Source organism: Turneriella parva DSM 21527, assembly GCF_000266885.1.
Classification (GTDB): Bacteria; Spirochaetota; Leptospiria; order Turneriellales; family Turneriellaceae; genus Turneriella; species Turneriella parva.
The window spans coordinates 2,226,857-2,284,527 of record NC_018020.1 but is presented as its reverse complement, the minus strand read 5'-3'; the positions used below and the strand labels follow the sequence as shown (position 1 = coordinate 2,284,527).

31 protein-coding genes (2 of these 31 running past the window's edge) are annotated in these 57,671 nt (G+C 54.1%); 13 read left to right on the top strand and 18 right to left on the bottom strand.

Features of this window, described 5'->3' with window-relative positions; genetic code table 11:
* A protein-coding gene (locus TURPA_RS10920; protein ID WP_014803364.1) for a hypothetical protein crosses the window boundary here: on the top strand, positions 1 to 3,484 show its 3' portion. The gene continues 1,271 nt to the left of window position 1, outside the view; 3,484 of the gene's 4,755 nt are visible here — the last part of the coding sequence; its start codon lies off the left edge, out of view; its stop codon occupies positions 3,482 to 3,484.
* Positions 3,485 to 3,493: 9 nt separating this feature from the next.
* Here the strand turns inward: TURPA_RS10920 and truA are convergent, their stop codons facing one another.
* The gene (truA, locus tag TURPA_RS10915; protein ID WP_014803363.1) at positions 3,494 to 4,324 is read right to left on the bottom strand and encodes a tRNA pseudouridine(38-40) synthase TruA; all 831 of its coding nucleotides are present in this window, start codon (positions 4,322 to 4,324) and stop codon (positions 3,494 to 3,496) included.
* 72 nt (positions 4,325 to 4,396) lie between these two features.
* On the opposite strand from truA, the gene dnaN reads away from it, so the two are divergent.
* A complete protein-coding gene (dnaN, locus tag TURPA_RS10910; protein ID WP_157210472.1) occupies positions 4,397 to 5,554 on the top strand; it encodes a DNA polymerase III subunit beta in 1,158 nt (385 codons plus the stop codon).
* Between the two features lie 3 nt (positions 5,555 to 5,557).
* Complete coding sequence (gene recF, locus TURPA_RS10905) at positions 5,558 to 6,685, top strand: DNA replication/repair protein RecF (protein ID WP_014803361.1); 1,128 nt, start codon at positions 5,558 to 5,560, stop codon at positions 6,683 to 6,685.
* A gap of 37 nt (positions 6,686 to 6,722) precedes the next feature.
* On the opposite strand, the gene TURPA_RS10900 is transcribed toward recF, so the two are convergent.
* Genes TURPA_RS10900 through TURPA_RS10880 form a run of 5 tightly spaced genes read right to left on the bottom strand, consistent with a single transcriptional unit; the run spans position 6,723 to position 13,398 of the window.
* Positions 6,723 to 7,904 (bottom strand): acyl-CoA dehydrogenase family protein, encoded by a 1,182-nt coding sequence (locus tag TURPA_RS10900; protein WP_014803360.1) that lies wholly within the window; start codon positions 7,902 to 7,904, stop codon positions 6,723 to 6,725.
* 40 nt (positions 7,905 to 7,944) lie between these two features.
* Positions 7,945 to 8,850, bottom strand: a complete 906-nt coding sequence (locus TURPA_RS10895) for an ATP-binding protein (protein WP_014803359.1) — start codon at positions 8,848 to 8,850, stop codon at positions 7,945 to 7,947.
* Positions 8,847 to 9,734 carry a TraB/GumN family protein gene (locus TURPA_RS10890; RefSeq protein WP_014803358.1) on the bottom strand — a complete coding sequence of 296 codons (888 nt, stop codon included), beginning with the start codon at positions 9,732 to 9,734 and terminating at the stop codon, positions 8,847 to 8,849. The genes TURPA_RS10895 and TURPA_RS10890 overlap by 4 nt, the downstream gene beginning before the upstream one ends.
* A gap of 14 nt (positions 9,735 to 9,748) precedes the next feature.
* Complete coding sequence (locus TURPA_RS10885) at positions 9,749 to 10,867, bottom strand: hypothetical protein (protein WP_014803357.1); 1,119 nt, start codon at positions 10,865 to 10,867, stop codon at positions 9,749 to 9,751.
* Positions 10,846 to 13,398, bottom strand: a complete 2,553-nt coding sequence (locus tag TURPA_RS10880) for a hypothetical protein (protein ID WP_014803356.1) — start codon at positions 13,396 to 13,398, stop codon at positions 10,846 to 10,848. The genes TURPA_RS10885 and TURPA_RS10880 overlap by 22 nt, the downstream gene beginning before the upstream one ends.
* Before the next feature lie 121 nt (positions 13,399 to 13,519).
* On the opposite strand from TURPA_RS10880, the gene TURPA_RS10875 reads away from it, so the two are divergent.
* Genes TURPA_RS10875 through TURPA_RS10860 form a run of 4 tightly spaced genes read left to right on the top strand, consistent with a single transcriptional unit; the run spans position 13,520 to position 17,115 of the window.
* Positions 13,520 to 14,437, top strand: coding sequence for a phosphatidate cytidylyltransferase (locus TURPA_RS10875; RefSeq protein WP_014803355.1), 918 nt, complete (start codon positions 13,520 to 13,522; stop codon positions 14,435 to 14,437).
* 34 nt (positions 14,438 to 14,471) lie between these two features.
* Positions 14,472 to 15,581 (top strand): 1-deoxy-D-xylulose-5-phosphate reductoisomerase, encoded by a 1,110-nt coding sequence (locus tag TURPA_RS10870; protein WP_041949250.1) that lies wholly within the window; start codon positions 14,472 to 14,474, stop codon positions 15,579 to 15,581.
* On the top strand, positions 15,578 to 16,369 hold the full coding sequence (proB, locus tag TURPA_RS10865; protein WP_014803353.1) for a glutamate 5-kinase: 792 nt from the start codon (positions 15,578 to 15,580) through the stop codon (positions 16,367 to 16,369). Before TURPA_RS10870 ends, proB begins: the two co-directional genes overlap by 4 nt.
* Positions 16,366 to 17,115, top strand: a complete 750-nt coding sequence (locus TURPA_RS10860) for a thymidine kinase (protein ID WP_014803352.1) — start codon at positions 16,366 to 16,368, stop codon at positions 17,113 to 17,115. The genes proB and TURPA_RS10860 overlap by 4 nt, the downstream gene beginning before the upstream one ends.
* A 3-nt stretch (positions 17,116 to 17,118) precedes the next feature.
* Here TURPA_RS10860 and TURPA_RS21810 read toward each other — a convergent pair whose 3' ends face one another.
* Positions 17,119 to 19,455, bottom strand: a complete 2,337-nt coding sequence (locus TURPA_RS21810; protein WP_014803351.1) for a phosphatase domain-containing putative toxin — start codon at positions 19,453 to 19,455, stop codon at positions 17,119 to 17,121.
* 55 nt (positions 19,456 to 19,510) lie between these two features.
* Between TURPA_RS21810 and xseA the strand changes: the two genes are divergently transcribed.
* Positions 19,511 to 20,788, top strand: coding sequence for an exodeoxyribonuclease VII large subunit (gene xseA, locus TURPA_RS10845; protein ID WP_014803350.1), 1,278 nt, complete (start codon positions 19,511 to 19,513; stop codon positions 20,786 to 20,788).
* A gap of 21 nt (positions 20,789 to 20,809) precedes the next feature.
* On the opposite strand, the gene rfaE2 is transcribed toward xseA, so the two are convergent.
* A complete protein-coding gene (gene rfaE2, locus TURPA_RS21805; protein WP_014803349.1) occupies positions 20,810 to 21,922 on the bottom strand; it encodes a D-glycero-beta-D-manno-heptose 1-phosphate adenylyltransferase in 1,113 nt (370 codons plus the stop codon).
* A gap of 315 nt (positions 21,923 to 22,237) precedes the next feature.
* Positions 22,238 to 23,371 carry a DegT/DnrJ/EryC1/StrS family aminotransferase gene (locus TURPA_RS10835; RefSeq protein WP_014803348.1) on the bottom strand — a complete coding sequence of 378 codons (1,134 nt, stop codon included), beginning with the start codon at positions 23,369 to 23,371 and terminating at the stop codon, positions 22,238 to 22,240.
* A gap of 123 nt (positions 23,372 to 23,494) precedes the next feature.
* Between TURPA_RS10835 and TURPA_RS10830 the strand changes: the two genes are divergently transcribed.
* Together TURPA_RS10830 and TURPA_RS10825 are read left to right on the top strand one after the other, a co-directional pair.
* Entirely contained in the window at positions 23,495 to 23,941 is a 447-nt protein-coding gene (locus TURPA_RS10830; protein ID WP_157210471.1) for a hypothetical protein, read from the top strand.
* Positions 23,942 to 23,966: 25 nt separating this feature from the next.
* Entirely contained in the window at positions 23,967 to 26,603 is a 2,637-nt protein-coding gene (locus TURPA_RS10825; RefSeq protein ID WP_014803346.1) for a penicillin acylase family protein, read from the top strand.
* A gap of 14 nt (positions 26,604 to 26,617) precedes the next feature.
* Here TURPA_RS10825 and TURPA_RS10820 read toward each other — a convergent pair whose 3' ends face one another.
* From TURPA_RS10820 to TURPA_RS10795, 6 genes are all read right to left on the bottom strand, one after another.
* On the bottom strand, positions 26,618 to 32,986 hold the full coding sequence (locus TURPA_RS10820; protein ID WP_014803345.1) for a LamG-like jellyroll fold domain-containing protein: 6,369 nt from the start codon (positions 32,984 to 32,986) through the stop codon (positions 26,618 to 26,620).
* A gap of 181 nt (positions 32,987 to 33,167) precedes the next feature.
* Positions 33,168 to 33,638 (bottom strand): AgmX/PglI C-terminal domain-containing protein, encoded by a 471-nt coding sequence (locus tag TURPA_RS10815; protein ID WP_014803344.1) that lies wholly within the window; start codon positions 33,636 to 33,638, stop codon positions 33,168 to 33,170.
* 47 nt (positions 33,639 to 33,685) lie between these two features.
* Positions 33,686 to 37,054: a beta strand repeat-containing protein gene (locus TURPA_RS21800; protein ID WP_014803343.1), complete on the bottom strand. Its 3,369-nt coding sequence runs from the start codon at positions 37,052 to 37,054 to the stop codon at positions 33,686 to 33,688.
* 216 nt (positions 37,055 to 37,270) lie between these two features.
* On the bottom strand, positions 37,271 to 43,612 hold the full coding sequence (locus tag TURPA_RS10805) for a LamG-like jellyroll fold domain-containing protein (protein WP_014803341.1): 6,342 nt from the start codon (positions 43,610 to 43,612) through the stop codon (positions 37,271 to 37,273).
* Between the two features lie 132 nt (positions 43,613 to 43,744).
* Positions 43,745 to 49,570, bottom strand: a complete 5,826-nt coding sequence (locus tag TURPA_RS10800; RefSeq protein WP_169314414.1) for a LamG-like jellyroll fold domain-containing protein — start codon at positions 49,568 to 49,570, stop codon at positions 43,745 to 43,747.
* Positions 49,571 to 49,793: 223 nt separating this feature from the next.
* Complete coding sequence (locus TURPA_RS10795; RefSeq protein ID WP_014803339.1) at positions 49,794 to 50,852, bottom strand: DUF5683 domain-containing protein; 1,059 nt, start codon at positions 50,850 to 50,852, stop codon at positions 49,794 to 49,796.
* Positions 50,853 to 51,002: 150 nt separating this feature from the next.
* Here TURPA_RS10795 and TURPA_RS10790 point away from each other — a divergent pair, with 150 nt between their 5' ends.
* From TURPA_RS10790 to TURPA_RS10780, 3 genes are all read left to right on the top strand, one after another.
* A complete protein-coding gene (locus TURPA_RS10790) occupies positions 51,003 to 52,109 on the top strand; it encodes an esterase/lipase family protein (protein ID WP_014803338.1) in 1,107 nt (368 codons plus the stop codon).
* A gap of 55 nt (positions 52,110 to 52,164) precedes the next feature.
* Complete coding sequence (locus TURPA_RS10785) at positions 52,165 to 53,217, top strand: lipase secretion chaperone (RefSeq protein WP_014803337.1); 1,053 nt, start codon at positions 52,165 to 52,167, stop codon at positions 53,215 to 53,217.
* A gap of 91 nt (positions 53,218 to 53,308) precedes the next feature.
* Positions 53,309 to 54,211, top strand: coding sequence for an MBL fold metallo-hydrolase (locus TURPA_RS10780; protein WP_014803336.1), 903 nt, complete (start codon positions 53,309 to 53,311; stop codon positions 54,209 to 54,211).
* 1 nt (position 54,212) lies between these two features.
* Here TURPA_RS10780 and TURPA_RS10775 read toward each other — a convergent pair whose 3' ends face one another.
* The 3 genes from TURPA_RS10775 to TURPA_RS10765 all read right to left on the bottom strand — a co-directional run.
* A complete protein-coding gene (locus TURPA_RS10775; protein WP_014803335.1) occupies positions 54,213 to 55,754 on the bottom strand; it encodes a pyridoxal phosphate-dependent decarboxylase family protein in 1,542 nt (513 codons plus the stop codon).
* A gap of 41 nt (positions 55,755 to 55,795) precedes the next feature.
* On the bottom strand, positions 55,796 to 57,382 hold the full coding sequence (locus TURPA_RS10770; protein ID WP_014803334.1) for a xylulokinase: 1,587 nt from the start codon (positions 57,380 to 57,382) through the stop codon (positions 55,796 to 55,798).
* A 91-nt stretch (positions 57,383 to 57,473) separates the two neighbouring features.
* On the bottom strand, positions 57,474 to 57,671 hold the 3' end of the coding sequence (locus TURPA_RS10765; protein ID WP_041948461.1) for a hypothetical protein. 237 nt of this gene lie beyond the right edge of the window; 198 of the gene's 435 nt are visible here — the last part of the coding sequence; the start codon falls outside the window, past its right edge; it ends in the stop codon at positions 57,474 to 57,476.

The following is a 57,671-nucleotide window of genomic DNA, read 5'->3' as shown; positions in this document are numbered from 1 at the left end:
GGTAATTTTTCTTTGCATGGTCTTCTGTCTGCGTCTCACTCGCATCGTCACACCAGAGTACGCGGGGCAGGTTTTCGCATTCTTTATCTTTCCGCTCGCTCTACCTTGGTTTTCGCGTAATTTTCACCCCGAGAAGAAAAAGATCTTTTTGTATTGGGCCGTTGTGTCTGGCATTTGCGCAAGCGTGGTTCAACTTTTCTCGGCACAACCACATATTGCCGCTGCATTCACAGGGCTTCTGACGGCTGTGACAATTCACCGTGCTGCAGGCTTTTCCCGATCGCCCTGGCATTATCTTTCGCCGATAGGTGTGCTGACTTTTGTCGCGCGATTGCCGCTGCCGGCAGAAATTATTCTGCAACCGAACGAGGTTTTTCTCGCCATGGCTGTCTTATATGCGATAGGCGGATTTTTCTTTGAAAGGCATGCTGCACCACCCGACGAAACTTCACCCGGTTCACCGATCGATGACCTCTCGCTGTGCTTTGGCGCATTGGCTCTGCTGGTCTTTACTGCGCCGGTGGTGGCAAGTGAAACCTGGACAGTGCAGTATGCAGATCGAAATATAGCTCTGCGGCCAGTCATTTGGCTTGCGTTTGCCTGGCTTTTCATGACGCTGCGCACGCTGCGCGATCGCAGTGCAGTGATCTCAGCGTATGCCGGTCTTGCCGTCACGTTCGGGCTCTACAACATTCTCGCTCCGCCTGATTTTGCCCAGGCTGCCTTATTTTGCACCGTCATGGCTGTTTTCTTCTATCTGATCGCAGCAACTCTGCGCAGCGCCGTGACGGTGCCTGCGGCCAGTTTTGGACGGGTGTTTTTGATGCGGCTGAGGCTGCCCTTTAACCAAGGGGGGCTAAACAATATTGCTGTCGGCTCGGCCTTCGTGACACTGGTCTTGCTCGCCGCTGCGTTGCTCAGCGCCGCCAACTGGATTAGCATGCCTGATTTTTCATTCCGGCTGCCGTTGCTCGTCGCTATGGTGGCTTGCATGGTGATTGCTGGCGCGGTTTTTCACTACCGCGTGTTCGCGATTTTTCGCCTGCGCGGTTCGCTCGTGATGCTCTATGTTCTGCTCGGGGCAATCGCAATGACGGCGATTATCAACCGTTTGGGAAGGCCCCTGCCGGTTGATGTCGTAACGCTGAGACTGCTGCTGCTTTTTCCGCTAATGGCGTTGGTCGCATTTACCGTGCAGGTTTACGGCCCTCGGTATGCGGCTTACCTGCAGGCCGAATCGCAGGGCCGTTGGTATTTTCTCGTGCCTGCCACGGGTGTCGCAGGCCTGATATTGCTGCTCGCATACGAAGTTTTTGCGGTTTCACTCTTCGACTTTGATCGCGCATTCGCTTTCGTGCCGCCGACCGCATATCTTGCCCTGGCGTTGTATCCGTTGATTCTGGTCCATACCGTTCATGTGGGTTTGCGGCATCTGTTCTATCTGTTCTTACCCATTTTTGTCGCTGCCCTCTTTGCCTCACAGAGTTTCACCGGGCCTGCGCTGTATTACTCAGCAGAAGCAGCCGCGTGGCTGCCACGAACATTTGCTGGCAATGCCAGTGATTTGCTCATGAACTTTTCGCTGGCGCTAAAGCCAGGCCTCAGCTACCTGCAGTTCAGACAGAATATTGTCATGGGAATTGCCGCAGGCGTCTTAGCTCTCGCGGTTCTTGCAGTGATTTCCCGCCGCCATAATGCGCTGCAACTCTTCACAAAGGGTCTTTTTACGCAAAACAATACGGGTGTTTCGAACGAATCGGGGCTTTGGAGTCTGGGTTTCACCGCGCTGATTGGCTTAATGTCGCTTCAGGTGGCGACAATAGAACCGGGGGCCATTCTCATCTTCGTGGCCATACTTTACCTTTGGGCGCAAAACGTGCGCGCTTCGGCCCTCATCATGTTCACGGGCGGGCTGCTGATTGTTCACGGCGGCGCCCACATGTCTGCGGTATATCCTCTCTGGCCTGGGCCGGCTCTGGCGCTTGCGGCAATATTCATGTTACTGCCGGCAAAGAGTGTTGCTAAGCGGCTGGATCTTTCAGAAAATTTCGTCAGCGATACGGCATTTCTGGCGGGTTCACTCTATCTTTTGGCCGGTTTTTTCTACGCCGCGACCGAGGGGCAAGGTGCAAATGCGCTTGCGGCAGGCACGAGCATACTCATCGCAAACGCCAGCTACCTGGCGCGAGATGATTATTTCAGATCGGCAGGTCTCGTGGTCACGTTGCTGCTGGCTTCTTTCTATTTTCGGCTCGCGCTGGCCTTAAAGCGCGGACCATCGCGTAGCACGCTGGCATGGTTGAGCGCGGTTTTTTTCAGCGCCGCGATCACGACGGCGAGCTGGCTGATACTTTCACTCCTCGGGTATAACTTCAACTTTCTGCAGGCTTCACCTTATGCCCTTTCTGGCGTACTCGTCTATCTCATTATTCTGACTTTCTTCGCCGGCAGATTGCAGAGTGCCGATACCGAAAGGCACGCCGGTTATGTGACAGCCCTCGACACGTTAGTTATCAGCTGCGGCGTCGTTCTTGCAGCGATGTCGCGTGAGCTGACAAACCCCTTGCCCGGCGCCGCATTCGCTTCGCTTGCGGTGCTGATATTGTATCTATTACTGAATATCATAGCGGCGTTAAAGACGCAGAGAACGCGGTATGTCTACATCGCACAAATGACGATTGCAGGCATCTATTACTCGGCGCGTCCGATTCTGCGAATCGATAATGCACAAACCGATGCTTTTTTTGTTCTGGGTTATGCTTTTGCCCTTGTCGGTGTCAGTGTTTTCGCCAACCGCTTTTCACTGAATGTGGTTTCAGAGCCCACCCGCCGATTTGCGGCAGCTTTGCCATTAGTTGCGGCACTGGTGGTAGATAATTTCAGATCGCTTAACACCGCTCTGCTTTCTGTCATTTCTAGCGGACTTTATTTTACCCTCTCGCGCCTCGGGGAGCGTCATCTCTTTGCTGCGCTCGCCGCGATCACCCTAAACGCGGCGCTGTTCTTTGTGGCGCTCGCAGCGGGCTATGATTCTTCAGAGTTCTATGCGTTTCCCGCCGGCCTGACTGTCATCTTCTTCGCGACGATATTCAAGAGTTCACTCTCTCTGGAAAATCAGGCGCGCGTGCGTACGATCGGTGGCCTTATCGCGTACTTGCCTGCTGCACTACAGGTCACAATGCGCTCAGGGCTGGCCCAGAACCCTGTGTATTCGCTGGCATTCGGCGCCGTATGTCTTGTCGGTATGCTTGTCGGTACACTCTTGCATGTTCGCAGCTATCTGTTTCTGGGAGTGCTGTTCTTCACGCTCGATGTCGTGGCAAATTTAGTACAAGAGGGCCTGCAGAACCAATTCGTCGGGTTTATGCTTCTGACCTTCACAGGGCTGGCATTGATCATGATCTTGATCGTCTACAACCTCAAGAATGAACAGGTCAAAGATTTCTACAGAAGACTTTCGGCAAAGTTTGCGCGCTGGCAATAAGGCGAAGCGTCACGAAAAATTGACCGGCCTGCTTTCTGCTGCATGGCGGTGTAGCAGCATCTGCCTTAGAGCGTGCTGCGCCCCGCTCTGGTCATAGTCTTTGTACTCCGCGTGAAGAAAATACAACGCGTCGGGCTTCATTGTCACACCTGCACCAACTCTGTCTTGCCGCGCGAGAATACCTGCCAGTTCTTCGGGCCGGGTCTTGCCGCGCGCAATATCGAGCAATGTGCCCATCAGAATTCTGATCATGTTGTGCAAGAAGCCCGAGCCGACAATGTGCACGTAAGTGTAAGGGCCATCTTCAATGATGCGCACATCGTCGATGCGGCGAATCGTCTTCTCGCCGCGCTTCACCAGCTTCGCCTGAGTGAACGCAGCGAAATTGTTTTCGCCGAGAATGTGCGGTATCGCGCTGCGCACAGCGCTCCAGTCGAGGTCGCCCCTTACCCAGAGCGCTTTATACCCTAAAACTCCGGGGCGGTACGGAGCATTGTATACAACGTACACATATTCGCGCTGCAGGCATGAAAAGCGGGCGTGAAATGAATCGGGCACGACTGCGCCGTGCCTCACGGCGATATCTTTCGGCAGAAGACTGTTCAAGGCATAAATCAGCAGGTCGAGAGTCTTCGGCGGTTCGCCCGCAAAATGTACAACCTGGCCCAAAGCATTGACTCCGGTGTCGGTTCGGCCCGCACAGTACACCCGCACCCTCTGCCTCAGCACTATACCCAAGACTTTCTCAAGCTCGGCCTGTACCGAGTTTTGTTGTTTCTGCAGCTGAAACCCGAAATAGGGGGCTCCGTCGTATTCTATCGTTAACGCGGTCTTTGCCATGTGAAAAAGCGGATTTTAGCCGCTCACCCTACAGATATATTTTGCTTTATGTCGTATCAATGCTTTCTCATTATGCAGGTTCTGCATATGAAATTCCAGACGCACAAAGACTCGATCGACAAGGCGGTGCGCCGCATCGACGCGATTATACCCCACCGCGATATGGGCACGATGCTCTCGAACCTGCTCGTGGCCGTCGAGGCAAAGCAGGTTTCGATTACAGCGTCCGATATGGAAACAACCGCACGCATTACCGTGCCTGTCGAAGATGGCAAACCGGGTGAGTTCATTGTTCCGGCAAAACAATTTCAAGAATATGTCGGCTCGCTCGTTTCAAAAGACCTGATTGTTGAAGTCGAAACCGACGAGGCAGCCGAAGAAGGTGCCGCTGCTTTTCGCGTCAATCTGCGCGGCACCAGCGACGCTTCGGCGCGCTATGTCATGCCTGGTAATTCGGCGAAGCACTTTCCCACACTGAACCGGCTCAGCGACGCTAAACTGTTTTCGGTTTCATCGGCGATCATCGAAGAGATGATACGCAAGACACAATACGCCATTTCACAAGAAGACAACCGTTATATCTACAACGGCATCTGTTTTCAGGGCAACGGCGATCAGCTGACGCTGGTCGGCACCGACGGGCGACGCCTTGCCGCGATCACGCGTAAACTCGGCGCAGCGATCAATCTGCCAGCCGGCACCGACGTCGTCGTGCACGCAAAAGCAATTCGTGAGATGCAGAAGCTCATCGATGTCGCTGACGAAGTTATGATCGGCGTCGAACAGCGCGATCTTTTCGTGCGTGTCGGCGACGCACAGCTGTCGAGCAGGCTGCTCGAAGGCAAGTTTCCCGATTATAAGCGCGTGCTGCCGCAAGATATTGCGGTGCAGATTGAAATGGGCCGCGACAAACTTATCGAAGCGCTGCAGCAGATTCGCCCTGTAACCGAACCGCCTTCGAACCAGTGCCGTATGGTACTCGAAGATAAAAAAATGCATATCTCGGGTCAATCCTCAGGTCAGGGTAGCCGCGCTGAAATAGCGATCGAGGTTGATTACACCGGTGAAAAGCTCGAGATCGGTTTTAATATCACTTACCTCATCGACATTCTTAAGGCGCTCACCTGCCCCCGCGTGCGGCTCGGCATGAACGACTCCAATAAGCCGCTCGTCGTGCAAGACGTTGACGACCCCGACTTCATTGCGCTCGTGATGCCGATGAAGATCTGACGCGTGGCGTCTGAACCGCACCAGATAAAAGTCACCAGCCTTTCGCTTGTCAATTTTCGCAACAGCGAAAAGTCTGCGTACACATTTTCAGACGGATTGATTTTTATCACCGGCATGAACGGCGCCGGCAAAACGACGATTCTTGAAGCATTAGGATTAACCTCTTTTCTGAAATCGTTTCGCTTTGCGATGGATCGCGAAATGATACGGTTCGGCGCAACCTTCTACCGCACCGAAGTCGGCTTCACGGCGCCGAGCGGCAACCACCGTATTGCGATCAGCTTCGGCCGAAACCCCGACGACGCAAAAGCGGCTCTGGTCAAAAAATACGCCATCGACGGCCGAACGAACGAACGCGCTGCAGCGATTATCGGGCGTATACCCAGCGTCGTGCTCTCGCCCGACGACCTGCGCATCGTCGCCGGCGATCACACCGAACGGCGACGCTTCATTGATCTTCTGCTTTCGATGCTGTATCCTGGTTATTTTACCGCGCTACAGAACTACCAGCGCGCGCTCAAGATGCGCAGCCAGCTCTTGAAGAACCGGCCCGACGAAGGCGTGCTCACGGCGATTGACCGCGAGCTTGCGGCAGCCGGGGTCGAAATTCTTTTGAAACGCCGGCAGTTTATTCCCGAATTTGCCATGCCGTTTGCAGCGAGTGTCAGCAAGATTTCCCTTGCCAAAGACACGTGGCAGCTGCAATACCAGGGCGAAACGAAGCAGGTTGAGTCTGCCGCCGATTATGCGGCTATGCTGAAAGAGCACCGGGCGAACGATTTGCGGCTGCGGCAAACGACGAGCGGCGTGCACCGTGACCGGCTGTTTTTTCTCGGCCCCAATGGTGCCGACCATGACATTCGTACCGTCGGTTCGCAGGGGCAAAAGCGCACCGCGGCGCTCGCGCTTAAGCTTGCGCAGTTCGACTATATGCAGCAAAAATCGGGCACGCGACCAGTGCTGCTGATCGACGATGTACTCAATGAACTCGATCTCACGCGCCGCGCGAGTTTCGTCGACTTTTTGGGCGGGGTTGGCCAGGTGTTCTTTACGACCACCGACCTCATCGGTATGCAGGATTTTCTGAAAGGCCTCGGGCAGGCTGCCCCGGTGCAGAATATTGAACTATGAAATGCGCTGCGGGCACTGCCCGCAACGCATTTCACTTTTATTTCATGGTCGCTGATTCTTTAATAATGTACGCGCCGATTTCATTCTTCTGAATCTGGCTCGTGCCTTCATAGATAGTCAGAATCTTTGCATCCCGGTACATCTTTTCAATTGGGTAGTCTTTGGTAAAACCATAGCCACCGTGCAGCTGCAGTGCGTCGTTCGCCACGGCGACTGCTGTTTCAGACGCGGCGTATTTTGCCATCGCTGAGAATTTCGCGGCTTCAGGGTGACCGGCCATTGCGTACTTCGCCGCGCGGTAGGTGATCAGGCGTGCCTGCTCGATGCGCGTCGCCATGTCGGCGAGCATATGCTGCACCGCCTGAAAGTTGATGATGTTTTTGCCGAACTGCTCGCGCTGGCGCGCGTATTTCACCGCCTCTTTATAGGCGCCTGTCGCAAGGCCAACTGCCGAAGCCGCGACTGCCGGGCGTGACGAGCTGAGCGTCTGAAACGCGTGAATAAAACCACGGTTGGGCTTCAGACCCACCAGGTTTTCTTCTGGCACTTCGACATCTTCCATAATCACCTGGCGCGTATGCGAGCAGCGGATGCCCATTTTCTGCTCGAGCTTACCATATGAAAGGCCTTTCGTGCCCTTCTCTACGATGAAGCAAGACATACCGCGCGGGCCTTTCGACTTATCAGTCAGCGCGAAGATCGTGTAGACGTCAGCCACGCCTGCGTTCGAGATCCACTGTTTGGTGCCGTTCAGAATATAGCGGTCGCCCTTCTTGACGGCCGTGGTCGAGAGGTTCGGCACGTCTGAACCGGCGTTCGGCTCGGTGAGGCCGAATGCACCGATCTTTTCACCGCTGGCGAACGCGCTAAGGTATTTCTTCTTTTGTTCTTCTGTGCCGCCGTGTTCGATTGGTAGCGCACCGAGTTTGGTCGCTGAAATTGCCGTGTTGACGCCGAGACAGTACTCGCTCACGATTTCAGAAAAGACGATCGAAGCAAAGAGGTCAGCGCCCATACCGCCGTATTCGGCGTCGTACATGATGCCAGGCAGGCCGGCTTCTTTGAATTTTGCGAAGATTTCAAACGGATATTCTTCTTTTTCGTCGAGTGCCGCACGCCGCGGCACAATCTCTTTTTCACAGATGTTGCGAATCAGCTCGCCGACTTCGACGAGTTCATCAGAAAGGTTAAAATCCAACAGGCCTTTGTTTGTGCTCATAACGCGTCGATATTCATCGACGCGTTATGCCGTAAAGTAATTACGAATTTGCCAGTATATCGCCACGGTAGTCGCGCACATTGAAGAATTCAACGGTGTGCAGCATTTCGGTAAAGCGCGAATAGATTCGGCCCTTGAAAAGATTGCGCACCGCATCAAGATCGATGTTCGAAGTGATAATTGTCGGCAGCTCGCTTTCATAGCGCGCATCGACGAGGTCATAGAGCATGCGCTGCTCCCAATCGCTGTCAGACTGTATGCCAAAGTCATCGATCACGAGCACGTCTTGGCGCGCAATCTCATTGAACACTGAATCGGTGCGGCCATAGGTGCCTGAATCGTTGCTGAAGGTCGCCCGCAACTGCTGAAAGAAGTCGCGTGAAATCTTGATATAACGGCAGGTGCGGCGCTGGCCAATGATCAGCTCGTTCAGAATCATCGCGGCCAAAAGCGACTTGCCAGTACCCGGCGGCCCGATGAGCAGCAGGCCCTTCAGGTCTGCGGGCACGACTGAACGCGCCGATTCTTGCAGTTTCTTCTGCGCCTCGATAAAGAGGCGCGCACGGTCGAACGCTGCAGTCAATGCAATCGTGGCCTGCCTGCGCGCCGCCTCGAGTTCGGGGGCTTTCGTCGGGTTCGGGTATGGCGGCTGCAGATTAAATTCGGCAAGCCGCGCGAATTTGTACTTCTGCGGAATATTCGATTGGTTGAACAGGTCACGCACCCGTGAGAGTGTGTCGCGCGGTGTTTTGCATTCGCACGGCAGAATCTTCCGGGTCTTCTCGTCGAGATAAACATACGGGGGCGTTTTGTCACCCGGGCATTCACGGCAGAGCGTCTCAACGCAGTCACAGATCTCAAGCACCCGGGTGGCCCGTTTGTGCGTCAGTTGAGCCTGAGTGCGGTAACCAAGGCCGTCGCACTTACTGCATCCCCATTTATTCATAGGCGCTCAATTTTGAAGCCCGCCTGCTTCAGGTGCTCGAGAATATTCTGCGGCCCGATCAGGTGAAGCGCGCCGGTGACCACGAAACTCGTGCCTTCGTAGCGCGCAATCAGGTTCAGCCTTTCAGCCATGCGCGCGTTGCGGTCGTAGAGCAGCACCTGCGTATATTTCGCACTCGCGGCATCTTTGCTGTCATAGTAATGAAAAATTTTGAGCACATTCGCATCGTCGCCCTCGCGCCAGTATTTTTGCATTTCAAGAACGTTGCTTGTACCGACGCGTTCAGAATAAACCAAGAACGCGCGAAAGCGCTGCAACTGGTCTTTGAGGCTCAGCTCGTGCATGTAGCGCAGCACCTCGTCGTTGCCTTCGAGGGTAAACACGCGCGGTTTTTTTTCTTTTTCAATATGGCGATCGATGTAGCGCAGCAGACGGTGTTCGGTGCCATATTCGAGCACAAAACCCGCGTTAAAGGCGAGCCGGTAGCCAAACATGAATTCGACGAACCACGGTTGGTAGCGGTCGACCAGAGCAACATCGACACCGAGCGTTTCGCCGACCTTGCGGTATTTTTCGTTTTCAGATTTTGTCAGGTATTGCCTGAGCGTCTTGCCTTCGGGCAGGTAGGTAAGGCTGAGGTCAGGCGTGCGGATCTTCTCTTTGCGCACTTCACCCTCGAGAATAAAGAGGCGGCTCGCGTTCAACGCTTCGTAGACCTTCGCCGGATAGTCGGCATCGTCGGGTTTTCCCATGTGCATAGAGCCGAGAATGTAGAACGTCGCGCTGTCTTTGGTCGCCTTATAAAAGAAGTAACGGTCTGCGCTCTGCGCGGGCAGCGCCGACGCAAAAAATGCAAAGCCGAAAAAAATAGACAAAGAACGCATGAGGCTATGTTACTCTACCGGTACGGCAAATATGAGGTAAAGTGATTACGAGCGAGCACCCGATAAGAACCGGCGAGCCACACGGTTACAGTCACCACAAAACCGTACGATCTAAAGTCTTTCGTGTAGCCCAGGTAGCTGAGCGGTGCGAGCATACAGATGAGCATCAACAGCGGCCGCCAGCTAGGTGACAGCAAAATACCGGGAAACAGCAAAAAGAAATACCAAGGATGCTGTACGGGAAAAAACACCACCAGACTACCAAGCGCAAAATGGTAGGCGCCCGAGAAGGTCACCCGCCGCAAGATATAGAACAAGCCGACAACCGCCAGCAGCACCAATATGCCGCGCTGCACGAGCCAGACACCATGCGCCGCCGAAAAGCCAAAGTACTCGAATGCATGCACAAACGCATTGCCGTGGTGCCAGTAGTTCGCGTAGACTGTGAGCCCACGTTCGGCAAACGGCGTGAACACAAACGCCGGTGCGAGCTGCAGAGCGAAAAACGCGCAGCTAAATAGAGCCAAGGGGGATTTCACAACCTGAACAATTCTTTGCAGCGGCGAATCGGCCCGCCTGCGGTACTGCCACATAAACGCTAAAACTCCGGCGAATTTCCAGGCGGTACTCACCGCCGCATAGAGGTATGAGCGAGCCGTGCGCGCCTGCGCCGCAAGCGCCGGGCGCAAGGCGGCAATCGCAAAGTACAGCAGGTACGCCGCGATGTGGTCAAGATGCCCTTCACGCCAGACCTCATGCAAACTGAGCGGGTTTAAGAGAAGAAAGGATATGAGCCAGGGTGAAGTGGGTTTATGCCGCTTGCGCCGCAAGAACCATAAGACAAACGCCAACTCGGCGAATCCGGCGAAGAGTTTCACCGTGATCGGCCGGGGGTGAATGTACGCCAAGACGGCAAACGACAGCTCTTGCAGAGGCGGGTAGAATGAGCGCAGGTGCGCATATTCAATCGCGACCGGCGGCGGGCTGTTATACGGATTTAGCCCCGCAAGCAGCGTCTGCCCGTCGGCGAGAAAGCGGCCCGTGTCGGTCGAGAATGGGGGCAAGAGTAAGAAGCCCAGTCGCGCGACCAATGCCAGCGCGAGCGCAGCCCTTAAGGTACGTAGGCGTTCCACACGTTTTTGCTTGAGCCCGCAGCCAGAATAAATGCAGTGGGATAAAGACCACCCTGCGTTCTGAACGCCACCGACCCTTGCGTGATTTGGAACCCCGGTGACGTCGGCGCGGTCAGGCTGATCGCCGGCCCTGCGACCATCGTGTTTGCGGCCGGATCATAAAGGCAGCTGTTGCTGCTGCCATTGCCGGCGACGATGACAAACCGTCCCGTGTTCACGCCGCTGGTCAAAGCAAATAGCTGCGAACCCACATTCACACCTCCGGGTGCGCAGCCTGCGAGACTCACCGTTGCAGCAGCAAAAGTATTCGCGACGGGGTCGAAAATATATGGCGTAGGCGCTGAATTACCAAGCACGACCATCGCGCTGCCAGATGGCAGAACAAAACCCTGAATGCCCGGGCCTGCACCGTCTACAGAGCTGATCGCGCCACTAAAATCCTGCGTCGCATGGTTGTAAACGGCGAACTGGTTACCGGTACAATAGATCAACTGGCGTATATCATTGGTGCTAGGCACCGGTACTCTTAGATTGAACCTTTCAGATGTTGAGCCACAGGGCATTGCGGGCCCGGCAGAAACCGTGCCAGTCAGCTGGTTGAGCACCTGCGTGCCGGTACCATTGCCATTGATAATGACAATGAATTCGCTGTTGCCGACGCGAAATGCACTGGCTCCGACTCCAGTCGCGCTGAACCCCGGGCTCGGCCAGCCGCCAGGCACGGAAAAAGTATGGGTATCAGGGTCGTAGAGATTGAACGTTGTCGTGTTGCCACCCATGAGTATGAGTGTTTTTCCCGCATGCACGCCGTGCGTCAGCGTTATGTTGAGCGACGAGCCATAGGCAACAGTTGTCAACTGTGGCCCATAACTGAACTGAAACTCAAGCGGGTCAAAAACCGCAGTGTCAACCGTGCCCCCCGCAGCGACGACGATCGTCTTGCCGCGATTGATGCCCGAACTGACATAAAAAGTATGCGCGCCGTTATTCGGCACTGAACGCGGTAGGCGGCTGCCATGAAAGCGGTTCGACCCGGGTAGATAGACCGAAGTGTTTGAACCCAGACTGCCGTTAATGAGCAAGAAGAAATCTGTGCCGGCAGCGTTCTGCGCAAAGGTCGAAGCAGAACCGACGCCGAAAAAGCCGGTGGCAAAAGGGCCTGCGACGAAGTTGCCGCTATCGGCATCATATCTGCTCGTCACATGACCACCGCCATGCACGACGAGGGGGTTGCGCAGCGGACGCGCATCGTCGCCGCGAAGCACGAGGCCGCCTGCTACAATATTCGAGGCGAGCGCTGGCCCGCCACCGGCCGTGGCGAGGGTGGCAGTGTTAAAGCTGCGCGAGGCCGCGCTGCCGTTGCCCACCATTGTGATGAGTTCGCCTGCACGCAGACCTGTGGTTACCTCGAAACTGCCGCCATCGACGCTGATGCTTGAAAGGGCTGATGGCCCAGGGGAGATACCAAGAGGGTCTTCAGTCGCCACCGTTGTACCGTTACCAAGACCGGCATGCACAACAATGAAACGCCCGGCATTTGAACCGGCTGAGATTCTCACCGCGTGACCGCCAGCGCCAACATTTCCTGTGGCATTCGCGGCCGCGACAAAAGCACCTGTCGGTGCGTCATAGCGCGCAATTTCATTTGTACCAGCGCCTCTGATAACAAATGTATTTCCCGTTTCAGTGCCAGTGCGCGGCTGCAGCGCATGCGCGCCTACCCCGACATTAAATAATGCAGGCAGTGTTGGCCCTGCAACGAAAGTATGCGCTACCGGGTCATAACGGCAGGTTGTGTTGCCCGCGCCCAGTACGACCATCTGTTGCTGGCCGAATGTGCCACTCGAAATATAAAAGTTATGCGCCCCGGCGCCGGGGTTGGCACAGAGTGCCGGGCCTGTTTCAGACGTGCCCGCGGTCAGGTCAATCAGCGTTGTCGTGGTTGTGCTACCAGTATAGGCAATGAACTTTCCCTGGTGCGTTCCGCTGCGAATCATAAACACGCCAGAATTGGCTGCGGCATTTGTCATGAGCGGCGTCGAATAGCTAAAGAAACAGTTCTGGTTACCGCACGGTGCAGCGACGCGAAAACCAACGGGGGATGTATACGTCGTCACAGTATTGCCCGCTGGGCTCAGCACACCCGCGACACGAATCTGTAAGCCCAGCCCTTTCGGAAAAACCGTCGGTGTAAAACGAATGCGAGGGTTCGCCGAAACATCAACAGTGCCCGCAAGACAGTTGTTGAATCCGTCGTAGCTTAATTGAAATGAGCCCGAACAGGCCCCGAACGTCGACTGCGCAGAGAAAGAAGCCGCGTCGATGGGGTTTGAAAATACGACATCCACATAACTTTGGCTAAGTGGGGCAAATGTGTTATCTGCCGGGTCTGTGCTGCTCACCTGCGGCACTAGACCTGCCTTGAGTTCATAGGCCTTTTCGACGCGGGCGGTTTCGTCGATCAGAGAACCACAACCTGCGGTCGACACGAGTGCCAGCAGCGCAATTTTACGGCGGATTTCAAATCGCAAGCGGCCTCACCGGCCAAACAAAGCGGCACCGCAGACAGTGCAGCAACCTTTTTTACCCGATGGGCTATTACACGTCCCGAAGCTCATTGACACCCTGAAAAGAAAACCCGCCCGTTCGCGCATGGGCGAAACTCCGAAACGAGTCATCAGCGGCCTGACGCTGGCGGGCATGTTCATCTTCTGCATCACCTGGCAGGGCATGTACATGTTTCCTCTCTATCTGTTCGTGTTGGCTTTTGCCATTTTAGGCATTATTGAATTCTATAAACTGGCCGAAGCCAAAATCGGCACCCCAATACCCAAAACCCTGGGGGTCATCAGCACGGTTGTGCTCATGACGCTCGTCTACCTCGCCTGGCAGGCGAACTATTATGTGAAAGGAATGCCCCTATATAGCGAAAGCATCAAGAATGCGCTCAATCTGCTGAAGTTCAACTATGCCCTTTTAGGCGGGCTCGCGTTCGTCTTCTTGTTTTCGGTCATGAAAGTGCAGCTGCTCAAGAATCGTGTCGAGAACTCGCTGCTGATTCTCGCGATTTATACCCTTTCAGTCATTTATATACCATTCACCTTTTCACACGTGTTTCTTCTCTATAGTCTCGAACACGGCCTGTTCTATGTCTGGATAGTCGCCTGGGCAACGGCGATGGCCGACACGGGGGGCTATTTTATGGGCCGCACGTTCGGCCGCAATAAAGTGGGTTTTGCGGTCAGCCCGAACAAAACCTACGAAGGTTACATTCTGGGCGGTTTCATGCAGATCGGGCTCGTGGTATTGTTCTACCACGTGGCGAAAGCGAATTTCACCGTGCCCGAATATTCGTATGTTGAAATTGCCCTGTTTGGCTTTGTGACATACCTTGCCTCGATTCTGGGCGACCTGTCAGAATCACTGATCAAACGCGACGCGGGCATTAAAGACTCGGGCAACCTGATACCCGGCCACGGCGGCGTGCTCGACCTGCTCGATGCAATGCTGATCACCATACCCGCTGCGTATTACTATTTCTACGTTGTGCAAGAATTAAGGAGACTTTGAATCATCGGGCATTCGCCCGATGATTCAAAAATCAATGAAACGCAAATTCATCTTATTCGGAGCCACAGGCTCCATCGGCGACTCGACGCTCGATATTCTCAGGCAACGCAGCGACGATTTTGAACTCGTCGGTTTCACATGGCACCAGAACAGCGACAAGGCCAGAGCCATTCAGGCGGAGTTCAAAGTCGCCCATGCCTTTTCGACTTCGGCAGACGACGCCGCTGACAAGACTTCACGCCTGCTCGACATACCGCATGACTTCGTTATTATCGCAATCGTTGGCGCCGCCGGCGTGACAACCACGCTTGAAGCCGCCAACCGCGGCGAAACAATTCTGCTCGCGAACAAAGAAAGCCTCGTCATCGCCGGCGAAATTGTCATGGCTGCTGCAAAAGCGCACGGCGCGACCATCTTGCCCGTTGATTCAGAACATTCGAGCCTATTTCGCCTGCTCGCGACGCAGCGCAGCTTTGCCGAAACCGACACCGTCTACCTGACAGCGAGCGGCGGCCCGCTGCTTCACGTCTCAGGTGAAGAGTTTTACAATGCCTCGAAAGCTTTGGTACTTAAACACCCCACCTGGGTGATGGGCCCGAAAATCACTGTAGACTCCGCCGGGCTCACGAACAAAGCGCTCGAGATTATCGAAGCGCATTATCTGTTCGACCTGCCTTATGAAAAAATTCAGGCCGTGATTCACCCCCAGAGTTATGTGCATGCGATGGTCGGGCATGCTGATGGCACCATCATTCAGCACGTGAGCTATCCTGACATGAAATACCCGATTGCCTACGCGATGTATTACCCGGGGGTGCCGGCAAAAACCGTTCTGGCGAAAGCCCCGCAGAATTATCCGGGGTTTGAATTTTATGCGGTCGATGAAACGAAATTCAGGTCATATGCGCTCGGGCGTAAGGCCGGGGTGCTCGGCAAATATTATCCGGCTGTGTACAATGCCGCGAACGAGGCCGCAGTGGCTGCATTTCTGGGTGATACTATTCGTTTTGGTGAGATACCCGAGCTCATCGAACGCGCGATGGCGACGCAGTTTTCTGATTACGATTACACGACAATTGCGGGCCTCACAGAATTCGATAGGGCAGCGCGCAGCGCGGTGATGAAGCAGGTATTGACAGTATGAATTCAGCACTCGCCTCGAGGTTAGAGGCCGCCACGCACGTGATCTTGAAGTTCGGCACGGGAGTTCTCACCGAACACATTGAAAAACGCAGCAATAAATATTTCAGGCAGATCGCGAAAGAGTGCCTCGAGCTCAAAAAACGCGGCAAGAAAGTGATCATTGTCTCATCGGGAGCCGTAGGGTTTGGCCGCGCCATATTGAAGCAGCAGCAGGCGCTGCAGCTGCCGCAGGCTTCGGTGAGCGAAAAACAGGCGCTCGCCTCGCTCGGCCAGAGTTTGCTGATTGAAACGTACCGAAATGCATTCGCCCGTTATCGCCTGGCTGCAGCTCAGATTCTGGTGACGCGCACCGACTTTGAGAACAAGCGCCACCTGCAGAATCTGCGTTCGACATTAAACCAGCTGCTCGAATGGGGCGCGATACCCGTGATCAATGAAAACGACGCAATCGCCAATGAAGAGATCAAGGTCGGCGATAATGACAACCTCTCAGCCGATGTCGCCGTGCTCTACCCGAAATCGGTACTGGTGCTGCTGACCACAATCGACGCGTTCTACGCCGATGGCAAACGCGTGCCACAAATCACACGCATCACTGCGGATATCAAAAGACACGCAGGCAGCGCATCTGGTGGCGGCACCGGCGGAATGGTCACCAAACTTCAGGCAGCTGAAAAAATGCTGAGAGCAAATCAGGTAATGAGCATAGCATCGGGCAAAAAAATACAAATCGTGCGCAGGCTGATGGCAGGCGCTGACCTTGGTACGTGGTTTAGTTCAGGCAAATGAAAACGTTGCAGCCAGATCAGAACAAACCTGCGGTGGGGAAAATTTCTGTGATTCACGGGCCGATGTTTTCGGGCAAAACCGAAGAACTGCTGCGGCGGGTTCGGCGCGCCAAGATTGCGCGCAAAAAGGTTCAACTCTTCAAACCAGCCATCGACAACCGCTACCATGCAACGCAGGTTCTGCCCCACTTTCTCGCACAGGCAGCGGACGAAAGCGTGCAGGTCGGTGAAGCGGCACACGTGGTGTCGCACCCGCGCGAAATTGCGGCCCTTTTAAAGAACGACACCGACATCGCCGCGATTGAAGAGGCGCAGTTTCTCGACGATTCGCTGATCGACCTCGTGCGCCGCTTTTCACGCCAGGGCATCGACGTCATTCTATCGCTGCTCGACCAAGATTACCGCCGCCTGCCTTTCCCGATTGCACCGGCGCCGGGGTCAGAGTCGGGCTCGCGCAATGTCGGCGAATACCTCGCGATTGCGCACGAGTCGCTGAAACTCGCCGCGATCTGCGTTGTTTGCGGTCAAGATGCGCACCACAGCCAGAAACTCACGCTGAGTTCAGTTAATAGTGAAGGCAAACCAATCTATAAACCCGCATCGTTCTTTACCGAGGTGGTCACCGTCGGCACTTCGCAAGAACTGACGCAAAACAAACTATTCGCCGAAAAACCAAGGGAATTTCCCGAGAGCATCTACGAAGCGCGCTGCCGCTATTGCCACGTGGTGGCAGACGAACCGCAATAATCGCTATTTCCAGTTTTTGACATAGTTTTCCTGATCGGTGTTTTCGATCGCGCGGGGCGATCGGGCAGCCCGCACCCTGCGCATCGCTTCATCGCCGTCAAGGCCCGCGTACCGGCGCAGAAAGAGCGCGGCGATAAGTCCCGTGCGGCCGAGGCCACCGACGCAGTGAATCAGAACTTTCTTATCGGCGTCAGTGGTTTGCTTCAAAAATTGCAGCGCCTGCTCTGCCTGCTCGGCGGTCGGTACACCCTGGTCTTTCACCGCGCGGTGCAACACCTCGAGACCTGCGTCACGGTATGCGTCCAAGAGGTTGGCAACCCCATACTCGGCAAACTCGGCATGGCTGAGCAATGTGACCACCGCAGTGACGCCGGCAGATTTTATGGCGGCAATATCTTCGGCAAGGTCGCGGCCGCGGTCTTTACGGCCGGGCAGAATCGTGAGGCCGATAGATCCTTCTGGCGAAGCCTCACCTGTCGTTGTCATAAAGTCGATGCGAAGTCTCGCGCTCTTCGTCAGGGCGTCCCGCACCCGGCCAATCGCCATTGCCCCTGCGTAGAGCGCCCACTTGCGCTGCCAAAGATTACATTCATCAAAAGAAAGCGTATGCATTGCATAGCGCGCAGCAGCGACAAAGAACTGGTACGGATCGCGGTCCAGGTCAATGATGTCGCGGTAGAGTGATCGCAGATATCCGATGATGGCGAGCGATTTCGCAAAACGCGCATCGGCCGCAAGCTCTGCGGGTGGTTCATCTGGTGCGACTGCAAGGTCGTGCACTTCGAACAGCCAATCGGTTGCGCGACAGGCAAGGCGCAGATCGTCTGCCGAATTAATTTTCGTGAAAATGTAAAGAATGTCATTCTCGAGTTTTATCAGGTCTTTGAGTGCATGACCACGGTGCGTGTGAAAAAAATCAATGAGCCACACGTTTTGCGATTCATCGATAATAATGTTCGCCCCATTGAGGTCGCCGTGCAGCCACGAAACATAGCGCGGCATCGCGACCGTTTCGCGCAGATGCAGTAAGTCTTCTGCGTAGAATTTCGATACGTCTTCAACCTCAATGCCGTCAGCTAATTTTAGCTTTCGGTCTGAGGTAAACTCTGCGAGTTCGGCGCATTTGCGCCTCACCGAATCGGCGTACTTGGGCTTAAAGTCGTAATAATCGAGCAGATTGAGATTTTCTTGTACGGCAGCCTCGTAGAAGCGGCCGAGCTGCCGGCGAAAGACAATGTGCAGATATTTTTTCAGCTGCTCAAGGTCGCTGCTCTCAGCGAAAACTTTCTGAAAATTTTTTACCTTGCCGTCGGTCATCGCTGCATAGCGGTATTTGATACCGCCGCGCTCGCCAAATTCGGCGAAGTCGACAACCGCCGGCGCGCTGTTGCCCAGCACCTCTTGAATGCGCTCGAATGAGGCACGCTCGCGCGAAATCGGGTCGCGCTGCCCGATCTTGACGACGGTCGGCTGCTGCTTCTGCCCGTAGATATCGCGCGACTCGGCCTTTAACACCACGTTGCCGCTGAAACCGCCGTCGAGGCAGATGAAGTCGGCTGACTTGCTGTCACGAAACAGGTAGTGCAGAATTTTTGCATCGGCTTCTTTGAGATCGTATGGAATATTGAACGTAAACTTTGCGGCATCGAGCTGGCGGTTCTCGGCATACGCCGAGGCGGTTAAACCATGTCCTGTGCCGCCCAGGTATTCGGCGAAGCTCGCAACCGAGTCGAACACCTTCACTCCCAGAATGCGCTTCAGATGATCGAGAGCAATAAAGTGCTGGCTGCGCGCAGAGCTCGCCGTCAGCGCGCTGCACGTGACGAGCTCAATTTTGGGGTAACGCGTCACAAGCTCGTACGCGAGATAGGTAATCTTCGCCTCAGTCCAGACGCCGATAAGGCCGATGCGCAGCGACTCACCCTGCCCGGCTTCGGTCAGGTGTTCAGCAAGGTCTGTTTTGTAAAAGTCATTGAGCCCTGAAGCGTTGACCACGATGTCAGGGCGGCGTGCATGAGCAGCGGGCAGCTGGCGAGTAAATACGAAATCCGCACCTTCACTGTTCGCCAGGCAGTGGCGGCCAAATTGCTCGAGGTGACTCTGCTGTTCACTGTCATCAGCGCTGTGCCAGTCGCGAATATGAATGATCTTCAGCGCGTCTTCGCTCTGCTCGTACGCCCAGCGAATAATCTGCGCAACCGGCCCCTCTTCTGCGCGCTCGCCGAGCAGACGCATCGCCTCGTCATAACCGATGTGCAGGTAGTTGGGCAGCGGGTCGTACTTATCGAGCAGACGCACGAAGTCATTCTGCAAACATTGCGTAATGAGGATAGAGGCCATAACTCCAGTTGCAAATTGACGGGCTGCGTCAATTTGCAACTGCTGCGCGACTCCCGTGCCGCAGCAATACACCGTCGCCGAAATCTGCAGGGTCATCGAGACCAAAATCAAGAGTTCACCCGAGCTGCAAGACGTCTGGATAAAAGGCGAGATTACCTCTTATCAGAAACATGCCTCGTCTGGGCACATCTACATGACGCTCTCTGACTCTTCGCAAAAAAACCAGAACCCACGGCCAACGATTCGCTGCACTTACTTTCGCTTTGCGCAGACACCGCTCGACTTCGAACTCAAGATGGGCCTCGAGGTCGAAATTCTCGGCACGACTGGCATCTACGCACCACAATCAACTTACAGCTTCACAGTGAAGCGCGTACAGAAAATCGGCGCGGGTGACCTGCTGCAAAAATTGCAACAGATTCGCGAGCGCCTTCTCAAAGAAGGATTAATCAAGACACCAGAAACCCGCCGCGAACTGCCGCCGCTGCCCCGTCGTGTCGGCATTGTCACCGGCGCAGGCACAGCGGCTTACCGTGACATACTGAAACAGGTACAAGAACGGTATCCGCATGCCGAAATCGTGCTCGCGCCCGCGCAGGTTCAGGGAGAAGCCGCACCGCAATCGATTGTCGCCGCACTCAGTGAGATTCAAAAAAAGGAATGGCGCTGCGATGTCGTGATCGTCGGGCGCGGCGGCGGTTCGGCAGAAGACCTCATGGCCTTTAACGACGAGGCAGTTTGCCGGGCGATTGCGACGTGCCGCATTGCTGTTGTATCGGCCGTCGGCCACCAGATTGACCACCCAATCTCTGACGACGTCGCCGATTACGCCGCAGCGACGCCGACCGATGCAGCCAGAGCCGTCTTTCCCGTGATTGAAGACCTGCAGTACAAAGCCGAAAATCACCTCAAACGCGCATTTGCCGCCGTCGAAGCAAAGTTACAGCTCTTTCAAGAGAGATTCTTGCGCACGTCGACAAAAGAATTCTGGGAAAAACCTTACGTGCTCGTAAAAGACCAGGCGCATTTTCTCGACGAGCTCGAATCAAAACTCAACTTCACCTTTCGCAACATCGTCAACAGCCACGCCAACGCGCTTAACCGGCTGACGCCACTTGAAGTGCTGGCCGCGCAAAAAATCAAGCTCACGCGCGCCGAATTTGAATCGACTGCCGGCCGATTCGAAGCCTACTCGCCGCTCGCGACGCTCAAGCGCGGTTATTCTGTTGTCTATAGCGGTGACAAGATCGTGACAGATGCGACGACGCTCAAGAGTGGTACCGATATTCGTGTGCGGCTGGCAAAGGGCGAGATAGAGGCGAGTGTCAAATAGCGGAGGCAAAGCGTCGCGGCGCTACGCTTTGCCCCCACGTTGTAAAATACTGGTCGTAGAATAGCCTTTGCGAAACGGCAAGATAACAATCTCTTTACCCATCGCGCGCATCACTTCATATTCAGGCAACTTTTCTTTCACATAGTCGCCGCCTTTCACCTGGATATCAGGCTGAATCGCTTTCATCAGCTCAATCGGCGTATCTTCGTCAAAAACAACGACCGCGTCAATATAGGGTAACTGCGCCAGAATACGCGCGCGGTCGCGTTCGCTGTTCACTGGCCGTGCTGGGCCCTTCAGCGCGCTCACCGAGCGATCGCTGTTAAGGCCGAGCACCAGATAATCGCCCAGTGCGCGGGCCTGCGCCAACAGCTGCACGTGCCCGCTGTGTAGCAGGTCAAAACAGCCGTTGGTGAAAACCACCTTTTTGCCTGCCGCACGCACCCGCTCGAGCTCAGGCAGAAATTTATCGCGGTTCTCATAAAAGTGCGAGGCTGCATGTTCTTCGAAAATAACCTCAAGAATGAACGACGCAGCGTCGTGCAGGTCGCTGGCACGATAAACACAATTTTCTGGCACAACCGTCTCTTCAGAGCCGACCAGAATGCCCCGCATGCCCATCGCCGCGCCGCACTCGAGGTCGCGCGCGCGATCACCCACCAGAAACGTGCGCGCCGGCACAGCCCCGTGCCGGGTAATGATCTGTTCAATTAGGCCCGGTTTGGGTTTGCGGCAATCGCATGCATCAGCATCGCCGTGGGGGCAAACAAAAAACTCCCCGACTTTCGCGCCCTCTGCCGCCAAAAGCGCCGAAATGCGGTCGTTAACGGCCAAAAGCTGCGGTTCAGAAATCAGCCCCCGGGATACACCCGACTGGTTTGTGGCGACAAAAATGGCAATGCCAAAAGAATTCAAGAGCCGAATGCCTTCGGCCGCCCGTGGCATCAAAGAAACTTTCGCCGGGTCGTTCAGATAGCCGGGATCTTCATTAATAGTCTTGTCGCGGTCGAGAATGACCGTATAAGACGAAGTTGAAATCATGACGGCGACGAAGCCGATGATTGCCTGGCGCCATTCAGCGCATGGTGGTGATCGATCACAAGACGCACCGACTGCAGTTTTTGATTCAGGCATGAACGGCAAACGCCGTTCTGGTACACGCGCTCAACGATAGACGAGCACTCTTGACACTCAAAAAATTTCTGTTGCTTGTCTACCATGAACTGCTTCAACATTCTGATCTGCGTGAGATGCAAAACAGAACGAGAAGAACTTTCCGGTACGCGCAACGAAACGTAAAGACGAAATCAGAAAAAATTCGATGCAACTCTATTCATTTTTCGGCACTATGTCTCTTCTTGCTGCAAAGTTTTGCACAACTTTCCACACGAGGCAGAGACATAATGCAACGAAACTGGCATGCGATTTGCCAGCCGCAAAGAATTATGCTTAATAAAAACCGCGAATCGCTGCCGTAATTTTTTCAACCGCCGCCTTGTTCAACATCGGGTACAATGGCAACATCAGACCGCGCTGGTGCAGTCGCTCTGCATTCGGGAAATCAAGCGGATTCAGCGCCATGATGTGGTGCAGTGGCCCGTTCGGGAAAACACGTCGCGTTTCAATCTGCAACGACGAGAAATAACGCTGCGTATGAGAAATTTCTGACTCACCTAAAACTGGAAACGAACCACAAACATCGAATTCAGGTGCGCTGAAGAAAGTCTTCAGACGACTCGCCTTGATCGCCTCATTGTAAAGAACACCCATTCGCCGGCGCCGCTCAATAATCGCGGATAAATTGCCCAGCTGCTCAAGCCCCATCGCCGCCTGGTAATCGGTAATCGCGTAATCAAACCGCACGCGATACGGGCGATTACCCCCCTGAACACGCAGGTCTTTAATAATGGAAAAAAGATTGTGTGAATCGGTCAGCACCACAGCGCCCTTACCAATTGTCATCAAATGATCTTCGTTCAGACCTGCGATGGCGATATCAGCTTCACTGCCCGCCTGACGGCCGCCAAACTCATGACCAATCACATGGGAAACATCTTCAATCACGCGAATCTTGCGCTCCTTTCCCTTGCGCAAACCCGCAGCTTCGAGCTTCTCGTAGAACGGGCGAAAATCCTTATAAGAACCAAAAGTGTATGGCAAGAATACGGCCTTAGTACGCTCGGTGATTGCCGCAAACAGCGCATCAGCTTCAGCGTGAAACGAATCACGCGCCAGGTCAACGAGCACAACCTGCGCGCCCGTGTAGTTCGCCGCATCGATCAGATTCAAAGGCGCTGAAACCGGGGCGATAATCTCGTCACCAGCCTTCACCTCAAGAGCCAGCAATGCCATGTGAAAAGCGGATGTATAAGCATCGAGAGCAGCCGCATGCTGGTAGTCAAAAGTGCGCGCGAATGTTTTCTCAAAATTGAGCACACCCTGGCCAAATGAAACCTCTTCTAAAACCAGCGACTCGAGCACAGAGCGCAACTCGTTGCGCGACAGCGTCGGCCGTGAATATTGAATCGTACGGTTGCGCTGCGCCGTCTGCGTCGCGCCCGATACTGCAGCTTCTACTGACATATTATGTCTCATCAGACTGATGCGACATAATACGACAAGCGAAAAAGAAGAAAATCCGCAGCTGCATGAGAAAATACCGCAGCTTCGTGGTATTTAATCTATAGAAGCCCTATGCCCTACAAGATGAAAACCAGCATATCGTTACCCGCTGCAGACGAGCAGCACTGGCGCGTGCACCGAAAGAAAATCTTTGCGCGGCTACCGTCATACCTGCGGCGTTTTCACCAGCAAAAGGTTCGCCGCATAGGGCTGAAACAATTCAGTAATTGTGAGATGGGCCTTGTGCGCTTTAATGTCTATTGGGATCAGGAGAGTTATAACCAGTTGCATGCGGTTGCTCATGCATTGTGCATGAGTGTGTCGCATTTGCTGTGGCAAATTCTGCAATTTGTCGTCGCGGGTGGCGAAGTTTCTGAATCATTCAGTAATTATGCATTTAAGGCTGGTACATGGTCCAGCCGGGCCATGAGCTTTTCTGAAAAACTAGTATTTCATACCCCACCGCCCAGAAAACATCGGCACAAAACCCCCAACATCTGGGATAAACCACCCTTACGCTTTACGGCCTGAGTTTTTCCCGCCTTTTTACCGGCCTATGGCAAAAAAAGCCGCTTCGGCGCGCAAAACTGCTGCGCGTCCCAAATCGCGCAGCAATGCAAAAAATGATCGGCCGCGCATGAATACGGGCCGTGATTCCAAGGGTTCGGCAACCGGCCCCATCATCAGAACACTGCCGACTGCGATCGATTCAGAACGACCGCGTGGCAGTATTGTAAAGAAGCTGCTGATTGCAGCAGTGCTCATAATCCTCATCGGCTTTGGTTGGCTGACTTGCAAGGCCAAGCGTTCGGTAGCTGCCGAAACAGGCGCGATCAAAGTTGAAGGCATATCGGGCACGGTGACGATCGCACGCGACGCCTTCGGAGTTCCGCTCATCAAGGCCGACAGCGAGGCTGACGCATTCTTCGGCGCAGGTTATGCTGCGGCAAACGACCGGCTTTGGCAGATGTATTCGTCGAAGCTTGCCGTCACGGGGCGGCTGGCTGAAATAGCGGGTTCGAAGATGCTGCCGGTTGACGTCTACATGCGCACCGTTGGCATCAAGCGCAACGTCGATCGCGCAATCAATGCGATGCCGGCAAAGTACAAGGCGCCGCTCGAGGCGTACGCAACGGGCGTGAACGCATATCTCAAAGCGAATCCAAATCTGCCACTTGAATTTACGCTGACGGGTTACACTCCCGAACCCTGGACGATACACGACTGCGGTTATGTTTTTGGTGCGCTTTCTTTTGGGCTCGCGCTCAATATTAACGAAGAACTTTTCTTTCTCGATGCCGCGCAGAAACTCGGTGCAGAGAAAGCCGCGTGGCTTGTTCCAGTCTACCAAGATGAACCGATCCCCTTCGCCGAAGCACAGAAGCTTGACAATAAGCTCGCGGCGGATCTAGCACCGCACAGAATTCAGTTGGCTGAAGTTTTGACTGACCTCAATAAAATATTCAGAACCGGCATGCCTGCGTCAAACAACTGGGTCATCAGCGGCTCCAAGACGAAAGGTGGCAAGGCGATTCTGGCGAACGACACGCACCTGCCGCTGACAATACCTGCGCTCTGGGGCATGATGAGCATCGAATCGCCGGGCTACACAGCTGCGGGTGTGACTATTGCAGGGCAGCCATACGTTCAACTGGGCTATAACGGCAGCATCGGTTGGGGAGCGACCATGGTCGAAGCCGACTGCCAGGATCTTTTTATTGAGACCGTGAAATCTGAAAATGGCCAGACGCTGTACCTGAAATCTGACAACACCTGGGCGCCGGTCCGCGAGACGACGGAGCACTTCAAGGTGCGCTTCGGCAAAGACCGCGACGTGAAGCTACGCTTCACCCGTAACGGCCCACTCGTATCTGACGCGATCAACCAGCTGAAGACCGAGCCCGCGATGCCACTGGCGCCCACGGGCATCAAAACGGAAAAACACCTCGCAATGCGTTGGTCGCTGCAAGACGGCGACACTGCCGGCATAGGTATCTATGAAATGGGCCGCGCGCAGACGATGCAAGATTTTCGCAAGGCAACGGCAAAGATTCAATCGATCTACCTGAACCTCGTCTACAGCGACGGTGAGAATATTGCCTGGCAGACAACGGGACGCATTCCTGTGCGCACGAAAGGCACAGGACAACTGCCGTCGATCGCCGCCGAGGGCTACCGCTGGAAATCGTTTCTGCCATTTGAACAGCAGCCGCACCGCGAGAACCCCGAGAAGGGTTTTCTCGTAACAGCGAATGATCGTACGGTCGCCAAAGGCGATGCGCGAAAAATCAGCTCTGTCTGGTACAGCCCCGAGAGAGCCGAACGTATCGACTCACTGCTCGCCGCCAAAAGCGACTGGACAGGCAGCGACACGCAGAAAATGCACATGGACGTCTATTCGCGTATGGCAGAAAAAACTCTGCTGCTATTGAAAGCCGAAGAGGCGAGTGTCAACGCGGCAATTGGCCGCCTCAGCGAAAAGAAGCAGAAGCGCGCAAGATCCGCACTGGATATCTTGGCGAAATTCGACAACGTCATGCATAAAGACTCGCAGGGCGCCGCCCTCATCGGCGCGTTTTACCACGTGTTCACGCGCAACGTATTCGGCGACGAGCTCGAAATCGGCAGCGGCCTGTGGAAAGGTTTTATCGACATTAACCTCAGGTCGTACAGCGCGCCGCAAGACCATATCTTGGGCCGCGAAGAGAGCCCCTACTTTGACAATGTTAAGACGCCTGAAAAAGAAACCAAGGCCGACATGCTGGCGCTCGCGCTCGCCGATGCGTACGAGTTCTGCGGCGACGAGATGGGCGCGCCTGAAAAATGGCGCTGGGAAAAACTGCACAAAATCTACTGGAAAAGCGACGTCACAAAAGATCTCCCGCTCGGTAGCTGGTACTGGAACCATGGCCCGGTGGCGTACCAGGGCGACAGCCACACGATCAATGTCGCGCACTATGCATGGGGTGAAAACTTTGACACGTTTGTGATTCCCGCGATGCGGCTGGTGGTCGACTTCAATGAGAAAGAACCGGCGAGCCTCATTCTGCACACAGGAGTGTCGGGCAACGCGTCATCACCGCACTACCGCGACCAGATCAAGCTGTTTCTGAGCGGCAGCCAGAACGCATTGCCGTTCGGCCCGCAGGCGAAACAGCAGCAATACACAAGCGTTCTGAAGTTAGAGAAATAAAGCGGGTAGACACTCTAAGGGCAAACCGCTCCCGCCGTCAAGGGTATTGAATACTTCGACGAGAGATAGCACTCGGTAACGCGCCGTTCGGCTGTCGAGGCGTCTTTCACCGCGATGACGATGTCACCAATCTGCCCATGATACGAGCCGGCATAGTCGTACCGCGCGCCCACGAGCAGCGGTCGGGTGTTTGAGCCGATCAGGGTTGAACCGCCAACTGTCGAAGCCAGTTGTCCATTCACAAAAGTCTGAATGGCATTGCCAGCCCCGTTTACCATGCAATAGATCGACGGAGAATCGTCGGTTACCGTATCGACAACGTTTGCACCCGGCGGATCGCCAATTTCGAACTTCATCGCATTCGCGGCATTTTCTGTAATCATGCCCCAGCTATTTGCCTGAAACCCACCCCGTTTTTCAACGAGCCCCCGAAAGCCCAGGCCCCTACGCGTCAAGGCCGCGCAGACGGTCAGTCCGTTATAGGTGACCGAAGTATTGCCAAAGTCAAAATATTTGCCATCGACACCGTCGAACTCGATCGCGGGCTTTTTGCCCAGTAGGCTCGAAGAGCCGCTCACAAATTTGGGCGAGCCGGTGGGTACGCCCCCCGTTAGCGTATACCGGTCATTGATCGTTGAATCTTGCCAGTTTGTGGTAATTAGCGCACCATCGGCAAGGTGCGAATAATTGTCGGCCTGCACGTGAAAGACCATGCCAGCGACGCCATGGTCTGGGTGATATCCCGAGAGCGCCTGCACTTCAGCCTGATCAAGCACGCGATTGTAAATGCGAACATCTTGCAGAGTAATATCGCCCATGCCATTCGCGCCAATCAGCATCTGTGCCGTGTTGACAATATTTGACCCCAAACCTGTGGTATTAGCTGCTGCCTGACCATTGATGTAAATACTGTCACTAGCCCCATTTGCCGAACGCACAACCGTATAATGCGTCCAGACATTGTTGACAAATGATTCGTGGGCGCTCATTATATTGCTCGAAGCCTTGTAATTGTGAAGGTAGTTGATGTGGTCATATTTCACAACCCAGCCGTCGGCATTGAATGTCTGAAATTTGCGGATTATGCTCGTATTCAAATCACCGCCCGTCATGCTCGGTGATTTCATCCAGAACGACCAGGTCATATTGGGTGTATTCAGTGTCGTATTGTGTGCGTACGTCGCGAGCTGACCGCTCGTGAAGCGGTAAGCCGTATTCGCCACGCCATGCCGCCCAGCCGCAAGTGCTCCGGTGTTTGATACGAGTGCGTGATTATGGCCGCTTGCATCGTTTGCATCGCCAACGGTGTCCATGCGAAATACTAAACCTGCGGGTACCTGCGTCGCGAGTTGGCGCACCTGTGGTGACGACAGTGCGTTGTTGTAGATGCGCACATCGTCAACGGTAACACCATCACCACCGATCAATAAGCCGCCAGACCCGGTTGACGTGCCCAGACTCGCTAAATTGCCAACGCGTAGCGCGTTGACGTAGACTTCGGCGCCGCCGCTTGCCGTGAGGTTAGCACAAAGATGCGACCAGGCATTAAGAGGCAGTGCATACTGCGCATCGATAAAATCGTTGCCGACCGTTACTATGCCCACTCGCTGCGATCCGGACGCATTATACATTATGAGTCCGAAGTTTCCGTTTACCCCCGATCCAAAGCGCAATATGTCTTTGCGGTTTCCGTCTGATGGGTAGTTATATGGCTTCACCCAGGCGCAAACAGTACGGGGGCTTGTGCCAAGGGGTAAACCCGCCCCGCTGGCGCTATGAGCAGCCACCCCTGAATAACCGAATGCTCCACTCGTGTCGCCGTCTTTTCCAACACGCAGCGCGGGTGTGCCTGCGCTGATCGTCAGTGCGCCCCCGAGCGGCCCTTCGCCCTGCAGCGGCGCTGTCGGAGTCATTGGGTAGTGCGCCAAGAGGCCTGTCGGGCCGGTATTGTAGCTCGTGCCGGTCACGGCGGTATTATCGGTCGCATCTTGAGCCAGTTCGTTAATCTCACCTTCGTTGAGCGCGCGGTTGTAAAGGCGCACGTCGGCGACCGAACCTGCGAAGAAGAAATCCGCGCTACAGCTAGTGACAACATTATTCAAGCGCGAGCCAATGCAGAGTTTACTGCTGACCGGCGTGCTCAGACTACCGCTTTTTAGTGTGATGAGCCTGCCATTGACATAACTTCGCAACTCACCAGTTGAAGAATCCCGAAGTATGCATGCATGACTCCATATGTCATTTTCCACCGGTCTGTTGAAAGCTACATCGTTGGTGTGAACGAATATCTTCATATCGAGGCCATTCTCAACAGCTAGCCCAAACCCATTATCATCTACCCCGCGCCGACCGTAGCCTACGACACCGTCATTGCCGCTCTGAGGACCGTTGAACTTGACCCATGCGCAGAGCGTGCGCGTGCTATTGCCCACAGGCAAGTTCGTTGCACTGGCTGAAATCACATCGTTGTTGCCGTCGAAAACATATGCTCCGCTACTCTCACCGTAACGGCCGGTAGTCGGCAGCAAGTTGGCAATGGTATCTGAATCTTGAATGGTTCCGTCTTGCGGAGTTGCGACGTCGCTTGCATAGTCGTTCACCGCACCGTGAAGCGGCCAATACCCCACCAACCCCGAGTCGGTGACACGAAAGATTCGGCCACCATCGTAAGTGCCCACGAAAAGCTGCCGGCCGTCAGAGGCGATGCCGACCGGTGAATAGAATGAAGCTGCGACACCCGTGCCACTCGTGTCGGCAGCAATGCTGTTCCCAGCGATGGTCGATACGCGGCCTTTACGCAGATCGATGCGCCGCAGCCTGCGGCCTGTGTTGCCGTCGCCTGAGTACTCAGTCACGAACAGGTTAAAACCGTCGGTGGTGAGGTGATCAGGATTATAAAATCGCGCGGTGGCCAAAGGCCCGTCGGCATGGCCCGGGTCGCCAGTGCCGGCAACTGCCGTGACGGCGAAGGGAGCTGTCAGACTCACGGCGCGAATTCGGTGACCGTTAAAATCCGCAACATAGAGCACACCACCGGCAACGGCCGCGCCCGTAGCACCATTGAACTGCGCGTTAGTGCCCGTCGTGCTCGTCGCTGATTGGGGCTGGCCATCGCCGGCAATCGTGTCGACCACGCCCGTTGCAAGGTTCATGCGACGAACCCGGTTATTGGTATATTCGGTGATGTACAGATAGCCGTCGTGATATACGATTCCATTCGCACCGCCAAACGCCACCTGCGCACCTCTGCCATCGATACAACCACCTTGAAAAGTCACCGGACAATTGGTGCCGCCAGACTGCGTACCGCCGCCAGCAAGCGTCGTCACCTGCCCGGTTGCAATATGAATCTTGCGCAGGTGTCCCTGACCTGCGGCAGGCGACTCAACTACATAGAGATTCACTCCGTCAGTGGTTATCGCCTGCGGTGCATTAAACGACGCACCAGTGCCCGTACCATCGCTGGTGAGGTCGGTACCGCTACCGGCAAATGTCGTGGTGCTTGCAGGGGTTACTGTCGTGTCGATGCGGCGAATGCGGTGGTTTTCACGGTCGGCAATATAGAGAAAACCGTTCACCATCGCCATACCATACGGATTGCTAAACCGCGCGTTGGTACCCGTACCATCATTGCAGGTCGACCCGCAACTCGTGCCGGCACCACCGCCGGCAATGATCTGCGCATTGCCCCGGTAGAGCAGGTAGTTCAGCGGCGCCGGTTTGTTTGCAATGAGCGACCCGCCGCTCGTGTAGCCTGAGACGCAGGTGACGCTCAGCGCCAGACTTGCATTCATGGTCCCATATTGGTTGCCCGCGAACGCACAGTTCTGTGTTGCGGGTTGGGCGATGATCGGCAATGCATAGGTATCGCCGCTTAGAAAAACTTGCGAGAACGTTTGTGTCCCGTTGGCTGTGAATGAAAGAATTTCTCCAGAACCGAGTTGCACCCGAAAGGGTCCGTTCAGCGCGCTACTGTAACCAGCGACGGTCACGGAGAGCGCGAGCCGCGATTGTACCTCATTGCTGTCAGTTATAGCAACATTGCCTGCGCTATCAACAGCCCGCACCACAAAGTAATAGGTGATAGTAGGATTTAACCCAGATATGTTCACTGAATTCGTGTTGGAGGTATACGTCGTGGGTGACGAATAATTCCCCTGGGTTGTGGTTTGAAGAATGCGGTAACCAGCGATGCCTGCTGGGCCGACATCGGTGGTCGTATCCCAGCCGAGCGTAACGGAGGTTGAAGTTGCACTAGTCACGGTGACATTTGCGACCGTGTTGGGCCGGCTGTCTTCGCGCTGGACAAGAAGAGACGATGTGGAATACCCAAGCGCGCCGATAAAATTGGGTACACATATTTTCAGGTCATAACTGCCGACCGCACCAAAATGGTTCGGCGGGCCAGCAAATGGAGTGTTGAGTCGCACAGTAATATCCTGCCCGGCTGTTGCAACTGTGCCAGTGGCAAGTGTTGTACCGCCGCTGCAGTTGGTGCTACCGCTTTTAATCTCGTAGTTGAGGCCCGGCCGGCTCACCTGGAATGTCAGGTTCGTGAAATTATGAGCTCCCACCAGATTGCTCACGAAATTACGCGTGTTGCCGATAATCGTCACGGTCGGCAAAATTGCATCGACTGTATAGGTTGCCGTAGTTGTGCCGTCGACCACCGAGCGATTGCCCGACTTGGTGATGCACTGCCATTTGATTGTAGAAACAGAAGCATCGGGGGTTATAAATTGGTCTTGCTGTTTACCCAACAAAATGATGCCATTGGCGTCAATATTGGGGTCTGAAGGTGGCGTGGGTGGCGTGCTACCGGCAAGCACCGCGTCGGTAATTGCTACTTTGTCGGCATTCGGCGAACAGGTAAGATTCACAACCTGTACAGCGCCATATGTGCCGGTGGTGACACTCGGCGTGACAAACGGGACAGTATCATCACGAGTAATCTGCAGCGAAGCGGCGCCCCATTTGGTGGCTCCCACATTCGAAACGCACACGCGAATGTTGTTCACCCCGACATCGAGCGCCGAGGCATTAATGACAATGGGGCCTGGAGGCGGTGTGGTGCTGCCTGTGCTAAGCTCATCACCGTCAACCGCAGCGCAGCTCGTGGCATTCTTCACAATGCGGTATGTTGTGTTGGATTGATTTGTGGTAAAATTGAGAGTGGTGGTAGTATAACCGGTCACCGAAACAAATTGCCTGAAGCTGGTGTCGAGATTGACAGCCACCTCTGGTAGCGTCGTGTCGACAAGGTACGTCGCCATGCCGACGAGACTCTTGTTGCCAGCAATATCGAGGCAGCGGTACTTAACTTTGGTGCGCGTCGGGTTCGTAGGATTATTGATCGGATAACCAGCCGTCAGCAATGTGCCAACCGAAACAGCGCCGCTCGCATCAAAGTCAGGGTCAGCCGGATTCGCCGGATTCACGAGATTGCCATCCCAAGGTGATAACTGCGCCTGCTGAATGGCAATTTTATCATCATTGTCCGAACACGCGACCGTCATGGTCTTGGTGGTGTTGTAGTCGTCTGAAACGGGAGAATGAATTGCTGTCGGGGGTGTGTCGTCCCTGATAATTTCAACAGAATTAGTGCCTTTTTTATTCATGGCGGCATTGGTAATGCAAACCACAACGCGATACCTACCTGGGCCGGCAGGGAAATGCGTTTGCCTGTCGAGTGTGCGCAACACATCCGTTGCATCCGCGAGTCCAGTCCCTGTGAATATTGAAGTACCAGCAGCACAATCAACCGCGCCTGTTGTAACGCGCATATCCCAGTTATTGTTCGGATCAGTTTGATAGGCATGCCTCCACTTAATGTCGGTTGTTGTGTAGCCGCCGCCGTCCGACACACCTTTGCGATAACCCGGATTCGTTCCGGTCCTGTTGTCATCAAATTCGATTTCTATGTCTACATTGCCGGTGAGCGCGAGTGAATAGTTGACCTTATTATTATTGTAGTCTACCAAATCCGTAAAGTCAATGAGAATAGGCCCTGTCGAAACTGTATCCGGCGAGAAGGAAAGCGTATAGGTGTTCGCTGCAGTCTTGGTAATCGAAGACAGAGTCAGTTGACCTTTGCCACCCCCCGTAATCTTTACATCAGCTGGCTTCGGGTCTTTGAGTTCTTCGGAAAAAACAACTGTGAGTGTGGTGAGCCGCGAGACCAAAGCGTTTGCGATGGGCGTCGACGACCGATACTCGGGTGCCGTGTTATCAGCCTTGAAGCAACCCGCGCTTTCGTTCAGACAATTGGTGTTTTTATCGAGCTTCAGAAACGAGCAAGATACGGTTGAAAAGACAAGAAAAAGCGCGGCGACGATTCGAGTCGCTTCAACGCGAAGCGGTGTTGTTCGCTCTGGGTTCAGCATACCAATGCCAATCTCGGGCAAATTCTGGCGCGGCGCACAAGGGCGTACAGCGTTTATCGGGGCGGGGTGAAACGCTTGATACGCATTGGGGTATTTTGTCGGTGGTGCGTGAAACTCTATTTGCCGGGCAGATTTTCCCGTTTAGAACCTGTTCACCTCAGGGCAATACGAATCGTAATTTTCACCGCGGCTTCACCGTTGCTTTCTCCGCTTCGCCTTTTTCGTCGAACCGGAACGTATGCTCGACATACTTTTGCACCGGCGGTTCGGGAAACCGCCATTCCGCTATTTTACGCATGATGCAAGTCTCGAACGGTTTATTGCCCAACTCTGTCGTTACCACCTCGGGTGAAATTACCCGACCCGAAGTTGCAATCTGCCAGTCGATGCGCAGCTTGCCCGACTTTTGCGCGGGCTTGGATTCGAGGAAAGCCTTGTAGCATGCATGCAGTTCGGGATAACCCTTGAGTATGCGGTTCTTGACCGGGCCAGCGATATACGGGTCAACCTGCTTCTTGCCATCAGAATTCTGCCGGCTGAGTAATTCGACAAGCTGCGCGTTTTGTCGGCGGTTTTCGACGTAGAGAGTAACTGCTGCAATAAGCGTTACACCGCTGATAGCGTAAGGAAGGAATTTATATATTTTCTGCATAGTCTACATATTTATTGCCACCGAACTAATTTCGTGGCATGGCATCCTCAAAACGCCTTGAAGATATACACCGCGCCTGAGTTGGTGGCAGAGTTATTAGCCGATGCCGTGCCGTCGGCATTGGTAATTGTGGTCTGGTTTGAAGCCTCCCCATAAGCACCCACAACAATGGTCGAGCCCGAGACCACCACCGAGTAGCCAAAATTGTCGTTTGCATCTGCATTCGAAGCTTTCAGGTAGGCATCTTGCATCCAGTCGCCATTTGTCTCGCGCTTAAACACATAGACCGCCCCTGAGTTGGTGGCAGAGTTAATAGCCGATGCCGCGCCGTCGGTATTGGTAATTATGGTCTGGTTTGAATCCTCCTGATAAGCTCCGACAACAATGGTCGAGCCCGAAACCGCCACCGAGTAGCCAAAATAGTCAATCGCCTCTGCATTCGAGGCTTTCAGGTAGGCATCTTGCACCCAGTCGCCATTTGTCTCGCGCTTGAACACATAGACCGCGCCTGAGTCGTCGGCAGAGTTATTAGCCGATGCCGCGCCATCGGTATTGGTAATTGTGGTCTGGTTTGAATCCTCACCATTAGCCCCCACGACAACAGTCGAGCCCGAGACCGCCACCGACCAGCCAAACTGATCACTCACCTCTGCATTCGAGGCCTTGAGGTATGCATCTTGCACCCAGTCGCCGCTCGACTCGCGCTTGAAGACATAGACTGCGCCGGAGCCATTGGCAGACTTATTGGCCGATGCCGAGCCGTCGGTATTGGTAATTGTGGTCTGGTCGGCACGCTCATACCGAGCCCCCACGACAACGGTGCTGCCCGAGACCGCCACCGAGTTGCCAAATTGTTCGTCCACCCCTGCATTCGTGGCCTTGAGGTACGCTTCTTGCACCCAGTCGCCATTTGTCTCGCGCTTGAACACATAGACAGCGCCTGAGTCGTCGGCAGAGTTATTAGCCGATGCTGCGCCGTCGGTATTGGTAATTGTGGTCTGGTTTGAATCCTCACCATAAGCCCCCACGACAACGGTCGAGCCCGAGACGGCCACCGACCAGCCAAACTGATCACCCACCTCTGCATTCGAGGCCTTGAGGTACGCGTCTTGCACCCAGTCGCCGCTCGACTCGCGCTTGAAGACATAGACCGCCCCAGAATAACTGGCCGAGTTATTGGCGGATGCCGAGCCGTCGGCATTGGTGATTGTAGTCTGGTACGATTCCTCCCGAAAGGCCCCCACGATAACGGTACTGCCCGAGACCGCCACCGACCAGCCAAAATTGTCATTTGCCTCTGCATTCGAGGCTTTCAGGTAGGCATCTTGCACCCAATCGCCATTTATCTCGCGCTTAAACACATAGGCCGCCCCTGAGTTGGTGGCAGAGTTATTAGCCGATGCCGTGCCGTCGGTATTGGTAATTGTGGTCTGGTTTGAATCCTCACCATAAGCCCCCACGACAACGGTCGAGCCCGAGACCGCGACCGAGTAGCCAAAATAGTCAATCGCCTCTGCATTCGAGGCCTTAAGGTATGCGTCTTGCACCCAGGCGGTATCAGAGGCGCACTGCACCGTGATGTTGGTCACGTTGGCTGAGGCGATTGCGCCGCCATTATTGGCTACCGAGCAGACCTGGCTTGCCGGGTTGGTGAGAGCGGTCACGTCGTACGCGCTACCGCTCGCAAGGCTGGCTGCAAAGGTAAAGCTGCCATCGGCCGTCAGCGTGCGGTTCTCGCCGCCGTTGTTCTGCAAGACCAGAGTGCCGGTGAGACCAGTGACTGAACCACCCACAGTGTATGACGTTGCACAAGAGACCGTTACACTTGAAATATTTGCAGCAGCTACAGTGCCCCCGGCAGACGCGACGGTGCAGACTTGATCTGAGGGTTGCGTGCTAACGGTCACGTTGTACGCGCTGCCGCTGGTAAGCACCGTGGCAAAAGTAAAGCTGCTATTCGTGGTCAACGTGAGGTTATCGCCACCGTTGTTCTGCAGGACGACCGTGCCGTTAAGGCCGGAGACGACGCCTCCGACAGTATAAGTTGGTGCCGGCACGCTGAAAAAGAAGCTTGTCGTTGTTCCGATATTCCCCGCCTCATCTCGCGACCGCACTTTGAGCGTCGTGTTGCCGGTCGCCGGCGTCATCCACATCTCGGTCACCAATGTACCATTCGTGACATTCCCCGCCGCATCAAACGTCGGGTCGCTACCATTTGTCGTAAACGCAATCTGCGCACACTCCGCCGCACCGGTATCGAGGCATGACATGGATACATTCTGCGCTGTGGAATAAGTACCACCAGCCGGGCTGGCAGACGAAACGGGTAGAACCTCATCGCGCGCGATTTCGACCATGAGAAACCGCGTAATTGGCCCGGGCGTCGTGGTCACGCAGACGCGAAATTCATTGTCACCATCGATCAGCGCCGATGCGTTAATCGGTGTGTAGGTGTTGTCAACGTTCTGCGTCACCGCACCCGAAGCGAGCTGCGTGCCATCGCTGCAATTTGTGCCGTTCAGCCCAATAGAATAGGTGCCTGTTGCGCTCGACCGCCAGACAAACTGGGTAGAATTGATGGCCCCAGGGTTCGTGCTCACGAACAGCGAACCTGAAGACACCAAAGTGACATTTGCCCCATTCACCGCAACAATCGGGTCGGCGCTGTTAACAGTACCGTCGCCATCGAAATCGGCATTGGGAAAAGCTGCCGTAAAAATATCAGACCCGAGAATCTGTACGAGCTTATTCAAGAATGCCAACAGCATCGGGTTATTGGCGGCCATTTGAAACTCTGCATTACGCGCAGCATCACTGCCCAAATTATTAAAGTAGGTGATCAGGTTGTTTGCTATTCGACGCACCCGCGAAGGTCTTGTGATGCTGCCGCTGTTTACACGCGTAATATTCGTTTTTAGAGTTCCTGTAATCGTAAAGTGGGGCACCTGCGCCGTGATTTCATTCGTCGTCGTATTGAGCGTCGTCGCCATTGCCGTCACGGTCGAATCGTCGTTAATATAATATTGCTTCTGCGATTTCTCTTCAATACCGCCTTCGCTCATCTCGCCCTGTGGGTAAGTGACCTTAAGCGTTGCCGGAGTGAGAAAGGTTAGGCCAGAGGGTTCGAGCTTGAGCAATGACGCGCTCGCTGCGAACTCTTGCGGTACAGAACCGACAGGCGTCGCATTCGTCGTGACAGTTATGGTTTTCGTTTCAGACAGAGCGCCAGCTGGCACAGTAAAGGTCCATTGACCATTCGGGTCGCTGATCGTACCGCCGGCTGCACCAATTTGTGCACTCGTCTGGTAAGCCGCTGCGCCACTAGCGGTGTCGCCCAGGCTGCTGGCATCGTTACCACTCTTTTTACAATAAAAAAAGAAAAACCCTGCAATCAGAAAAATAGAAAACCTGCGCATAATGCCCCCGCACGCAATGATAGATAAGTGAGTTCGAACCTTTTGGCACGCGATGAGTCAGTGTGAAAAGGAGAAATTGCCCATGCTCGCGGGAGGCGGCGAGTGAAATTAGGAACGAACGTTTATGTTTCTTACCTTCCTACTGCACAACTCGATCAACGGCGCACTCGTTCTGAAACCGACCAAGCGGCACAGCACCATCGACGATGTATTTACTTAATCACACGTCACACCTGGACCAAGTGGAATCGAGTATTTGGACGACAGATAACACTCCGCAATGCGCCTGTCGGCTGGAATCAGGACTGTATTGAAGTACAGGACATCCCCGAATAGCCCGAGAAAGCTGTCGTATGCGACTGCGCCATCAAATCGGCTGCCTAGGTAGAGGGCGTTTGGGAATACGCAGGCCGATCCGGTACTCGCGACAGCAGCACCCTCGGTAACATTGGTTCCATTCTTATAGATACCGCCCGAGGCACCATTGGAAACCGCATATATCATGTTCGCATTCGGTGCGACCAAATTGATGAAATCGGCCTGTGAATTGACCCTTATAGAGGTGTTGAAATATGCAAGGCGCTGCGATGATGTATCATGCAAATAGACAAGGTTTGGGCCATACTCATACAGGGCTCGATTGCTACCTCCGTTGCCTGTTTGGCTGATTGCACCAATAATTGTTAAGTTGTCACCACCAAGATTAAGATCATTGCAACCTCGCGTGAGGTAACGGCCCGCGGTAAAACTCAGTGCTGGCCTGCCATTAATACCCGATTGCGCATACAAGGGGCCTAAGGCACCCCGAACTATGTGTAGTGGGTTACCTGAGGTATTATCCCATTGCGTAATTTCGGTATTATCAGCTAACGGGCCCAGGTGCTCAGGAATATAATGCAACTTTATGCTGCTGCTGTTTGCTGTGGCATTCCAGGTACTCACCTGCATCGGATGATACCCCGCGAGCGCGCGTATCTCGGTTGCGCTCAGTGCACGATTGTAAAAGCGCGCGTCATCGATCGCTCCTTCAAAATAGTTGCCAGCCCCTGCATCAAGCCCTATAAAGGCACCGCCCATAGGCAATGCCGGCGTCGAGGTAATCGTCGCCGGCGCAATCGCGTTAATCGGCAGAGAAACCCCGTTCAGGTATATACTCCAGGTTCCCGCTGACCTCACCAAGGCGACGTGGTTCCAGACGTGCAACGGGGCGGCTACGGTCGTTCTCAGATATCCGATACCGCCGAGAATCGCGCTGACGACGTTACCTGCCGGGCCGTCGAGATAAATGCCATAGCCATTGCTACCACTACCATTAATGACAATGTATTGCAACCACGCATGCATTGTCGTCTGCTTGAACCATGCTGACAGCGATACATTGTCAAGGCTGGTCATGACCGGGCTCGCCGTGCCAAATTTACCGCCGTTGAAGCGGTAAGATGAATTCGCCTGCAAAAACCGGTCGTTATCTGCCACTGTCGAACCAGTTGCTGTCAAGGTATTCGCGAAGCCGCTCGAGTCTGCACTATCACCATTGAAGTCATAACGTGCCATAAGACCCGCCGGCACCTGAGTCGCGAGCTGGCGAATCTGCGCGGCAGAAAGCGTATTGTTATATATCCTCACATCATCAATTTTGCCGTCAAAATAATTTGTCAGTGTCAGGTCTCTGCCGATGCCCAAAGGACCAGTCTGCGTACTCCATGAAGGGAATGCACCGGCTGTGCCTTGTTCCTTTCCATTGACATAGAGGCGCGCCAGGTTTCCGTCGTAAGAACCGCAGAGGTGGGTCCAGGCATTAAGCGGCAGCTTGTACGCAACCTCGTGGTCGCTGCCGCCCCCGGGCATCACCAGATAGTGCGAACCAGAATTTTCGCGCATGAAAAGCCCTGATTTACCATTCGCGAAATTCGAACCGTATTGTATTATTCCGTAATAATTTCCTGACGGGTAAGATGCAGGGTTTACCCACACGCACTGCGTGCGGGCCTGATTGCCGATCGGATACCCCGTTGTGTCATTGTTGTAATGATATTGTGAACTGGCAGCAACGTATCTCTTTGCACCGTTGGGGTCACCGTCTTTACCTGTCGTTAATGAAGGCAGAGGTCCATTGCCCAGACTTGCGCCGATAGGCCCACTTGGTAAGATGTTGCCCGCAAACTCGTAATGACTCAGCAAACCGGTCGCGCCGGTGCTAAAAAAAGAACCTACCTGAGCGGCGGCGGCATCTTGCGCGAGTTCGTTGATCTCACCTTCGCTTAAGGCTCGTTTGTAAATTCGTACATCGGACAGGTTGCCAGTGAATTCGTTCTCATTCGTACCCGGGCGGGCACCGATGCGCACTGGCCCGACATTCGCGAGATTGATCGTGCCAACAGTATCAGCAACAGAGCAGACCTTTTTGCCGTCGATGTACATAACCAGCAGGCTGCCGTACTTCTGCGCGACGACATGATGGTAATTGCCATCGTCGATGCGAATGCCGCTGATGCAATAAGGTGAAACAGTGCCATCCCAGCGCAGAAAAATCAACTGCCCTGGTGTTTGTGGTGGTATCGTATTCGCGCTCGAAATCTCGTTATGGTAGCGAACAGAAAAATCGTATTGGCCCGCGAACCAGTTTGTCACCAAATCATAATCACGCGGTGCCCCTGTGCTTTCGAGCTGGGTGGCGGCCGGCCTCACCCAGAAGGCAACGGAAAAGTTGGCCGCATTAAAGTGTGTATCTGCAGAGCCGGTCGCAACGCTGATGTAGTCGTCGACGCCGTCAAATGCGTAAGCTGAACTTCCCGCACCGTAACGGCCCTGGGCTGTTGTCACATCACCATTGATGGTCGCAGGCTTTGTTACCGTGCCGTCGCTGGCATATTCATTCAGGTTACCATCGAGCGGCCAATAGGCCACAAGACCAGAATCGGCAATAACGCGCAGTCGGTTGCTGCCGCCCTCGCTCGCATAGAGTTTTCTGCCATCGGTGGCCATCGAAAATAGATTGGCAAAGCCGGCGACAGGGCCCGTGCCGTCTGTGCCCGCAACCCCACCACCCGCGATGGTTGAGACGATGCCTTTGCGCATGTCGATGCGGCGAATGCGCGCGCCGGCAAATTCGGCGATATAGAGGTCGGTACCGTCGCTCACAATGCCGTGCGCGCGCGCGAACCGAGCTGCCAGCAGCGGGCCGTCTATATAGGCTTCGGTCGGGCCAGACGAACCTGCATAGAGGGTGAGTGCAGTTGCCGTGTGTGCGTTGGTGGCCTTGAGAATGCAATTGCCGTTATCCGGCGTCGCGACGTAAAGATCGTCGCCCAAAAGTGCCATGCCCTCGTGTTCGCTCACAATCGAGCTGAGCGTATCCACGACACCCGTGTCGAGGTGAATCCTCTTTATTTGTGCCACGCCGCGAAGACCGACGTAGAGCAGGTTGCGGTTCGCGTCTAAAGCGAGCCCCGAATGAAAGCCACTCGTGAGTGCGGGGTTATACTCGGCCTGAGGCGCCGCCTGGCCGGTCTGCAGTGCGCTGTATTTATAGATCCTCATTGCTGCTGCGCTACCATTCGGGTTCGCCGCGTATAGGTTGGCACCATCAGTGACCAGATGGCGCATTACGCCTGCGGTTTGATTGGCGATGGTCACCAGAGTCGCTGCGCAGTTCGTCGGGTCACACCGCTGAATTGAACTATTGCTAGTGCCCTCGCGGCGCACGAAGTAAATCATGTTGCCAATGCTCACGACACCATTGATCGACGTAGCACCAGAATAAGTAGTTGAGGATATACCCCGATACAGCATAAAGTTTAACGGGGCAGCCGGCATCGCCTGATAACGCCCGGCGACTGTATAGCCGTTGATGCAATCAATAGTGATGGTGATATTTGCAATTAGAGTACCATATTGCCGCTGCCTAATGGCACAGACTTTGCCGACCGGCACATTGGATACGCTGAAGTTGTAAGTCGAACCTGCGCTCAGCGTCGTTGACCAGGCGGCAGTTGTGGTCGTCGTCGTCGCTGTCAGCGGCGCCGTCACGGTGCCGTCGCTCAGATTAAAGTTGGTATTGCCGGTTTCTGATAGCATCGTCACTGAAATCGTCGGCTTCGTTGCCAGCGGCAAGAGAGTGACTTTGGTTTCGTTACCGGCGTTATCAACAGCGCCTGCAATGAAGTAATACGTGTTAGTCGGCACCGGCACTGTCACGTTGATGCTCGTCGCCGGGTGCGCCGCGATGTGGTTCACCGTGTTGTAAGGCCCGCCAGGTGCTTCGGCGCGGTAGATGTTGTAATAGGCAATGCCTGAGCCAGTCGTATCATCGGCGAGAGACCATTGGAGTGTGAAGTTGCCGCTACCGCCAGAGGTGAGCGAATTCAGGCCCGCGAAGGTGGGTGGGGTGGTGTCGTATTTTACCACGCGCGAAGTGTAACCTTTTGAGCCTATGCTGTTCGAGGTGCAGATATGAATTGTATATGACCCCTCGTCCAAAGCGAAATTCGTCAAATTGGCATTGATGGTAGAAGTTACCGTGGTTCCCGCTGCCAAAACTGAAGCGTTCGAAAGATTCGTACCGCTCGTCAGCACCGTGCCATCATTGCAGTTAGTGCTGCCACGGCGAATATCGTACCCGGTTATCTGGCGGTCGGCAACCCAAGTCAGTTGCACCAAACCGTTGGCACCAGGCTGTGCGCTGACCGCAGTGTGGTTTTGGTTCTGCACCGTGATAGTTGGCAGCAGGGTGTCGATAGTATAAGTCACATCATTAACGGCTGTCACATGACCAGCCTTGTCGATACACCGGTACTTGATGCGCGTACGCTTGCCAATCAAAGAAGTATCGTCACTCGTTACGGCATGAGGCCCGGTATGCAGCGTACCCGTGATGCGTCGGCCATCCGCATCAAACAGAGGGTCACCCGGGTCGGCCGGTGACGCACCTGGGGCCGAAAAGCTTTCCGTAAAAATGACGCGGTCTTCATTGTCTGAACAGCTGAACACCAGGTTTTGAACCGTACCATAATCACCGGGCGGTACGTTGACTGTCAGCGTCGAAGGCGCCGTATCGTCTCTGAGCAGAGTGAAGCCGGCCTGGCCCCACTCTGAGCCGTTGCTCACGCAAACGCGTAGATTATTTAAACCTGAAGCAATACCTGGGCTTATATTCAAAATATCTGTCAGAATGGGTGTGTTAGCTGGTGACGGTGTGGCCGTACCGCCAGAGCCCTGAGCGACAAATGTGCCGCCAGCACCGCAATCAGTGCCGCCAGGACGAATTTCCCACGCCTGACCGACCTGATTCGTACTCCACCTCAGCGTGGCAGAAGTGTACCCGCCTGCGCCAACGCCTGTGATATTCACTTCGGGGTTCGCACCGGTTTTCGTGAGGCTGATCAGCGATACGGTCGGGAAAGTGCTGTTAATTCGATATACACCTGAAACTAGCGCCGCAAATGCATTTGCCGGCGTTATATTACCGGCCTTATCGATGCAACGGTACTTGTAAATTGATCGCGTTGTATTATCTGAATAAGGCGTCACCGGCTTGTTGTCTGGATCATAGATGAAACCTGTGCCGGCCACGAGAGCGCCAGTGCTGGTATTGAAAACTGGTTCGGTCACATCGCCGGCTACAGGGTCAAAAGCCTGCGCAGCATTGCTCGCGTAGTTATAAATAATTTTGTCAACGTTGTCGCTGCAGGTAAAAGTCAGCGTCTGCGCCGCTACATAATTGCCACCAACGGGTGAGATAGCCAGAACGTCGGGCCGTGTATCGTCGCGCACGATATTGATAACGCCGATACCGAATTTATTGTTGTTAACGTTATTCAGGCATATCAGAATTTTCTGCGCTCCCGACGTGGTGATCACAGAAGTGTTAACCGTAAAGTTGTAAGTTGTTGCCGCAATAGTCGTCGAATTTGTCTCGTCGTAGGTTAGCACCGCCGAATTCACCAGAGGTGTCGCGGTCGCCGGTGTAATGGGAGTGCCGGCAGTGCAGTCTTCGGCGCCGGTGGTGAGTCTGACATGGTAAACCGTATCGCCGGCAAGCACCGGCGTATACGCAAAGCGCCACGAAACAGAAACGGTCGGGTAGCCTACTGTGCTGACACCTGTGTGCGTCGCGGTTGGCGTGACCGGGATGTTCAGATTAATGGTATATGTTATGCTCCCATTTGTGATACTATTACCAGCATAATCTTTAAGTCCGGTGAAATTTAACGTGAGCGGCCCGCCCTGATTAGGATTACGATTGTTCAGTAAGCGATAGGTAAACTTGTCAATCTTCGTCACAGATTGTACGATGAGACCCGGCTCGCTATAGACAAAATCTGAGGGCTGCGGGTTATTCAGCTCTTCTGAAAACATGAGCTGAACTTCACCCAACGTAGATACGACAACTCCCGGAGCCGGCAAAACTGTTTGAACGAAACTCGGCCGCGTCTTGTCTTCTTTAAAGCACGCCGTCTTATCGTTCAAACAATTCGTCTCTTTGTCTAGCTTCAGAAAAGAGCACTGAACGCAGAGCAGAACAAAGGCAATAGCGACCGGTTTTATGAAATTTTGCATATAGGGCTTGCGCTCTTGTGGTCGGCACCACCAACAGAGCTTACCCGATACGCTGTAACCGTCCAGCGTTTTTCAACGGCAATGTTTCTGCTTCAATACCCATTACCGTACATGAAGCAGTGGGCAATTCATCTACTGCTCAACGCAGTAAAGCGGGCGACTAAATGCACAACCGCCAAAATTAAATGAAATGGCTCCGCCACCGGTGTTTGAGCCTTCTCCATAGAATCCATTTACCCCTACTGGTGTCCAATTTGCACAATCATCCTGCGTGGGAGAAATAACTGAACCTACAAGCCAAGAGCTGCTGAGGCCTGTCCACGGATACACGGCACTGCCGGCGATTCCACCGATGGCCACAGAAGAGAATACGGCCCGGTCGTTCGCCGTGAACAAATACCTCGTACCTGCCTGATCAACATATGGCACCTGCGGCCGCAGCACCCAATCGATGTTTTCGAGAAAGCCAGAAGTCGCGCAACTGGCCGAGGTGCATGCTCGGCGCACAGAATCGTCGACCAGCATTGCTTTGTAGACACCGGGCGGCTTGTTCACATCGGCAACATTGTTACATTTTGCGTCGGCCCCGGTAACACCAGCCAGATCGCCAGAATACGTATTTGCGGTGACATAAATTCTTCGGCTGGGTTGCTGCACCAGCGCACGCACTTCGGTTGCGCTCAGAGCACGGTTGTAAATGCGCACATCATCGATATTGCCGTCGAAACCTGTCGGCCAGATATTCTTGCCGATTGCGAAATTTACTCCGTTGTTGAATTCGGGAAAAAGATTTGCGGGTGTGCATGTTCTGATGGCGGCCCCATCAACGTAGATGGTAATGTTACCCGTAGAACCTGAGCGCACCGTGGCTGCTATATGCCTGTAGGTGCCTGCTGGGGGCATGTAGGTAACGCCGCAATCGTTCACGGCACCATTTCCCCGGGCAAGCACCTGCAGCGCAGTAGGTCCGTTGAAAACGATACCTCCGCCCTTGGCACCCGCAGTCGAACCGTCGCCGTTCCAGTTGTCGATGAGGCCTGTCAGCCCCGCGGGGATGGTCGAGGGCCTTATCCATAAGGCGAAAGTGGCATCGGATACCAAGTGATTGCCGGCAGCAACACTCATGCTATCGCTGCCGTCAAACTTGTACGCCTGGCTATTAAGATCGAAACGATCGTCAGTCGGCGTTGCGCCGGCATTGGTGAGGGTGTTTCCCTGGCCGCTGGCATCTGCTGTGTCGCCGGTAAAATCGAAGCGTGACACCAAACCTGCAGGTGCCTGCACAGCTATTTGCCGTATCTCTGCTGCTGAAAGAGCTTTATTATATACGCGAACATCGTCGACATCGCCGGTGAAACGATGGCCGTCATCAAACCAGGCGCCGACGCGAAAAGCCCCGGAGACGGTCGAAGAGACGGATGTAGAAAGTGTTACGGGCTTAGTTCCCACCAGCGCACCATCGACGTAGAGGCGGGCATTGGTGCCATCGAAAGTTGCGCAGACATGTGCCCATGTGCCGAGAGAAAACTTATAGGCGACAGCGTGATCAAAAGCCGAATTAAATGTATTCGCTACAAAAATATTCGTGCCTGCATCGCGGCTGATTGCCAGACCGAATTCTCTGCCGCTACCTGCGCCACCATAAGAAACCGGCGACACAAAATTACTGACGGGGGGATAAGCGAGCGGGCGAATGAACGCGCATAGCGTGCGCGGGGCATTTTCTTTTGGCAGCGCGGCGATCGTTGCCGCATCAACAGAAAGCGATCCCGTGCCGTTAAAAGAGAAGGCGCCTGCAGTGTCGCCGTCTTTACCCACTGCGCTTGTCGTGCCGCCCAAAAGATTCTGCGCGAGCGCCCCCGAAGCGGTATATCCGGACATCTCATAATGCGCTATGAGTTCAGTCGGACCAATATTAGCAGAAGTGCCGGTATCTTGTGCCAGTTCGTTGATTTCTCCCTCGCTCAGAGCACGGTTGTAGATGCGCACGTCGGCCATCGAACCGGCAAATCTTGAGGCCTGTGAACGCGTGGCCCCAATGGTGACATTGCTAACAAATGAGTCCAAAAAATCTACCGATGCCTGGCTCGAAGCGGCGGTCATGTTGTATCCGTTGACATAGATTCGCCCACCCGGATGCACAGTATCGCCGCCCCGGTAGACATAGGTGAGGTGCACCCAGGTGTTCGTCTTCACTACGCCCGCCGAAGTTGAGCTGAGATAATTCGTGAGCGCCCCACTGCTGTACCAATTCTGAAAGGTCACCGATCCGTTCGGGGCGATATACCACTGGAATTCGAAATCTGTCAGGTTGCCGATTATCGGCCTCGCCACCGAGAGATCGCTGGCGCGTACCCAGGCAGACAAAGTAAATGGCTGATTAACAGTAAAAGTGAAGTTTTTCGTGGTGACGTGTCGACTGCCATCAAACAGCGCTGCGCCCGCTGCTTCGCCAAACCGCCCGGTCGTGTAAGTCGCAGTACCCAACCAAGCCGGCGTCACGGCTGCTGCATCGCTTGAATAGTCGTCGCTGTTATTGGTAAACGTCCAATGCCCGGTTAGTTTGTCTTCAAAGAGCTTCACGATACGTCTGTCACCGTGCAGGCTGATGTACATATTGCGGCCATCGGTGGCAATACCGACCGGACGCGGTAAACCCGCACTACTGCCCGCACCATTGGTATAGAACATCGAACTCATCGAGCTGTTGCCGACGAGTGTCGTTACCTGGCCGGTTGCCAGATACGCGCGGCGGACAACGTGGTTACCGTATTCAGTAAAAATCAGACTACCTTTGCCATCGTAAATGAGGTCGTGCGGTTCGTTCAGGCGTACGACAGAACCGACGCCATCAACATGACCTGCAGAAGTTTGCCCGAATGCTGTCACGACAGTTCCGCCGCCCTTTGGAACCCGGTAAACTGCATTTACTCCCGCGCGGGTAAAATATAGATCATTGCCGACGACAACAATGCCGATTGGTGCGGAAATACCGGAGACGACGGTCGTCTTTTGTCCGGTACGCAAGTCGACCTTCACTAACTCGTCCGCCGCCCGATTGCACACATAGATGTCGTCGCCGTCGAGCGCAATACCGAACGGATTGCTGAAACCAGAAGCAACTTCGAAACGAGCACCACCTACCACCGGGACTTTGTAGAGGCGATTATCAGTGAGGGTCGTGAAATAGATGCTCGTACCATCTGTTGCCATGCCACGAATCACGCCCGGAATTCCGCTGGCGACCAGGGTTCTGGCGTTGATATTGTTGACGTCCGTCTTATAAATACAATAACTCAGCGGCGCGCCGCCGTCGCAGTCACCGTCAGTCCCCCAAAAGACAAACCCGCCAGCAACTGCGAGCGAGTTGGGAAGTTCTCCGAGTACAGCGAAGGATGTTTGTAAAAATTCTGCCCGCGTACGGTAGAGCATAGCGGGCACATTAGTCGCTGCCACCGCCTGAAAGCGTCCCCCAACCATATACCCATTGGCACAATCAATATTGAGAGTCAAGTCGCTCAACAACGTTCCGAACTGTCCCTGCCTGATGGCGCAGACCTGACCTGCAGGCTGCGCCGTGATGGCGAAGTTGTACGTGTCGCCCAAGCCCCGAGTGGTAACCCAAACGACTCCCGGCGCAATCGAGTTTGCGCTAATCGTGCCCGAGGCAGTGCCGTCGGTGAAGCCAAAAGTCTTGCTATTAGCGGTGTCAAGCCCCGAGACAACGAGCCGAATCTGCGGCTTCGTCGCGAACGGCGAAGCCGTGACTTTGGTTTCATTACCGGCATTGTCGACTGCGCCAGCCACATAATAATATGTATTCGTCGCCACCGGCACTGTCACGTTGATGCTCGTCGCCGGGTGCGCCGCGATATGGTTCACGGTTGTGTACGGGCCACCGACTGCTTCGGCGCGGTAGATGTTGTAATACGCGATGCCAGAGCCAGTCGTGTCATCGGCGAGAGACCATTGGAGTGTGAAGTTACTGCTACCGCCAGAGGTGAGCGATGTCAGGCCCGCGAAGGTGGGAGGGGTGGTGTCCCGGGTTAAAGTCAAGGTTGTGTTACCATACGCCAATATCAGATTCTGAACACAAATGCGAATCGTATGCGGGCCATTGGAACCAAGATTCGCCTCGGTTACGATAGTGTTCGTCGGCGAGCTGATGGTAGGTTCGGTCGTGCCTGATGCAAGCTGCGTGCCGGTGGTACAACTTGTGCCACCAAGTCGCACGGTATAAGGTGCTGAAGGTCGCGAACTTGTCCATGAAATCGTCGTCTGCGTCTGCGAACCGGTATTCGAAAGCGCGGCATATGTATTAGAGAGAACCGTAATCGTCGGCAACACCGAATCGACTGTATAGACCTGCGTCTTGACCGACGCTTCGTTATTGCCTGCCTTGTCGCGGCAAATGTACTTGAGCGTGGTCACACCTTGTGGCGTCTGAAACGGCGTGCTGTATGTGTTCGAAGCGGGCATACCGAAATGGGGTTCATCACCGTTCGTAGTGAATACAATGCGGTCGGGATTATCAGAACAGGTCAAGGCCACTGATTGTGGCTCGCCAAAACTGCCACCGACAGGTGAAGCGGCAGTAGTCGGCGCAGTGCTGTCACGGGTTATCTGCAAAAATGCAAAACCCCACTGCGCGCTGAGGTTCTGCACGCAAATACGCACATTGTATACTCCATCGCTTGGCAGATCACTACTGGTATTCAGGATTCTTTCGACCGGTATGCCAGCAGTCGCTGGCAAAGCGGTGAGTGGTTGCAACACCGTTGCGCCCGCATCTGTGCAACTGGTCGCATTGTGCACAATCCTATACGTCGCCGGCGCAGCAAGGTTTGTTGTGAAGCGCAGTGTCGATGTGTTGTTCACGGTGGGTGAGACGAACGGCCGAAAAATCGATGTATCGAGATTCACCGTAACCGCAGGTATCGAACTATCAATGGTATATGTTGCGGATTGAACAACCGGTTCGACATTACCGCCTCGGTCAATGCAGCGCCACTTGTAGATGCTCACCTGTGGGTCGGGAGTAGAAGGCGTGGTAATCGGCCCAGTATAAAGAACAGCCGGCAAGATGGGCTGCCCGGTAGCACTGAAGGTTGGGTCGGGTGGTGGCGCTGGCGCGGTGGACTGCTGCGATGCAACGGTATAGATAATTCGCTCGTAGTTATTTGAGCAGGTGAGCTCTATGTTTTGCGCCGTGGCATAAGCATCTGCCGGCGGTGTGAACGAAGTGAGGGGCGGAGTATCATCGCGAAAGATGGGCCATGAATTTGTGCCTTTCTTGTTCTTGGCAAAATTCTCTACATAAATCACCAGACGGTTTGGTCCCAGAGAAAACTGCGTTGGCGAACGCGAAAGAGAAACGGGCGAACCCGGCGCAATAGTCTTGTCTGCCGAAGCAAGCATCGTACCGTTACTAAATCCACTTCCCAATGCACATGTGATTTCACCCGAAGTCACACAGGCGCTCCACGAATTGCCGTCGTCATCTACAAAATCGTGAGTAAACTCCACAGCGAAACCGGCTTGATTGTACCCGCCTGCAGTATTACTAATGCCGCTCAACACGGCTGGGGCGGTCGTCAGTCTAATCTCTATGTCGACGTTACCCTGATACGAAACATCGGTTACGCCCGTGATTCGGTTGCCAGCATAGTCACGCACATTGGTAAAGCTGAGGACTATTGGCCCGTTACTTACCTGCGATTGATTCGTATAAAGGCGATACGTGAAAGCAGCGGTTTTTTCGACGCGTACAATATTGACGCCAGTGGCACCCGTATCAGAAAGTACGAAATCAGATGGCTGTGGATCATTTAACTCTTCGCTAAAGCGCAGGTCTATATAGGCAAGCTGCGATATCAAAGCCCCGGAAACAGGAAATATAGCCTGCGCAAGTTGTGGCCGCGTGACGTCGGCTTTATGGCACGCCGTCTTATCGTTCAAACAATTCGTCTCTGGGTCTAGCTTCAGAAAAGAGCACTGTACAAAGAAGAAACTCCCCAGAAAAATTATGGATACTTTTGCTGCTTTCACCATTTCTGCCCGTATCTATGAGTAAATTCTGCCCTGAAAGGGCCGCCCTGCTATACCCAAGCTTATACGTTCGGGCCAAAAAGTCTGTTTTTTTTCGCGCGGCCGCGCCGGCAATAATCGCTGCGCCACAGGCTCAAAATGCATAGTTCACGCGCAGCGACAATGGGTCGCGGTCGCCTGTCAGGCGCACATTGGCCCCAAAGATACTCTCTTGTTGCTCATAGACTTTGGCGGATTGTTTGCCGAGCTCGATATAGCTACCCTCAAAGAACCAAGCGTCGAACAGGTGCCAGAGATAGATCGTGAACGTGATGCCCGCACTAATCATCATGATCTGGTACCACTGATCGGCCTTATTGACGAGCCGCGAAAACTCGGCGCGCGTTGCGTCAGGGTCTTTGATACCAAATTCGCCCTGCGGTTCGGTCTTGACATGGTCGGGGTTATAGCTTTTGTACTGGCTTTTGGTCGACTCGAGCATAATGAGCGAGAACAGCGAGAACGCGGCGCCGGTGCCGATGACACCGCTGTAAATATAACCCGCGGTTTTGCGCTGCTTATAGAACTGGCCCCAGCCCGGCAACAGCGCCGAGCGCCATAACGCCCCTCTATCCGACGGATAAAAAAGATCTTTGATTCTGCTACCCAGAGTTTCAGAAACATCTTGCACATCTTCGAACATCTGGCTCGAGAACGGTACAGTAATATTTTTTTCGGCGACGATCTCTTTGTCGACGACGGAAAGAATTTTTCCGCTGATCACAATATTTTCTGGCGACGAAGTGAACTTGCCAAAAATGATGCCGTCTGCTTTGAGCGCAAAGCCCATCGCCTGCAGTTTTTCGGTATCGTAAAAATCTTCGGGTTTGAAATTTTTCGTCTTCGCATATTCACGCCACACCTTCGGTTCGATGCGCACGTAATTGTATTTGCTTTTCGTCAGCTCAAAAATCGATTCGCCGATAGAGTCGGTCAGCCACTTGACGTTCGGGTCATTCGATTCATTATAAAAATCGAGAAAGATAAGTTTCTTCACGACAGGCGCTGCCGCCGGGCCCTGTTTGTCGGCCTCGATTACAACCGGTGCGGATGTTTTGGTTTTCTGTTCTTCGCCCGCTGAAAAAACCGGCGCGACCGATGCGCCCATAAGCACACTAATCCCGACGAACAGCTGCACGCTCTTTTGCAACATCAACGTGAACTATTTCGTGCACCGCATAACACGTAAAGAAGTTTGGGATATCCGACATTGAACACTTGTTCACTCTTATTTTGGCGCGAGTCATACGCCTGCGCCTATATAGTCATGCTCGAAAATAATGCGTGAAGGGGAAATTTTCTAATGCGAAAACTGAGCACAATCTCTCTCTTGGTTCTGGCCCTGGCTGCACCGGCAATGGTGTCTGCGGCGGCGGCGAAAACAACTTACCCGGTCGTGTTCGCACACGGCATGGCAGGTTTTGACGACCTGCTGGGTTACGATTACTGGGGTGATGACTATGGCGTGTTCGTGGGCGACCCCTGCGATGCATTGCTCGAGGTCACCTGCAACGGCAACATCAATAGCGGCCAAAAGGCATTTCAAACACAGACTTATCCTTTTCAATCATCTGAGGTTCGTGGCCTCGATGTAGCAAATCAGGTTGAAGCGTACATGACATCGCAAGGTGTAAGCTACATCAACCTCGTCGGTCACTCACAGGGCGGTCTAGACATTCGCAAGGCTGCCAAAGTGCTGTACCAGCGCAAAGGCCGCCAGGTCGTGAGAGTTCTGATCTCTATCTCATCACCCCACCGTGGTTCACCGGTTGCAAAATACATTCTCGACCTGAAACCAGGCGTAACGAATGTGGTTGCGGCGCTCGCAACAATTTTCGGCAACTCGATCTATCGCAGCGGTAATGATGCATTCGCCGGCGCCAAGCAGCTCGTGTATAACGACTACAGCGCGACTGACGGCCTGACTACTGGTGCAAAAGCCTTTAACGTCAACAATCCCGTAAGCTCAACATACGCAGCTTATTATGGGTCATTCGTGACGGCACAAACCGGCGTTTCAGTGAACCCTGCTCTTTTTATTCTGCGTAACGGTTTCTTCAACATCGACGGCAATGGCTACTGTGTAGATGACTGCGATAACGACGGCGCAGGCGGCAAAGGCAACGGTACGGCAACCGACCTTGACGACGACGGTCTTGTGGGCATCAACTCGCAGCAAATGGGCTACCGTCTGAAATATAACGGTTGCACACTGTGCCTCGACTATATCACACAAGATTCTACGACAGGTAACGTAACGAACCTGAACGCACCTACGTCATTACAGATGACATCTGCTTCAAGCGTTATTAACCAAGACCACCTCGACGTCGTCGGCGTACCGCCAGACACATTCGACGAGATGGAATTCTACGCAGCGATTTTCAACTTTATTGCTGCTAAAGACTAAAAATTGATCGCACGATTGTTCGGGCTTTGCCCGAACAATCGTGCATTCTTTATTCATGAACTTCTTTAAATCCAGGCCGTGGCTCACCGGCATTCTCATCGGAGCCTCTATTGGTTTACTGATCTATTGGCTCAATCGCGATTCAGACGCTGTCAGGCAGCTGAAGGCGCTCGAACGCGGACCCCGCACGATGCGCGAATATCAGGAATCTGAAGTCGAAAAAATTCGCTACGAAATGAGCGAAGCCGGCACCAAACGCATTGTCGGCGAACTCACGTTTGAACAGAAACTGGCATTGCTGCGCGACAAGTGGAGCAAGCACATCGACAAAGGTTATATGCAGGTCAAGATGCTCGAAGAGATCATGAACCTCTGCAAGAAAGAGCGCCCCGATGACTGGGTCGCGTGCACCAACGAATTGGCGGGTGCGGCTTTTCCGAATCTGTCAGATAAGCTCTTTAACCAGCTATCATCGCTTGTGAGGTATAACGACTGGCTTTCGCGCAATAAAGACAAACTCGACAAGATGAGCCGCAAAGACCGGCAAAAGCTTTTGAACGAAATGCGCGGCAAACTCTTTGGCGAAGAAAACGCCAAGGACATCTGGGCAAATGAGATACGGGTCGAGGCACTGCGCAACACGCTCGAAGACATGAAAGAGGCGAAGGGCAAAGACCTGTCGACAAAACTCAGTGCATTCAAAAATTCGCTCAACGAGAATTTCGGCGACCAGGCGAAGGCATATGTCGAACGCCACCAGCAAGAGCTGACAAACGCAGTTCTAACCGCAGTGCAGGATGACCTGAAGGCGCTCAGCCCCACGCAGCAGAAGCACGCGCTGCGCACCATTCGCACAGAAATGGGTATGGATAAAGCCGCCCTCGAAAGGTGGGACGCCCTCGATTACGAACGCCAGAACCGCTGGGCGACGGGCAAGAACTACCTTGCCGAACGCGAAAAACTTGCCGCGAACCCCGGTGGCAATTCTGAAGCCGCGCTCAATGAACTGAGGCAAAAATACTTTGGCGCCGAAGCTGAGGCGATTGCCACCGAAGAAGCCGAGGGCTTCTACCGCTACAAGGGCGAACAACGCATCGGGCTTGAATAGAGGACTGTCTATTTCTGCCGCCACGCGGGCGAAATAGGCTTACGTAACAGAGCTTTTGGGCGCATGGCGACTTTCGCGTTATCTTCAGAAGGTGCGATTATTTCTGTTTCTGCTGCTGGCAACCACAGCATGCGGCAATTTCTCAGCGACGGTTAAGACTGCAAAACCCACCCCTCAACTGACACCTTCGGGTGATGCAATCGAATTCTGGTGGGTCGGTCACGCGACCGTGCTCATGCGCATTCACGACAAATGGATTATTACCGACCCCAATTTTTCGCCGCGCACCGGCGGCGTTGTGAAGAGGCTCACCGACGTGGGCATCGACATTGCCTCGATCAGGCCTGTCGATGCGATTGTCATCTCTCACAACCATTTTGATCACCTCGATGCGCCTTCACTCGAAATGCTCAAGGGTTCAAAGCACATCTTTGCCCCCAAAAGTGGTTATGCGTATATACCCACCGGACTCATGCGCGTCGAACACCGGGTCTCACCCGGCTACTCGCATGAAGAAGACGGGCTCAAGATCACGTCGGTACCTGTTGCGCACTTCGGTGGGCGCCTGCTTGTCGATAATCTGTGGGATGGAGAACCGTATACCGGTTATATCATTCAGTACAAAGGTATCACGGTGTTCTTCGCAGGTGACACGGGTTACCACGAAGAACACTTCAGGGAGCTGAAGAAACATTTCAAGATCGACATGGCTCTGATTCCGGTTGGGCCCTCAGGCGGCTTCGGCACAGGTTCTGGTTTCGGCAACGCAGTGCACGTGAACCCTTACGGCGCCTTACAGATCTTTCGCGACTGCGGCGCGCGCTACATGATACCCATTCACCACAGCACCTTCTACCGCCGGGGTGGTCTCGAGATGGATATGATCAAAGATTCAATTGCCATCTCGGGCGCGAGCGAGCGCATCTTGCTGCTCGAAGCCGGTGAGAACGTATCTTTTGGCCACGGGCTTACGCCCGTAGCCAGAAGAGAATAAATCAGACTTTGTAATACGCGTCCATATAGGTCTTAAGAATATCACCGACAACGCTGCGCACCGGCAAAGTAGCTGCCATGCCATAGATCGGCGCCGAGCTGCCCTTTTCAGACGGGTTCGCCTTCACGTGCAGAACTGCTGCCTTGAGGTCTTCGATGAACCGTTCTTTGACTCCCGGTTCTGCGTGGCGCAGTGTCAGCGCAATGTGCACGCAAGCGGGCCGGTGCAGACCGTTCAGTGAATAGCCCTTGTGTGTCATGTGCTCCATTACTTTATAGATGTCGAGAGAATCTGAAGCAAAGGCAATTACGTAAAGAGCGTCACCGAGAAGTTTCAGTTCGGGTATCTTGACGATTTCTTTCTTTATGAAATCCGCAGTTTCGAGAATTCTTCTGGCCGCTTCGAGATAACCCTTTTCGCCGATCGACACGAGCGCCGCCCAGGCCGCAGCGCTGAGACCGCCGGGGCGCGAACCGGCGAACGTCGGCGAAAAATACATGCCGCCCGGCCAGTTGGTCACGGTGAAGAACTGGTGGTGGCGAATTTTAGCATTGCGGTAGAGAATTACCGAAGTGCCTTTTGCCGCGTAGCCATATTTGTGCGTATCGACGGATATAGAAGTCACACCCGGCAGATTGAAATCGAACTTTGGCACCTTGTACCCGAGTTTGCGCGCGAACGGCAGAACAAACCCGCCTAGACATGCATCGGTATGAAACGGAATATTTTTCGCGCGCGCAAGTTCTGACATCTCTTCGATCGGGTCGACGACACCGTGCGGAAAAGCCGGTGCTGAGCCGATGACCACGACGGTGTTGCCGTTGATCGCTTTCTTCACGGCGTTTACGTCGGCGCGAAAGCTGCCATCGACCGGTACCTTTCGCAGTTTAATCTTGAAATATTGAGCCGCCTTGTCGAATGCCGCGTGCGCGGTCACGGGAGCCACCATCTCGGGGTTTTTGACGCCGCGCTCGGCTTCTGCCATGTCGCGGTAGGTTTTCATCGCGAGCAGAATGCTTTCGCTGCCACCCGATGTCACCGAACCGCAGAGTTCTGACTGCACCGATTCACCCGCGCCTTCTGACAGCATGCGTCCGACCATCGATATGACTTCGGCCTCGAACTTGCTCGCGCTTGGCCACAGGTCGGTGTGCAGCGGATTCGACTGCGAATGGATTGCATAGGCTTCGTTCAGGTATTCGATATGGCTGTTATCACCATGGTAAACCGCACCCGAGACATAACCTTCTTTCCATTTTTTGATCTCGGCCTGTTGCATCGTCTTGAGTTCTTTCAAGACATCGGCGCGGGCACGCCCTTCTGCAGGCAACTGACGAAAAGTCTCGAATTGGTCGCGGTAAGGCTTCATGTCTTTCGCGACAGCTTCGAGCACCTGCTTCGACTGGGCTTCGATCTGCTCTTTAACTGCGCCCTGCGATTTAAGCAACTTATCGAGCTCGGGAAAGCGCTCGAGAATGCCTTCGACTATCGAAAAAACTTCGGGAAATTTCTTCTGGTATTCGGCAATGATTTCTGGGTCCATGGTTTATCCTTTCGATCATTCATAGATTGCGCGTGCGCAATCTATGAATGATCTTTGTTTAATCGCTCATGTATTTTCTTGTGGGCAGCATACACGTTCTTGAATTCTGTATAAAGTTCGTCATATATCCGCCGGTTCGCAGGGTTCGGATGGTAGGTTTTTTGAATCGCGACGCGACTGGAAATATCTTTGAACTTGAACCTGCCCAAAGAAACGCCGGCAAGCAGTGCGACACCGCGCACGTTCGCCTGAATCGCGTCTTCAACCTGTAGAATTTCACGGTTCAGAATATCGGCGTGAATCTGGCACCAAAGGTCTGAGCGCGCGCCGCCACCGATCATGTTGATGCGTGGTATTTTTCTGCCGACGAAATCTTCGACTGCCTCGAGCAGCCAGCGCGAATTGTAGGCAACACCTTCGAACACGGCGCGCACCATGTGCGCGCGGGTCGTGCTGAGAGACATATTAAAGAAGCCACCGCGTATCGTATGGTCTTCAACCGGCGTGCGCTCACCAATCAGCCAGGGAGTGAAGATGAGTTTTTCACTGCCTGCGGGCACCGATGCGGCCAGTTCATTAAATTTCTGGTAAGCATCTGCGGGTGCCCCGTCAGGGGTGAGCGCGTCTTTTGGGTAGAAAACCTTGTCGCGCAGGTAGGTCAGGCAATAACCTGCCGTTTCGTGTTCGTTGCCGACGAGATAACGCCCCGGTATCGCCGAAGGAATCGTCGCCATATTGTATTCGGGCGAAGTTTTTTTGAACGGTACATGGCAGGTGAGCCACGAAGAGGTGCCGATATAAAGGTGCGTCGCGAAATCGTCGACCGCGCCTGAGCCGACTGCCGCCGACTGCACGTCTGGCGTGCCGAGTACGACCCGGGCGTTTGCCGTGAGCCCGAGGTCGTGTGCCGCGTCGGGCAGAATATTGCCTAAAATATCGGTCGAGCTGTAGAGGTCGGGCAGCTTATTCACGTCGAGTCCGGTCGCCTGAATGAGCGAAGGGTGGTAATATACTTTGCTGAGGTCGCGGTTGTCTGTAACCCAGTGCAGCGCGATGGAATCTTGCGCTGCGGCGAATTTACCCGTTAGCTTCAGATTGAGGTAATCTTTCGGTTCAAGAAATTTATAGGTATCGCGATAAAGATCGGGCATTTCATTCTTGATAAAGAGAATATGCGCCAGTGGGTCTTTGCCCGAAAGGCCCGGCATGCCTGCCGTCAAGAGAACCCACTGTGCCAGCTTCACGACATCGTAGCCCTGAAATTTCAAGAGCCCATCGACCATCTTGGCGACGTGCTTTGCGCCGCGCGAATCCATCCAGATGATCGAGTTATAGAGGTGTTTGCCGTCTTTGCCGACAGCGACCGTGCCCGACCATTGAGATGTGACGGCGACGCAGGTGATCTGCTCTACGGGTACGAGATTTTTAGCAATGAGCCGCTTTGAGGCGCGGCAGATTTTCTGCCACCAGTCTTCAGGGTCTTGCTCGGCGCCGCCTTCGGGAAGCAGAATAAGTTCGGTTGCTTCAACTTCGCAGTGCAGAACCTCACCGGTTTCGCGCACAATGGCAACCTTCGGCCCCGAGGTACCCAAATCGATGGCAAGAACGTACTGCTCGGCTTCTGACATATTTCAGAGACGAGGTGAAGAGAGTATGTGTAAAGCAGAATGTTAGAGAGGTTTTTTCGCGCGTGGGCATTTGCCCACGCGCGAAAAAACTTTACATATCTTTTAGTTTTCCGAGAACCTGGTTAATGCGCTTTTGAAAACTCGGATCGCCCTTGAAGTTTTCGACCTTAGCCTGCAGCGTTGCAGACATATTTGTTATCGAAGCCATGAAAACGTCAAGCTCACGCTTGAGTTCTTCTGGCGGCTCTGCAGCTTTGAGCAATTCAAAGCCCTGCCTGCCTTCGAGTGC

What these genes read in the sequence shown, in the direction of transcription:
- truA (WP_014803363.1), bottom strand. Translation starts at nt 4,324, where the DNA reads ATGGCAAAGACCGCGTTAACGATAGAATACGACGGAGCCCCCTATTTC.
- dnaN (WP_157210472.1), top strand. Translation starts at nt 4,397, where the DNA reads ATGCAGGTTCTGCATATGAAATTCCAGACGCACAAAGACTCGATCGAC.
- TURPA_RS10900 (WP_014803360.1), bottom strand. Translation starts at nt 7,904, where the DNA reads ATGAGCACAAACAAAGGCCTGTTGGATTTTAACCTTTCTGATGAACTC.
- TURPA_RS10895 (WP_014803359.1), bottom strand. Translation starts at nt 8,850, where the DNA reads ATGAATAAATGGGGATGCAGTAAGTGCGACGGCCTTGGTTACCGCACT.
- TURPA_RS10890 (WP_014803358.1), bottom strand. Translation starts at nt 9,734, where the DNA reads ATGCGTTCTTTGTCTATTTTTTTCGGCTTTGCATTTTTTGCGTCGGCG.
- TURPA_RS10875 (WP_014803355.1), top strand. Translation starts at nt 13,520, where the DNA reads ATGGGCGAAACTCCGAAACGAGTCATCAGCGGCCTGACGCTGGCGGGC.
- TURPA_RS10870 (WP_041949250.1), top strand. Translation starts at nt 14,472, where the DNA reads ATGAAACGCAAATTCATCTTATTCGGAGCCACAGGCTCCATCGGCGAC.
- proB (WP_014803353.1), top strand. Translation starts at nt 15,578, where the DNA reads ATGAATTCAGCACTCGCCTCGAGGTTAGAGGCCGCCACGCACGTGATC.
- TURPA_RS10860 (WP_014803352.1), top strand. Translation starts at nt 16,366, where the DNA reads ATGAAAACGTTGCAGCCAGATCAGAACAAACCTGCGGTGGGGAAAATT.
- TURPA_RS21810 (WP_014803351.1), bottom strand. Translation starts at nt 19,455, where the DNA reads ATGGCCTCTATCCTCATTACGCAATGTTTGCAGAATGACTTCGTGCGT.
- rfaE2 (WP_014803349.1), bottom strand. Translation starts at nt 21,922, where the DNA reads ATGCCTGAATCAAAAACTGCAGTCGGTGCGTCTTGTGATCGATCACCA.
- TURPA_RS10835 (WP_014803348.1), bottom strand. Translation starts at nt 23,371, where the DNA reads ATGTCAGTAGAAGCTGCAGTATCGGGCGCGACGCAGACGGCGCAGCGC.
- TURPA_RS10830 (WP_157210471.1), top strand. Translation starts at nt 23,495, where the DNA reads ATGAAAACCAGCATATCGTTACCCGCTGCAGACGAGCAGCACTGGCGC.
- TURPA_RS10825 (WP_014803346.1), top strand. Translation starts at nt 23,967, where the DNA reads ATGGCAAAAAAAGCCGCTTCGGCGCGCAAAACTGCTGCGCGTCCCAAA.
- TURPA_RS10820 (WP_014803345.1), bottom strand. Translation starts at nt 32,986, where the DNA reads ATGCTGAACCCAGAGCGAACAACACCGCTTCGCGTTGAAGCGACTCGA.
- TURPA_RS10815 (WP_014803344.1), bottom strand. Translation starts at nt 33,638, where the DNA reads ATGCAGAAAATATATAAATTCCTTCCTTACGCTATCAGCGGTGTAACG.
- TURPA_RS21800 (WP_014803343.1), bottom strand. Translation starts at nt 37,054, where the DNA reads ATGCGCAGGTTTTCTATTTTTCTGATTGCAGGGTTTTTCTTTTTTTAT.
- TURPA_RS10805 (WP_014803341.1), bottom strand. Translation starts at nt 43,612, where the DNA reads ATGCAAAATTTCATAAAACCGGTCGCTATTGCCTTTGTTCTGCTCTGC.
- TURPA_RS10795 (WP_014803339.1), bottom strand. Translation starts at nt 50,852, where the DNA reads ATGTTGCAAAAGAGCGTGCAGCTGTTCGTCGGGATTAGTGTGCTTATG.
- TURPA_RS10790 (WP_014803338.1), top strand. Translation starts at nt 51,003, where the DNA reads ATGCGAAAACTGAGCACAATCTCTCTCTTGGTTCTGGCCCTGGCTGCA.
- TURPA_RS10785 (WP_014803337.1), top strand. Translation starts at nt 52,165, where the DNA reads ATGAACTTCTTTAAATCCAGGCCGTGGCTCACCGGCATTCTCATCGGA.
- TURPA_RS10775 (WP_014803335.1), bottom strand. Translation starts at nt 55,754, where the DNA reads ATGGACCCAGAAATCATTGCCGAATACCAGAAGAAATTTCCCGAAGTT.
- TURPA_RS10770 (WP_014803334.1), bottom strand. Translation starts at nt 57,382, where the DNA reads ATGTCAGAAGCCGAGCAGTACGTTCTTGCCATCGATTTGGGTACCTCG.